At 39.3% G+C, this 57,671-nt stretch carries 35 protein-coding genes and 1 riboswitch (1 of these 36 running past the window's edge); of the genes, 10 read left to right on the top strand and 25 right to left on the bottom strand.

The window, feature by feature from the left end; translation table 11 throughout:
* Positions 1 to 100 precede the first annotated feature (100 nt).
* The 3 genes from AC07VK_RS03910 to AC07VK_RS03900 all read left to right on the top strand — a co-directional run bounded on the left by AC07VK_RS03910 (position 101) and on the right by AC07VK_RS03900 (position 2,959).
* Positions 101 to 1,687 (top strand): 7TM diverse intracellular signaling domain-containing protein, encoded by a 1,587-nt coding sequence (locus AC07VK_RS03910; RefSeq protein WP_492958479.1) that lies wholly within the window; start codon positions 101 to 103, stop codon positions 1,685 to 1,687.
* A 545-nt stretch (positions 1,688 to 2,232) separates the two neighbouring features.
* Positions 2,233 to 2,550 carry a hypothetical protein gene (locus tag AC07VK_RS03905; RefSeq protein ID WP_492953359.1) on the top strand — a complete coding sequence of 106 codons (318 nt, stop codon included), beginning with the start codon at positions 2,233 to 2,235 and terminating at the stop codon, positions 2,548 to 2,550.
* A 16-nt stretch (positions 2,551 to 2,566) separates the two neighbouring features.
* Positions 2,567 to 2,959: a response regulator transcription factor gene (locus AC07VK_RS03900; protein WP_492958477.1), complete on the top strand. Its 393-nt coding sequence runs from the start codon at positions 2,567 to 2,569 to the stop codon at positions 2,957 to 2,959.
* Positions 2,960 to 2,966: 7 nt separating this feature from the next.
* Here the strand turns inward: AC07VK_RS03900 and cysM are convergent, their stop codons facing one another.
* The 4 genes from cysM to AC07VK_RS03880 form a co-directional block, all read right to left on the bottom strand.
* Complete coding sequence (gene cysM / locus AC07VK_RS03895; RefSeq protein ID WP_477582643.1) at positions 2,967 to 3,839, bottom strand: cysteine synthase CysM; 873 nt, start codon at positions 3,837 to 3,839, stop codon at positions 2,967 to 2,969.
* 11 nt (positions 3,840 to 3,850) lie between these two features.
* Positions 3,851 to 4,663: a serine O-acetyltransferase EpsC gene (epsC, locus tag AC07VK_RS03890; protein ID WP_492958475.1), complete on the bottom strand. Its 813-nt coding sequence runs from the start codon at positions 4,661 to 4,663 to the stop codon at positions 3,851 to 3,853.
* 222 nt (positions 4,664 to 4,885) lie between these two features.
* Positions 4,886 to 5,368, bottom strand: coding sequence for a hypothetical protein (locus AC07VK_RS03885; protein WP_492958473.1), 483 nt, complete (start codon positions 5,366 to 5,368; stop codon positions 4,886 to 4,888).
* Positions 5,369 to 5,407: 39 nt separating this feature from the next.
* The gene (locus AC07VK_RS03880) at positions 5,408 to 8,014 is read right to left on the bottom strand and encodes a DUF7133 domain-containing protein (protein WP_492958471.1); all 2,607 of its coding nucleotides are present in this window, start codon (positions 8,012 to 8,014) and stop codon (positions 5,408 to 5,410) included.
* 429 nt (positions 8,015 to 8,443) lie between these two features.
* Between AC07VK_RS03880 and AC07VK_RS03875 the strand changes: the two genes are divergently transcribed.
* The 4 genes from AC07VK_RS03875 to AC07VK_RS03860 all read left to right on the top strand — a co-directional run bounded on the left by AC07VK_RS03875 (position 8,444) and on the right by AC07VK_RS03860 (position 11,653).
* The gene (locus AC07VK_RS03875) at positions 8,444 to 8,614 is read left to right on the top strand and encodes a hypothetical protein (protein ID WP_157258207.1); all 171 of its coding nucleotides are present in this window, start codon (positions 8,444 to 8,446) and stop codon (positions 8,612 to 8,614) included.
* Between the two features lie 322 nt (positions 8,615 to 8,936).
* Entirely contained in the window at positions 8,937 to 10,022 is a 1,086-nt protein-coding gene (locus AC07VK_RS03870; RefSeq protein WP_492958469.1) for a fatty acid desaturase family protein, read from the top strand.
* A 167-nt stretch (positions 10,023 to 10,189) separates the two neighbouring features.
* On the top strand, positions 10,190 to 10,858 hold the full coding sequence (locus AC07VK_RS03865; protein ID WP_492958467.1) for an SGNH/GDSL hydrolase family protein: 669 nt from the start codon (positions 10,190 to 10,192) through the stop codon (positions 10,856 to 10,858).
* A 66-nt stretch (positions 10,859 to 10,924) separates the two neighbouring features.
* On the top strand, positions 10,925 to 11,653 hold the full coding sequence (locus AC07VK_RS03860; protein ID WP_492953352.1) for an esterase family protein: 729 nt from the start codon (positions 10,925 to 10,927) through the stop codon (positions 11,651 to 11,653).
* A gap of 21 nt (positions 11,654 to 11,674) precedes the next feature.
* Here the strand turns inward: AC07VK_RS03860 and AC07VK_RS03855 are convergent, their stop codons facing one another.
* A complete protein-coding gene (locus AC07VK_RS03855; protein ID WP_492958465.1) occupies positions 11,675 to 12,199 on the bottom strand; it encodes a hypothetical protein in 525 nt (174 codons plus the stop codon).
* Positions 12,200 to 12,408: 209 nt separating this feature from the next.
* On the opposite strand from AC07VK_RS03855, the gene AC07VK_RS03850 reads away from it, so the two are divergent.
* On the top strand, positions 12,409 to 13,191 hold the full coding sequence (locus tag AC07VK_RS03850; RefSeq protein ID WP_029280385.1) for an HAD-IIA family hydrolase: 783 nt from the start codon (positions 12,409 to 12,411) through the stop codon (positions 13,189 to 13,191).
* Positions 13,192 to 13,477: 286 nt separating this feature from the next.
* Here AC07VK_RS03850 and AC07VK_RS03845 read toward each other — a convergent pair whose 3' ends face one another.
* The 10 genes from AC07VK_RS03845 to AC07VK_RS03800 form a co-directional block, all read right to left on the bottom strand.
* Complete coding sequence (locus AC07VK_RS03845) at positions 13,478 to 13,753, bottom strand: hypothetical protein (RefSeq protein ID WP_492958463.1); 276 nt, start codon at positions 13,751 to 13,753, stop codon at positions 13,478 to 13,480.
* Positions 13,754 to 14,408: 655 nt separating this feature from the next.
* Entirely contained in the window at positions 14,409 to 15,911 is a 1,503-nt protein-coding gene (locus AC07VK_RS03840; protein WP_492958461.1) for an alpha-L-fucosidase, read from the bottom strand.
* Between the two features lie 109 nt (positions 15,912 to 16,020).
* Entirely contained in the window at positions 16,021 to 17,610 is a 1,590-nt protein-coding gene (locus tag AC07VK_RS03835; RefSeq protein ID WP_492958459.1) for a beta-N-acetylhexosaminidase, read from the bottom strand.
* Positions 17,610 to 19,007 carry an alpha-L-fucosidase gene (locus AC07VK_RS03830; RefSeq protein ID WP_492958457.1) on the bottom strand — a complete coding sequence of 466 codons (1,398 nt, stop codon included), beginning with the start codon at positions 19,005 to 19,007 and terminating at the stop codon, positions 17,610 to 17,612. Before AC07VK_RS03830 ends, AC07VK_RS03835 begins: the two co-directional genes overlap by 1 nt.
* 52 nt (positions 19,008 to 19,059) lie before the next feature.
* On the bottom strand, positions 19,060 to 20,490 hold the full coding sequence (locus AC07VK_RS03825) for a beta/gamma crystallin family protein (RefSeq protein ID WP_492958455.1): 1,431 nt from the start codon (positions 20,488 to 20,490) through the stop codon (positions 19,060 to 19,062).
* A gap of 58 nt (positions 20,491 to 20,548) precedes the next feature.
* Positions 20,549 to 20,824: a hypothetical protein gene (locus tag AC07VK_RS03820; RefSeq protein WP_492958453.1), complete on the bottom strand. Its 276-nt coding sequence runs from the start codon at positions 20,822 to 20,824 to the stop codon at positions 20,549 to 20,551.
* 172 nt (positions 20,825 to 20,996) lie between these two features.
* Positions 20,997 to 22,742, bottom strand: a complete 1,746-nt coding sequence (locus AC07VK_RS03815; protein ID WP_492958451.1) for a RagB/SusD family nutrient uptake outer membrane protein — start codon at positions 22,740 to 22,742, stop codon at positions 20,997 to 20,999.
* An 11-nt stretch (positions 22,743 to 22,753) separates the two neighbouring features.
* On the bottom strand, positions 22,754 to 25,843 hold the full coding sequence (locus AC07VK_RS03810; protein ID WP_492953343.1) for a SusC/RagA family TonB-linked outer membrane protein: 3,090 nt from the start codon (positions 25,841 to 25,843) through the stop codon (positions 22,754 to 22,756).
* 105 nt (positions 25,844 to 25,948) lie between these two features.
* Positions 25,949 to 27,577 (bottom strand): RagB/SusD family nutrient uptake outer membrane protein, encoded by a 1,629-nt coding sequence (locus AC07VK_RS03805; protein ID WP_492958449.1) that lies wholly within the window; start codon positions 27,575 to 27,577, stop codon positions 25,949 to 25,951.
* Positions 27,578 to 27,586: 9 nt separating this feature from the next.
* Positions 27,587 to 30,493, bottom strand: a complete 2,907-nt coding sequence (locus AC07VK_RS03800; protein WP_492958447.1) for a SusC/RagA family TonB-linked outer membrane protein — start codon at positions 30,491 to 30,493, stop codon at positions 27,587 to 27,589.
* Between the two features lie 721 nt (positions 30,494 to 31,214).
* Here AC07VK_RS03800 and AC07VK_RS03795 point away from each other — a divergent pair.
* On the top strand, positions 31,215 to 35,213 hold the full coding sequence (locus AC07VK_RS03795) for a hybrid sensor histidine kinase/response regulator transcription factor (RefSeq protein ID WP_492958445.1): 3,999 nt from the start codon (positions 31,215 to 31,217) through the stop codon (positions 35,211 to 35,213).
* A gap of 355 nt (positions 35,214 to 35,568) precedes the next feature.
* Here AC07VK_RS03795 and AC07VK_RS03790 read toward each other — a convergent pair whose 3' ends face one another.
* The 8 genes from AC07VK_RS03790 to AC07VK_RS03755 all read right to left on the bottom strand — a co-directional run bounded on the left by AC07VK_RS03790 (position 35,569) and on the right by AC07VK_RS03755 (position 51,945).
* Positions 35,569 to 37,779: an alpha-galactosidase gene (locus AC07VK_RS03790; RefSeq protein ID WP_492958443.1), complete on the bottom strand. Its 2,211-nt coding sequence runs from the start codon at positions 37,777 to 37,779 to the stop codon at positions 35,569 to 35,571.
* A gap of 52 nt (positions 37,780 to 37,831) precedes the next feature.
* Positions 37,832 to 39,730: an alpha-amylase family protein gene (locus tag AC07VK_RS03785; protein WP_494939778.1), complete on the bottom strand. Its 1,899-nt coding sequence runs from the start codon at positions 39,728 to 39,730 to the stop codon at positions 37,832 to 37,834.
* Positions 39,731 to 39,881: 151 nt separating this feature from the next.
* The gene (locus AC07VK_RS03780) at positions 39,882 to 42,215 is read right to left on the bottom strand and encodes a glycoside hydrolase family 95 protein (RefSeq protein ID WP_492958439.1); all 2,334 of its coding nucleotides are present in this window, start codon (positions 42,213 to 42,215) and stop codon (positions 39,882 to 39,884) included.
* A 153-nt stretch (positions 42,216 to 42,368) separates the two neighbouring features.
* Positions 42,369 to 43,589 carry a DUF4998 domain-containing protein gene (locus AC07VK_RS03775; RefSeq protein ID WP_492958437.1) on the bottom strand — a complete coding sequence of 407 codons (1,221 nt, stop codon included), beginning with the start codon at positions 43,587 to 43,589 and terminating at the stop codon, positions 42,369 to 42,371.
* A gap of 27 nt (positions 43,590 to 43,616) precedes the next feature.
* Positions 43,617 to 44,855 (bottom strand): DUF5000 domain-containing lipoprotein, encoded by a 1,239-nt coding sequence (locus AC07VK_RS03770; RefSeq protein WP_492958435.1) that lies wholly within the window; start codon positions 44,853 to 44,855, stop codon positions 43,617 to 43,619.
* Between the two features lie 97 nt (positions 44,856 to 44,952).
* Positions 44,953 to 46,884: a RagB/SusD family nutrient uptake outer membrane protein gene (locus AC07VK_RS03765; protein WP_492958433.1), complete on the bottom strand. Its 1,932-nt coding sequence runs from the start codon at positions 46,882 to 46,884 to the stop codon at positions 44,953 to 44,955.
* A complete protein-coding gene (locus AC07VK_RS03760) occupies positions 46,884 to 50,135 on the bottom strand; it encodes a SusC/RagA family TonB-linked outer membrane protein (RefSeq protein ID WP_492958431.1) in 3,252 nt (1,083 codons plus the stop codon). The genes AC07VK_RS03765 and AC07VK_RS03760 overlap by 1 nt, the downstream gene beginning before the upstream one ends.
* Before the next feature lie 787 nt (positions 50,136 to 50,922).
* Complete coding sequence (locus AC07VK_RS03755) at positions 50,923 to 51,945, bottom strand: GntR family transcriptional regulator (protein ID WP_492958429.1); 1,023 nt, start codon at positions 51,943 to 51,945, stop codon at positions 50,923 to 50,925.
* 359 nt (positions 51,946 to 52,304) lie between these two features.
* Between AC07VK_RS03755 and AC07VK_RS03750 the strand changes: the two genes are divergently transcribed.
* Complete coding sequence (locus AC07VK_RS03750) at positions 52,305 to 52,505, top strand: YtxH domain-containing protein (RefSeq protein WP_492958427.1); 201 nt, start codon at positions 52,305 to 52,307, stop codon at positions 52,503 to 52,505.
* A gap of 184 nt (positions 52,506 to 52,689) precedes the next feature.
* Here the strand turns inward: AC07VK_RS03750 and AC07VK_RS03745 are convergent, their stop codons facing one another.
* Complete coding sequence (locus AC07VK_RS03745; RefSeq protein WP_492958425.1) at positions 52,690 to 54,126, bottom strand: SusD/RagB family nutrient-binding outer membrane lipoprotein; 1,437 nt, start codon at positions 54,124 to 54,126, stop codon at positions 52,690 to 52,692.
* 10 nt (positions 54,127 to 54,136) lie between these two features.
* The gene (locus AC07VK_RS03740) at positions 54,137 to 57,304 is read right to left on the bottom strand and encodes a SusC/RagA family TonB-linked outer membrane protein (RefSeq protein WP_492958423.1); all 3,168 of its coding nucleotides are present in this window, start codon (positions 57,302 to 57,304) and stop codon (positions 54,137 to 54,139) included.
* A 323-nt stretch (positions 57,305 to 57,627) separates the two neighbouring features.
* Positions 57,628 to 57,671, bottom strand: a riboswitch (SAM riboswitch) (it continues 63 nt past the right edge of the window).

The following is a 57,671-nucleotide window of genomic DNA, read 5'->3' as shown; positions in this document are numbered from 1 at the left end:
ATTATGTTCTTTTTTCAGATAAAATTTGGATTTTCTATTATAAAGCTATAATTTCTCCCCTGTAATAAGTCATCCCAGCTTTTTTACATTGGTTTAATTAATGAAGACCATTTTTATTCTTATTGCTTTCTTGATAGAAAGCAGTCTTTGCATAGCTCAACCAATGATCCAGGTAGAGAAACAAACTTTTGTTAACGTTGGCAAAGCAGGATACTTTTGGCAGGACACGCTCGAAACAACATCTTTTGAAAAGATAGCGCAATTTAAGCCAGAACGTTTTTCAAAAGGCAAGTCAGCAATTTTTAACGGTGGAACCAGCGGAAAAGTATGGTGGATGAAGCTCCGTTTTAAAAATATCAATCAAACCACTCCTTATCTGTTTATCGATTATGCAAACATCGATTCTATTACCGTATTTTATCGCGATGAACGCGGGATGATAAAGCAGATGAGCGCTGGCATGTTCAACCTGAAACAAAATGATAACATTCTGGGTACCGGCTATGTATTTCCCTTAAAGCAGGTAAAAACACCAATTGGCGAAGTATACGTAAGAATGCGGGCAATGAATACTTTACTTGTACCAGTTAAATTAGTTACCGAATCGGTATTAAACCATGCTTTATTTAAAGCACATAGCGTGCAACCTGTTTATATGGGCATTGCATTGATGATTCTCATTTTTCACGTCTTTATGTTCGTTGCTACGCGGAGTAAACTCTTTGCGCTATATATAGCAAGGATCATTTTGCTTTATTTCATTGTAATGGTCTGTTATCTGCAAGGTTATAGCTTATTGCTAGGCCCTTCGATAGCCAGGTTTATTTTAGTGCATGCCCATTTTTTTATTGCAGCCGGTTACATTGCTACGATTTTGTTTAACAGTTATTTTTTAAAACTTAAACGCCAACTTCCGCAGCTCAATAAATTCTTCAAAGTATTACTGTTTGGATGGGGTTTAATCCTAATCTGCTCTTTATGGGATGCCAGAAGCATCACCAATGTACTTACGCATGTTTTATTTTTATTAACCTCATTATTTTTTCTGTTCAGTAGCATTAAAGTGATTATCATCCGTGGTTATGCTAAAAAAAATCCTCTTATCTGGTGTTACGTACTGGGATGGATCCCCGTGGCCTTGGTTTCTATTTACCTTGTTTTTTGCTTATCAGCGTTAATACCCTTCCAATCTTACAGTTATAATTTACTCACTTTAGCCGGAATAATTGAAGGAATACTCATCAGCCTCGGTCTTTATGGCCAACGATTAAGGTTATTAACGCGACATAATGCGCATTTTCGAAGGCAACGTATTCTGCTTCAAGAACAGGTGGAAGGTTACCGTAAACAGCTCGATGCAAAAACAGAAAAATCTGTTGAACATTTTTCTTTAAAAGCACTTATCGAACTTGCACACGCCAGAGACCCTTCATTTATGAAACGGTTTAGTGAGGCTGAATCTACCTTTATCGAAAGATTACTTCAGATTTCGCCACAACTACTACCGGCTGAGTTAACACTTTGTGCTTACATCTTGTTAAATTTTGATACTAAAGAAATTGCCAGAACCTGCAAACTTAGTGTACGTGCTGTAGAAAGCCGCAAATATAGAATTCGTAAAAAACTGGGGATAGATGGCGAAACGAATATGCACGCTTGGATGTTAGATCTCACCAAATCGTCCTAAATAATATACAAAAATAGGTTACTTTTTCTTTGCCTTTATTTCAACAACAAATTAGCACCAACCACATAACACACTATACTACAACAACTTAAACACTTATGCGTAGAAATGCGTATCGCTAAGATCCACCTGCCGCACCCTCTTTGCATATAGCTGATAGAGTGCAAGCGGTGCGATACCGTTTTTTAACCAAACAGGCTTAATGCCTCTGGATTGTACTCATATTTTTAACCATGTCGACAGAAACGGTCTTTTCCGGGATGATTTGTTACACGCCTGGCGGCATGGTTTATTTAAAACGCTAATTCATCAAGAACTATATATAATGAACCGAATACCAATTACATTTTATTTTACTACCTGAAATCCAAACATTTAAAATTGGTGCGTATTACTGCGTAGACAAAAATTTTGATAATCTTTAAATGCTCTATTTCTTTGTCCTTATCCCTAAATAAAAACTTTTTAAAATATTGCTGTGCCACAGGAGATCTAAACAGGGGACGGTTTAGCCTTCTGTGCAAACAGCATCTGGAAAACCAACCATGAAACTGAATAACACTCCTGCCAAAATTATCGAAAGCATACAAGAATTTTACAACGGCCGAGATCCTGAAGAAATTTATAACGCATTAGAAATTGATAAAGACTGTTTTGACAGCTGGATTAGAGATTTTGGGGGTATTGCCAATGAGCTTTTGGAGCTGCGAGATGAAAACGATAACCTGAGAACGATGTTTACCAATTTAAGTCTGGTAAACCAGAGCCTGCGCAATTCTCTTGATAGCCTCACCAGAACAGACTCGAAAATATTTGAGTTATTGCTTAAAAAGCGAGGTACTGGTAATCTTAGCTTTCCTTAATTAATAACGCAAAGAAATGTTTGCTTTATCCCCACCAAAAATATTAATTATTGAAGATCACCCGGCAACACTTGATGCCATAAAGATGATCTTCGAATTTGAAGGATACATTACGATGAATCTTTCCAATACGATGGATTTACATGCTAAAGTAGCTGCTTTCCAACCTGATGTTATTGTAATCGATATTTTGCTTGGTATGACCGATGGAAGGGCGATATGTACAGAACTAAAACTATCCATTCATGGGGCCATTCCTATCCTACTCATGTCATCAAGAAATGGCATACATGATAGTGCTTATTACAAAACGCATTGGGATGATTACATAGAAAAACCATTTGACATGGAAATCATTATTCAAAGGGTTGGCATGCTTTTATCAAAAAAAGCCCAACAAGATCAGTGATTGATGCTCAACCAAAAAGATCGCTGCTCAGGTAGCGGTCTCCCCGATCGCAGGCAATAAAAACAATGGTTCCTTTATCCAGTTCACCAGCAAGTTTCAAAGCCGCTGCGCAGGCACCGCCCGAGCTCATGCCGGCAAATAAACCTTCTTCTTTAGCCATTCTTCTCGACATTAGGGTTGCTTCTTCCTGCGCAATATCCATTACCCGATCTACCCGTAGCGGATCGAATATTTTTGGCAGATATTCTTCAGGCCAGCGCCTGATGCCCGGAATAGAAGAGCCCTCAGTAGGCTGACAGCCTACAATCTGGATATTATTATCTTTTTCCTTAAAAAACCGGGAACAGCCCATGATGGTCCCCGTTGTTCCCATAGAACTTACAAAATGCGTAATCTGCCCCTCGGTATCTCTCCATATTTCTGGTCCGGTTGTTTTATAATGAGCCAGGTAATTATCAGGGTTTGCAAATTGATTTAATAAAAAATATCCCTTTGAAACGCCTTTTTCTTCTGCATAATCCCTGCATTCTTCTATGCTTTCTAACAGGGTTACTTTTGCACCAAAGGCTTCCATAGTTACCTTACGTTCGCGTGTTGAATTGGCTGGCATAACCAGTTCGATTTCCAGGTTATATAAACTTGCAATCATAGCCAATGCAATTCCGGTATTACCACTTGTGGCCTCTACCAGTTTAGTTCCAGGAGCTATATCGCCACGTTCTATCGCGCTTCTGATCATGTTGAGCGACGCCCTGTCTTTAACACTGCCGCCGGGATTGTTTCCTTCTAATTTGGCAAATACCCTTACAGCTGGGTTAATATTCAGCTTTTGAAGTTCAGCCATTGGCGTATTTCCGATCAGATCGATTATTCCTGCCATATTTTAATATATTAATTGGTTTCTTTATGATTCCTAATTGTAATTATTGGAGAATGATAAGCCGTAGAAAAAGCTGGGATACTTTCTGTAAGCCACACATTTCCGCCGATGATGCTATCGTGCCCAATGATGGTTTCGCCACCCAGTATGGTTGCCCCAGAATAGATTACCACTCTATCTTCTACCGTTGGATGACGTTTGCTGCCTGCTAATGTTTTTTTAACACTCAAAGCGCCGAGTGTTACTCCTTGATAAAGTTTCACATAACGGCCTATTGTACTGGTTTCGCCAATAACAATCCCAGTTCCATGATCAATATGGAAGTATTCGCCAATACTGGCTGCCGGATGGATATCAATGCCTGTTTTAGAATGGGCATATTCGGTAAGAATTCTTGGAACCAGCGGTATACCGAAATTATAAAGCGTATGGGCAATTCTATAGAAACAGATGGCATAAAAACCGGGATAAGTTCTAATTACTTCAAACCTGCTCTGTGCAGCCGGATCGCCTTCATAAATCGCTACTATATCGGTATTCAATACACGGTAAAGTTCTGGCAGTTCTTCAAAAAACTGACCTGCTGCATTTTTACAGTCGCTATTTTTAAGCTTACAACTGGCTGATATGATACCATAAAGTTCAAGCTCCAAAACAGCAACATATTCTTTTATATCTGTAATTGTTGAAAATACTTTAGGAGAATTTTCTGGAAAAAGCACTTGAATTAGCTTTTCTGCCCAAAGGGATATCACTTCATTGGGTGGAATATTTGGTTGTTCAAGAGGGTTCTTAATAATTTGTTCAAAAAAATGGTCTTCCATAACTGGTGGTCATACCTGCCCGATCTGCTCATCGACTAGGTATATAGATTTAATCGCTAAATGTAAGTTTTGTTTTTTTAAACCAAAACAACTGGCGCATTTTTATGACAAAAATTGCTCGACAATAACAATAAAATACATGAATATTGCTTTTAGAAAGAATTATCAGTAAAATCAAACCATAAAAGGTAAAGCTGAAAACACATCAGCTACCAAGCTTACTTATTTTTTAGGCCAGCTGCCTATCGGCTTAGCAGAAAAGTTCTTTTGTGATGGCTTCCCGGCATCTAGAAAAACCGATATGGCCTGTTTACTATCAGCTTTGAGCCTTACTTCGAATCCTACAATAGAAGTCCCCGGATTTTTAGCATCATAATCGGTTACCGGATCTGTTGACCAGGTTTTCATTTTAACTTCGCTTTGGCATACATCAAGCAAACGTTTTCCAATCATCACCCGCTCTAGTACGGGTTTATTTAAAACATGATCTGCTTCTGATAGTATGGCTTGGTGGATTTGATTAAACTTCGCATCGCGCTTTACATTGTCTAAGATCTGTTCTTCAAGCTCATGGCTGATCAATAACCTTGGATGCGAAGGCATCTTAAAAGTTGAATCAATTTCCTTGTTTTGCCCTGCTGCTATCGTTGAGCAAAACAAGGTTATGATGGTACAAATAATGGTGATAAGCTGATTTTTTTTCATGGGTTACGAATCACCATTATCAAATTCTATTGCGAGAACCTATTTCTTTTGTTCAGATAAGAAAGAAACTAACGAAGCCAGTTCTTCATATGATAATGAATTGGCCAAACCTTCCGGCATCATCGAAGTTTCCATTTCTTTTCTTGACAGGATATCGCCAGCTTTAATGGTAAAAACCTCTCCCGCGATATTACGAACCACCACTTTAGCAGCTGTTTCTTCTGTAATAAAGCCCATATAAGTACGGTCGCCTTTGGCGCTAATCATTACTGAAGCAAATCCCTGGGAAATTGAAGCATTAGGTTTTAATATCGATTCTGCAATCTGCTCACGGTTCATAATAGAGCCGATCTGTCCCATAAAAGGACCTTTCATTTTTTCACTTTTGCTTAAGCTATGGCAGGCAATACAACCTTGATTATTGAAAATGTTTTTTCCTTTTAATGGATCACCCTGTAATTTATTGATAGCCAATAATACATCTTCGATAGATGATTTACCCACCTGACCTTTTTTGTTTTTAATTTTATCCAGATCAATTTTTGGTTCTTCAGCTGCCGCTACTTTTTCTTCTTCAGCAAATTCAGGAATATCCATCCTTTGACGTGCATTTAAATCAACGTAAAACTGTTTTCCCTTTGCTCCGGCTTTTATAGCCTCTTCTTTCAGAAATTTCTCGATAATAGGAGAACCTTCCCATGAAACGGCTTTAAAATATGGTCCATGAGAATCGGGACGTGTACCCCACCACCAAGAAGCATCATAAGCAATTTCTTTTTTATACAAACGGCCTAAAGTAACCAGAATCTGCTGTTTTAATTTTTCGTCTGTCGATTGTTTGTAGTTTTCGATCAGTCCGTTAACCCCTTTTTCGGTATGTATATAACGTAAGGCCCAAAGCGCAAGAGTAGAATTTTCAGTTTTAACTGCAGCAAGCAAAGCATCTACCGCCTGAAGATCAACTAAGGCCCTAACAGCTAAGTGAGGCAAAATAATGGCTGAATTTGGTGTTGCATGAGGACCTTCAGTACCTTTGGCAGGTGCTGTAAATGAAGCAGGCACCTTCGTTTGTAAAAGCACATTGGCAACTTCTGCCCTGCCTAATCGGTTTAAACCGATTATCGAAGCAGCCTGAACACGAAGAGAAGGATCCTTTAAGCCTTCTAAAAATGGCTCAACCGGTACTTTGTCGATATTGGCTTTACGGTCAGCTAATGCTTTTAAAGCAAATTCCTTAATTTCTTTATCTTTGGTAAATTCAACTAAAGTAGCGATACCATTTTCTTTGGTGAGCTGTGCATAGGTATAAATACCAGCTATACGAACATCAAGTGCTAAACTCTGATCGGAAGCCACTTTTAAGGCTGTTGCGATAGCTTGTTTATTGTTACGCAAAACCAATTCCTGCGAAGCAGTTAAACGGCCTACTGCACTATTCGATTTAAGTAGCTCGGTTAGTTTTTTAATTGAAGCTTTTTTAACATCGGGAAATGCTTTGTATGTCCAGTTGTTTGGCACTGCACGAACAATGTAACCTTTATTAGGACTTCCAGAATAACCTGCACCATCCCAAGCCGACAGATAGAGTCTTCCTGAACCGTCTACATCAAGATCGGTAATCTGAGGTAGTTTAATAAAATCCTCATCTTTTTGTGTAAAAGTTGCTCCATCGGCAGTTACTCTATGAATATATAACATGCTTCTGCCCCAATCGGCCATCATTGGTACGTGGTTATATTGTTCAGGCCAGTTTGGCTCATCCATAAACAATGCTCCGGTACCCGATCCTCCACCTAAATCTGCAAGTGCAGGAATAATTTCGTCGGTAAAATTCTGAAATAAAACCGGGTAACCATATTCACCGGATTGTATATGGTGCGAGAAACGAACATTCCACCCGCCGCCATCGTTGGTATTTTCTCTGGTAAAAACGTTCATGTAAGGATCGATAGCTACATCATAAACATTACGTGTACCATGTGTATATACTTCCATTTCAGTTCCGTCCGGACGAACGCGCATAATCCCTCCGCCTAACATGGTTAGTTTTTTACCTGAACGGTCTACCGCATCATGGAATCCAAAATCTCCTACAGAAATGTAAATCCATCCATCAATTCCCATTCTGATACCATTTGTAGCATGGTCGGTACCACGTTCGCGGATATATTTGGCATTACTGATATGTTCTATAAGCGGTTTTTCGGGTCCGTCTGCCTTTCCATCGCCATCTTTATCTTCGAAAACAACCAAATTCATGCCTGTAGCCTGTTTTGTTTCTTTAGAAAAAGTGGTATGTAATACATATACCTGGCTGCCTTGAACAATAATACCGCGTGGATTATCCACCTCGGCAAAATCTACATGTTCGTCCATTTTACCATCGTTATCCTTATCTATCAATTTAAGAATATGGCCTTTACCAGGATCTTTACCCAAAGAGCCGATCATATCAACACCAACATATACTTCTCCGGTTGGTGCTACGGCTAAACAGGCTGGGCTGGGTGTAACATCTGGTCCTGCGAAATTGGTTATTGTTAATTCGGGTGGTGATACGCGTTGTATTTTTGGTTCGCTAAAGAAGTTTTTTAATCCAAAAAAAACTAGTGTAAAAGAAATTAAGCTTAAAGAAAATTTAATCATTTGTGTGTGTTATTGGTTTCTTGGTGGTTGTGCCGCGTAAACTTACAAAAAAATATAAATTCTCTTGTGCCACAATTTTGTGCATTTTAAGTTAATTCTTAACCATTTGGCACTTTTACTTACTGTTTTCTAAACTTATTTACTTCATTTTAAAGTAAAACAACTTTACAGTCGTTATCCTGATAAAGATCCACATTAATTTAAAGCAACAATTCAAACTAATTATGATGAGCAACTAAATAAGCTTCGAACCGCTATAATTATGCATAACAACAAGTAAAACTCAAATTAAATGAAGAAAAAGTACCTTATAAATAAGATAAAAAACCGCTTTCATCAGAATCGGGTAAATTATTTCGTAAAACATTTGCTCCAAAGGAGATATTTTATTATATTTATCAAATCCAACATTCATTAAATCAGTACGTTATGAAAAATATTCTTTATTTCTTCCTGACTGCCCTGATCTCCTCCATTGCGCTGTTAATTACCAGGGATTCATTCGAACCCGAATTGGTTTATAGCACAGTGGTATTAATATGGATTTTTTACATTTGGTACCATATTTATGCTGCTAATAAGAGGAACTACAGCGAGTAGTCTGTATCTTAATTAAATTGAATTCTCCTGTTGAATATAATCTGGAGCTAAAATATTAGTGACCAATATTTTCACTTAATCGTTAATTTGTTTAATAAAACCACTGTCTGCAAAAGAACTGATTTACTTTCTTGTCAATACATTCATAATTATTTAACCTGATTGCAGGATGCATCACAGTTAATTTATTAACTTCGTCGAAACTAAAACACAGTAGTTTACGTTTATAATTAAGCTTGGCCAAATTAGCCAGGTTATACATAAAGCTTAATGAACTTGGAGTTATCAACCTCGTACATGGGGTAGATTAGCGCACAAGATCATGAAATTAAAAGCAAAATTCCCTTGTTTAGCAGGGAATACATTTTACTCGGAAGTTCGCCGCAGAGTAAACAACGACTTTAGAGAAAACAATAGAAGCATCAATGCCAACGCGCTGATGTGGTTTAAAGCCTTTCTTTTCCTTACTATATTTCTGGGACTTTACTTTTCCATACTCCTTTTGAACGTGCATAGCACCATACTTTTGGGACTTACCGTTTTACTTGGCGCTACTTGTGCATTTATTGGTTTCAATATCTGCCATGATGCCATTCACGGTTCGTTTTCGAGTTCTAAACGCACCAATTCATTTTTTAGTTTTCTATTTAATATGGTTGGTGCCAATCCGTATGTGTGGAACATTACGCACAATGTAGTGCACCATACCTATACCAATATACCTGGCCATGATGAAGATATTGAAGTAGCACCAGGACTTATACGCATCTGTTCAGAAGATGAATTAAAACCACATCAACGTTTCCAGCAGTGGTATGCTTTCCCTTTATATAGCTTAGCTTCGCTTTCCTGGGTGTTCCGTAAAGACTATAAAAAGTTTTTCCAAAAAAGTGTGGGTGCCTGCCAGAACAAGCATCCGAAGGTCGAATACTTTAACCTCTTTTTCTATAAGTTTTTGTACTACTTTATTTTTATCGGTTTACCGCTACTGATAATGCCGCTTGCGTGGTGGCAGATTGCAATCGGTTTTGTGGTTTTACACATGGCTCAGGGCTTAACCATGGGACTGGTTTTCCAACTGGCTCATGTAGTAGAAGGAACAACTTTTCCAATAACCAATGCAGAAGGCAATATGGAAGAAGCCTGGGCGGAACACCAGATGCGTACTACAGCTAATTTTGCGACGCAATCGCCAATCTCCGCGTTTTTTCTTGGCGGCTTAAACCGACAGATAGAACACCACCTTTTCCCTAAAATATGCCATGTTCATTACGGACGGATCTCCATCATTGTAAAACAAACCGCGCTGGAATTCGGGTTGCCTTATCATGAAAACAGCACATTCTTATCGGCACTTCGCTCCCATTACCGCATCCTAAAGAGAATGGGGAAACCTGAGACAATTTAGTGGCTATTGATTTAAGGGCGATAATTCAAATTAGTGTTATTATTCTCTCAATGGTAAAAATTCTCAAACTATGTTTCTTTGATCATTAAGAAGTTTAGGGCATTAACATTTTGAGCTCCTGTAAATTGAGCAATATGTATGACCAATGTACTAATGACTAATGACTAATGACTAATGAACCAACACCTAACATAAACTTAACATACAATACATTTCTTCAAGAGGCAGATCTTTTTATCTTTAACCGTATGTACTGGTACGAAGAAGAAGTTAAACAATTGGAACGGGCGCACCGCTTAGATCGGGAGCATCCGGGTGTCATTTTCTATGGCAGTTCATCTATCCGGTTGTGGAATAGTCTCGAAGATGATTTCGATTACATGAAAGTAACCAATTTAGGCTTTGGCGGCTCTACATTAGCTGCATGCGTATGGTTTTTTGAGCGGATTATGATAGACTACAGGCCAAAGGCACTTGTGGTATACGCGGGCGATAACGACCTTGGCGATGGAAGAAACCCTGAGGAGATATTTATCTTTTTCCAGCAGTTGATGGCTAAAGTTAACCAGCGGTTTGGCATACTGCCCTGTTATTTTATATCGCTAAAACCCAGCCTTACCCGCTGGCAAATGGCCGATCAGTTTAGATATACCAATAACCTCATCGAAAGCGAAATTATTAAACTCAATAGCAACTGGAAATTTATTGATGTATTTAAGAAAATGCTCAACAAAGAAGGCAAGCCAAATCCTGCACTTTACGATCACGATGGATTGCACCTGAGTGAAGAAGGTTATCGTTTATGGGCAACTACTGTTAAAGAGAAATTAGGTTAATCATTACGCTTAATTAATACCCTGATAACATACATGCCTTAATTTTCCACAAAAGAATTGAAGTCAATGAACAGGGAATATCATAAATGGTTCAGCCATAATCTTCAACGGGATATGGAACTATTGGTTTTCGGTCATGCCGGAAGAGCAGTCATCTTTTTCCCTACCCGTATGGCCAGGTTTTACGATTACGAAAACTGGGGAATTATAGCTTCTTTAAGTGCGCGGATTGAAAATGGCGAACTCCAAATTTTCTGCGTAGATAGCATAGATGGAGAAAGCTTTTATAACGACGACGTATATCCATCAGTACGCATAGACCGGCATTTACAATATGAAAAATATCTCCTTGAGGAAGTATTATCGCTTATCTATCAGAAAAATGATGGCGGTTACGTTGAAACCGCTGGCTGTAGCATGGGTGCTTACCATGCTATAAACCTGGCCATGAAATACCCCTGGTTATTTAAAAAAGCCGTTGGTATAAGTGGAAGATATGACCTTACCGATAATATTGGCGATTTTAGAGACCTGCTGAACGGATTTCACAGCGATGAAGTTTATTTTAATATGCCAGCGCAATATATTGCTAACCTAAACGATGATCGATTGCTATCAGCAGTAAGAAACATGGAAATTATTCTTGCCGTAGGTGAAACAGATCCATTTCTAAGTGGAAACCAGCACCTAAGCAGCCTTTTATGGGAGAAAGGTATACCCAATCAGTTTCATACCTGGGAGAGCAATGCACACCGCCCCCACTATTGGCGAAAAATGGCGCCTATGTACATTTAATTATTACATAAGCGCCTCATCTTATTTTACTGCTAAATTAAAATATTGTTTAAAGTGGATGGTATCTACAGGTATTTTAGATTTTTCGGCTGCCACAACAATGTGTGCATCAAGTAACCATTTTTCGGCTGATTTATTAGTATTAGCCACTTTAATTCCTTTAACTGTACCTGCAATCGGAATTAAGTTGAAATAGTCGCATGAAGCGCAAGAAAAAAGATGTTTTACCTTTCCAGCCAGAATATCAGCATCAGTTAATAAAAATTTATCACCTTGCATAGGTGCTTGAATATATACCCGCATGGTGCTGAAGCTATTACTCTTCGTGGCCATAAAAATCCGGTATTGCCCAGTTGTAAGTGCCATCTGCTGATCGGCCATTGCTGCATAATTAACATACTCAAACAGGCAGCTTCCTTCAGTACAAGGTGTTAGATTTTGCGCGTCAATGGTAAAATCCATTTGGTTTTCAGTTTTCTTTTTGCAAGCATTCAAGATGCTTAATGCAATCAAAAAGACGGTGGTTACTTTAAAAGCGTTTTTCATAGTTTAATTTTTTATGAATACGGTAGAAATTTCGAATATGCTACAATTCGAACATTAATTTTTTATTAAATAAATGAACAGGAAAGGAATACTATTCAAACTTAGCAGGATAAGTTTGGGTTAAAACTGACCACCGAAAGACTTTATATTAACACTGATTGAACAAGAAAATATTAAGTTTGTACATAAACAGATTAAATCTACAAAACATGAAACAAGGATTATTAATAGATATGGATGGGGTGATTTATAGCGGGGAAGAATTGATATTTGGTGCGGATAAATTCATTAAAAACTTAATTGATGAAGATATTCCTTTTGCATTTATGACTAACAACAGTCAGAGAACAGCTTTGGAAGTAGTACGCAAACTTAAAGGATTAGGGATAAAGGTAGAAGAAAGCCATGTATACACCAGTGCGATGGCTACAGGTAAATTCCTTTCCGATCAAAGCCCAAATGGTACTGCTTATGTGTTAGGAGAAGGTGGTTTATTAAGCAGTTTACACGATCATGGTATTACCCTGGTAAACACCGATCCCGAATTTGTGGTACTGGGAGAAGGTAGAAACTTTACGCTCGAAATGGTGCAGCGTGCTGTGGATATGATTCTTGCCGGAGCCAAATTCATCACCACAAACAGAGATCCATCACCTAAAAAACCAGGATGGAACAACCTCGGTATTGCGGCAACCACAGCCATGATTGAGGAAGCAACCGGCAGAAAAGCGTTTGTTACAGGCAAACCAAGTCCGGTGATGATGCGCTCGGCACGTAAATTCCTGGGATTGGAAACCAGTGAAACCACTGTTATTGGCGATACCATGGAAACTGATATACAAGGAGGTGTACAAATGGGATATAAAACCATTCTGGTACTTTCGGGCATATCAAGCAAGGATACTTTAGGGCATTATGCTTTTAAACCCGATATGATTGCAAGCTCTGTTGATGAGATTAAGTTTCCTTTGGCCTGGTGGGAAGGTAAATAGTTTAGATTTTCGAACTTAAATGTGGTGTAAGATGTTACCATCTGGCAGAGAGAACCGTTTTGGAATTGGAATAAAGGATCAAACGAAGTGTCAGATAGAAATATCTGACACTACATGAAAACAGGTCCTTCGACAGGCTCAGGATGACAAATCTATATCTATGACACAGCCTATGAAAAACACAGAATTTAAATTAAATAAATAGAGTGTCAGATAGAAATATCTGACACTACATCAAGACGCCATTTAATAACAATCTTCTATTCTTATTTTATTAAAGGCTGGGCTACTTTATTTTATTAATTGTAAATAAAGGTACTGAGTTGAGGTATATAGGCTTAAAAAAATTCAACCTATAATCAGTTGCAAATACAACAGGTGCAACCTCAAACTTAGCAGTCGTATCAACATGATTAAACAATTTCAATGAAGCTGAATCATTTACAATGTGCTCATGCACTGGGATTTCGGGCCCTTTATCATCAGTAAATTTATTCGCTTTGGTTAAAAGTCCAATTGCTGGTATAACCATTAATAGCGCTACGCAAGAAATCAGTCTCATATCATTGTGCTTAAAATTTATCTAGGGCCTTTTAACAAAGATGAACCGATGTTATTAGTAAGATAGTTAGCTAGCGTTATGAAATTGTTAAAGTTGCAGTGCAGTTTTAATTCAATATTAAATGTATCAGGCCGATAGCGCGATTTATATTACCGTACCTGCGTCTTATATTATCGCACCCGCGATTTATATTACTGTACCCGCGTTTTATATTACCGTACCCGCGATTTAGATTATCGTACCCGCGATTTATATTATTGCACTCGTGATTTATATTATTGCACCCGCGATTTATATTAAGATATCGGGCTAAACGATTATTTGATTTAATAATTATGATATGGATTTATAGCCATTAGGTTAAAATTAAGATTGCGCAGCAACATCCATCGCTACGCAATCATTAACTAACCAAATAAATGTATTTACCAAGGTTAACATTAGATAACCAGTCTGATGTATGCTTGGTATAGACGGTAAATTGGGCACTAATCAACCTATTCATTACCACATCTTTTACATTTAAATCTTAAATCAAAACCGGTTATGATCTTCGGCTAATGCCTCCTATTATCGCGAAGCCCGGTCTGATCGCTAACAATAGCATGATTTACTTTAAACCTTTGGCGTAAAAATTTAAAGAGAGGCCAACTGACTACATTTTAGCATCCATTAACTTTGCTGCTTTTACCTTTGGTGCCACCAGTTTCATTTTAATTACAAATGCTTTGCTGGGTTGAAAACCTTTCGGCAGTATGACATCGTAATAGGTATTCTTATCCAGATCCAATCCAAGGTCTGCTGGTTTTAAGGTTAAATTTTTACCCCCAACCAAAAGTGCTGCTGTGCCCGGAACCTGTTTAGCATTTTTAGGCACTGCAATGCGCACAATGCCATTTACGGGTTGATTAAAAACAGTTAAATAAAGGTTATCGTCTTTTTGAGTAAAGTAGCCTAATTTGGAAGGCGTTAATGCAGCATGGCGCACTCCATATACTGCCTCGGCATTTAGTTTTACCCACTCGCCAATTTCCTTTGCAATTTTATCCTCTTCGGGATGCATATTTCCATGGCCATCGGGGCCAAAGTTTAGTACAAAATTGCCATTCATCGATACCGAATGCATCAGCATATCCAATAAATCGTCGGTAGTTTTGGTATAAATTCCCGACCAATCTTTCATATATCCCCAACCGTTTGGCGGAATAGTCATTACCGCATCCCAATCGTTACCGTTTAACCACTCAAATTCTGCAGGTAACTTACGCTCCCAGCCCTGCTCGTAATCGCCTAAAATATTGCCATTCGAATCGAAGTGTCTTGAGCCATGTTCATCGTTACGGAAACGCGAGCCGATAATTAATCCAGGGTGTTTTTCGCGAAGTTCTTTTTCTAGATTGTAGGTAAATTCATAGGCGCTTTTCCACGAGGCATCCCAGGTACCATCAAACCAGAAACCTTTAATTTTCGGATAGTTATCCAGTTGCTCTAAAAGCTGATTTCGGGTATAAGCTAAAAATTTACCGAATTTTTCTTTCTCCTCGTCGGTTTTTGGGGCTTTCCCCATATAATTAGGGTTATTCCATTCTAAAATCGAGAAATAGAGATATACATCAATACCTTCGGCGGTGTAGGCATCTACAATCTGTTTTACAATATCTTTTTTATACGGCGATGCTGCAACATTATAATCAGAATATTTGGTTGGCCAAAGTGCAAATCCATCATGGTGTTTGGTGGTAAAAATCACATATTTCGCACCCATTTCCTTAGCTTGTTTAGCCCACCGTTTGGCATCGAAGTTGTTCGGGTTAAATTGTTTATATAAGTTATCGTAAGTTTTGGTCCAGTCTTTTGGTGCGGTAGGCCCTGCCCATGAGCGAATCCATTCTGATGCCGCTGCGCCGCCCCTTGCACTTACGCCGTTCCATTCGTTACCTGCTATAGAATAAATTCCCCAATGGATAAACTGCCCTAAGCCGTAACTGCGAAAGGCTTCCATATCGGCATCGGTACGGTGTGGTGGTGTTAAGGTCCCGTATTTAACTTCAACTTCTTTTGTAGGCTTGCGCTTCGGTCCTGTCCATTGTGCGTTTGCAGGGTTTACTGCAGCTACAGAAGCAAGGGTAACCAAGGCAAACTTTAATATATTTTTCATCTGTTTAATTTTGTTTTCTTTTGTGATGAAGCTGCCATGATTTAATCATTATACGGTGTGATTTTGAAAACCATGACAGTTTCATATTCAAATTTTATTCGTGTTCTTGTTAATCTTTATAATTTAAGGGTTTCTTTCTCCTAACCGGTATTTCGGGATTTTGCAAAGGTTTTGAAGGGTGATAATAATAAAGCCCTGCGTTGCCATAAAGCGCCAGGTGCTGGGTTAAGCTATTACTGAAGATTTTAAAATCCTTATGGTTTTGCGGTGTCCATGCAGCTTCTGCCAGGGCAGCAATGCGTGGAAAAAGCAAATAATCTAAACGGTTATCATTATCTACTGTTTCTGTCCAAAGGTTGGCCTGAATACCTAAAACAAGCTGTTTTTCCTTTTCATTTTCAGTAAAAGACTGCGCATCGAACTGGTATAGCTGCTCAATGGGGTTATACAGTTTGTTCCATTTCCTTCCATATTGATGCGTACTATCCTGAACAAAATCGAAATACAGGGGCAAGCGTGGACATAAAACCGTTTGGTAACCTTTACTTAAAGCGGTGCGGAGCTGAGCAGGTTTTTCCTGGCGCCACCAAAACATAATCGTTTTCTCTTTCGGCAGATCGGCTTCGGCCATTTCATCCCAAAAAATAGCCTTGGCGTTTAATTGATAGAGCGAATCGGCCATACGTTTCATAAAATAATGTTCTACCGCAGCATCATCCTTAAGCTTTTCGCGTTCGCGGAGTTTTAAAATATCGGCATTACTTTTCCACTTTTCATTTCCGTAACTCACTTCATCTCCTCCTAAATGGATTAATCCGGCAGGGAAAAGCACATTGGTTTCTTTTAGAATATCGGTTAAATAACTGTACGTTTTTTCCAGACCAGGGTTAAAGGTAAACTCTGGGTGCCCAGCTGAACCGCCTCCTGAATACTCGGGATAGGCTTTATTGGCCGCAGTAGCATGTCCGGGCATATCAATTTCGGGTATCACTTTAATGTAGCGTTCGGCAGCGTAGGCCACAATTTCCCTAATATCTGCCTGTGTATAAAACTGTGCTGGCAAATTGGGGCTTAAATAATCACCAATACCACCGATAAGGGCCAAATTAGGATATTTTTTGATTTCTAGGCGCCAGGCTGGTTCATCGGTTAAATGCCAATGAAAAGTATTTAGTTTATAAAAAGCCATCCAGTTTAGAATGGATTTTACTTTTTGTTTGCCAAAAAAATGACGCGATTCGTCGAGCATAAAGCCACGCCAGCCATAAGCTGGTGCATCGCTTATCTCTGCTACCGGAAGCTGGCTATTTTTATTGGTTATGGCCAATTGCAACAGCGAAACCAGCCCATAAAAAATACCATTTGGGTATGTTGCAGAAACAGTAACCTGTTCAGGTTTGATACTGATCTGATAAGCACACGAATCTGCATGTTTCCTCCCTCCTTTTAATACCAGCATAATATTTGCCGATCTTGCTTTCTGCTGAATGGTAATTCCTTTTTGACTTAATAATTCGTTCTGAAAATAATAGGCTATAGTTTTTAACTGTTCGTTATTGTAACCAATGCTACTGTAATCATTAAGGGTAAAGTAACCACTACCTTTTGCAAATTGCAACGGCATAGGAATAATTCCGGGTTGCTGTGCAAACGCCGTTGAGCAAACAAGTAGTACAGTTAATACATATAGTAACCTCATTAATTGGCTGTTATTTTTAATACATAAACAGGAATTTGGTTCCCTTTTTTATAATCACCTGGTAAATCAAGGCCAAGCCCTTCGTTGTTTATTGTCCATTTGATTTTTTCATTGTTTCCCAGGAGTTCGATATTTTTAACAGACATTGTGCTTTTGTTTATCTGTTTTAGCAGTACATCTGACCTTTTCCAGCTTCTTAGAAAAGCGTATACAGTTTTATCTTTTGAGGTATAATAAACATCTGGCGTTACAGATTTTGGTGTACCATCAAAAACAGCATCCTTAATGGCGTTTTTGCTTTCTTCGATGGAGATGTTATCGCTCTTTTCTGAGCTGTTTTCTTTTACAGCTAACCATGGGTGGCTGGCGTAAATGGCCTCGTGATTAACATCCATCCATTTACCTACAGCTTTTAATCTTACAGTTGCCCAATCCGGAAAGGTACCATCACCTTTAGGGCCAACATTTAACAACAGGTTGCCACCATTAGCTACTACTTCTACCAAGTGCCGTACCAGCATTTCTGGCGATTTCCAGAGACTATCGTGTTTGTTGTAGCCCCAGTTTTGGCCAATAGTTAAACAAGACTCCCAGGCTTTTTTTGATGATGGTGATAAAGACTGTTCAGAAATTGAAAAATCGCCATAACCATTTCCAATTCTATTGTTCACCAAGCAGTTTGGTTGTAATTTATGAACTAAAGCTTTAAGTTCTTCACTCTCTTTTTTACTGATAAGTTCGGGCGTATCGAACCAAAGTGTACCAATTGGGCCATAGTTACTTAAAAGTTCTGTAATTTGCGGTTTAACCTTCCTTTCGAAATAACGGTTAAAAACCTTTCCATCTTCATTCGGATAATCCCAGGTGTTGCTTCTGCCCGCTTTTACAGGCCAATTGGTTGGCACATCGGGATCTTGCCAATCTCTCCCTAAGGAATAATAAAGGCAAAGTGTGATGTTGTATTTTTTACAGGCTTTTGCCAGCTCTGCAATTGGATCGCGTTTAAACGGACTTCTTTTTACAATGTTATAATCGCTGCTGGCTGAGTTATACATGGCAAAACCATCATGATGTTTAGCTGTAAAAACGATATACTTCATACCTGCTTCTTTCGCTTGTTTAACCCAGGCATCTGCATCGAACTTTATGGGATTAAATTGATCGGCAATGGTTCCGTACTCTCGTACCGGAATGCGTTCGTATAGCATAAAATGCTCGCCACCTTTTACTTTATGGCCTTTCCAATCACCAGCAGTTTGCGCATACAAACCCCAATGTAAAAACAAACCGAATTTTTCTGCCCTAAACTGTCCCAAGGCATTATTTTGCACTGTTTGCCCAACCGATAGCTGGGCAAACAGTACAAATAACAGACTTAAAAAAAGCAGTTTTCTCATTTTTGATTATGGTTTAAAACATTAAAGATAAGCCTGTTTATAAAAATAATAATTAAAGGGCAATCACTTTTATGGATGATGCCTTATCGTTAAAAGTAGAAACGTAAGTGCTCGAAGAGGTTAATTCGATACTACTTCCGGTAAAGTTATCACCATCATACATGATTACTTTCAACCCTAAACCTACATTAACAGATGATACATCGTTATTACTAATACCGAGACTAATTAAATCGGCTGTGGTATACTGGCCAACTGGTAATGATATACCATAACCTCCATAACTGGCATTTTGGTAAAATTTAGCAGAACCGTTTGCACCAATCTGTGGTACACCGTTTAAAAATGAAAATGAATAGGTTTTGCTCACATTACCACCATTCTTCAATAGCAATTTCACCCTAATGTTGTAAGCTTCGTTATTTTTATAATAAAGCTCGCTAAAAGGAATAGTTGCCGAAATTGTATTTCCGGTACCAGGGTTCGACCTCCAGGCCACAGCATTATAATCTGCATCGCTACTACTCAAATCCGGGTCCATGTAAATTAAGATATCATTTACCTCTTTATTGCTGGTAAACGAACCCGTAACGTTGAAGGCCTGGGTAGTTGCATTGTAGGCAAATTGTGCATTAATAGTGGTGGTTGCTGCCTCGTAAGGTATTTCTGTTGGCAAAGGATTCTGGAACACTTCGTTACGGTTTAAAATGGCAGCATCAACTTCGGTTAAGAATGTGGGCTGACCTTTACTGAAAGTTACATTTCCTGATCCCATTAAAGAAGTACCTAAGGTTGGTTGCTCTGAAGCATATTTGGCATGATCGTGTGGTAAATTTAAGCCATGCCCTAGCTCGTGCAGCATGCCACCAAGTAAATTTGATGTTGCATTAGGAATTTTATCAACCGCCATGTTCGAATTGTCAGTGGCAAAACAATTTTTACCGTAACCATAAAAGGGCTGATCAAAACTACCATCTGTACGCTGCGGCAATAAAATGAGGGTGTGACTCGAATTTGAGAACTCTGAAGCATGTGTAGCTTTGTAAGCCGCAATTTCATTCAGGATTTTAGTTGCCGAAATACTGGCATCGTAAGGATAGGCTGATTGTGCAAACTGAGCTGGTATTTCGATAAAACGCACCAATCCGGTTGAATCGATTTTCGGCAATCCCATGTATTTATCATAGCCATACCTTAACATTTCGGTATGGAACCAACCCTGAAAATGAACCAATAAAGAGGTTAAGCGGGTTTTATAATCAGTAAGCGCCGGATTATCGGTTGGCACAAACATTACAATGTTCAGGTTTTTAGTATTGGTAACAAAACTCGGTGGAGTGGTTCCCGAGCTTAGTGCCAATGTAGTTGGTTTTGCACTAGCCGTTTCTGGTTCCGAAACAGGTGCTTTTTTACAGGCAGTCATTAAAAGGCCGCTTGAAATCATCAAAAGCAGCGCAAAGCAAAGTTGTTTTTTGTTTTTCATGTTTAATGGTTTGAGGTTATTTGATTAATTGATTTTTATTTCATCATTGTCATTTTACTTAAAAAGCGACCTTTACCACCCTCCCCGTAGCCTTCTTGCTGGTTACCAATGTTTCTGGCACCGATACCCTAAGCCCTTTGTAATCCTGTTTCCAGTTGAGTTTTTCACCTGTTTCGTCGAGAAGCACTTCTTTAACCTGTATCTGGCTGATGGATAGCGATTTAATAATCAGTTCACCAAATTCGGTTTCGTTTAAAAAAACCTTTAGTTCATCATCCTTTCCCGAATAAAACATAATGGGCTCAATTGTTCTGATTTTTGTTATCGCGTTCATTGTGTATTGGTTAATCGGTTAATTTTTCGAAACGGTTAACTGATTTGCTATTGTTCATTGGTTTACTAGTGATTGGTAATTGATCAATTGGCTCTTCGAAATTGTCATTGCAAGGCTAGCTTGCAATGACGACCTAATCGACTCCAGACTCATGACTTCGGACTTAAGAATCTCACCATCCTGGATTTTGAATCAGCACTGCACTCTTGTTAATTTCTGATTGTGGGATAGGGAAATAATACATTTGAGGATTGGTAAATCTCCTTGTTTCGAAAGAAAACCGAGCTCCGGTAACGGTTGATCCACTACGTGTCCAACGCATCCCATTAGCCGGACCATTTATTAAAGTTTCTGCTAGTTTCCATCTTTTGATATCAAAGAATCTAGTCGCTTCTTCATAGGTTAACTCTACCCTTCTCTCATTACGGATTACTTCCCTCATTTGCTCTTTGGTTAACTGCAAAGGCAATTGAAATGGTACTAAACCAGCCCTTTCCCTGATTTGCTCAACAGCCTGGTACACTTCTGTGCCAGGCCCGCTAAATTCATTAAGTGCTTCTGCGTAATTCAGTAATATCTCGGCATATCTGATGGCCACCAAGCCAATATTATTGGATATACCAAAATTGCCGCCAGCACCTTCGTGACAAAATTTACGGTACAAATAACCCGTTTTAGTAGAACCCGAGGTACCCAAGCCGTCGCCTGGGGCATTGGCATACAAATTAACCACCGTTTTAGTATTTGTGGTATTGTTTAACCACAAACTGCCATCATATAATATAGAATAATAAAAACGGGGATCCCTGTTTTTGTACATATCTGCTTCTACATAACCAGAGCCCGCTTCTTTAATGTTTTTACCATTTTTCATCGGATAGGTGTCTACCAACTCCTGGGTTGGATAAGAGTAGGCTTGCCCGCCGCGCGAAACCGGGAGCAGAAAACCTTCGTACCACCTGTTTGTCGATTTCATGACCTGAAAAATGTGTTCAGGGGTATTTCTGGTAATCATCATCTGATAATAGCCATAACCGGGGGCAGTTGTATTATCTTTTACCAAATTGTATATGCCCATATCCATTACCGCCTTTGCGGCATCTGCGGCCAGTTTCCATCTATTGTTATCCAGATTATCGTAACCTGCCAGATTTTTATTGGCACCTGTACCAGGATTTTGCCCATTAAAAAGAGGACTGGCAGCCAGGAGTAAAACTTTTGATTTTAAGCCCAATGCAGCACCTTTTGTGGGGCGTCCGAAATCTTCAATTTGTGTGGTTACAGGCAAGGCTGCGCAGGCATCTAATTCGCTAACAACATAATTTACAGTTTCGGCAAATGTAGATCTGGCTAAACCAAAATCGTCGGTTATGGCGTATACTTTATCGCCAATAATTGGCACACCACTATAATTGCGTAGTAAATGCCAGTAATAATAGGCTCTTAAAAACCTGGCTTCCAGTTTTAAAGTTGCTCTTCTGGCGGCCGAAATCGGAGACCGGTCTACGTTTGCCAAAAAAACATTTACCCGCCTGATATTATTGTAACAATTGTTCCAGTGGTTCTTAAACCGGCTAAAATCGGCCTGACTTTGAAATGTTGCTGAATTAAAAGCGGGTGCTATTTGTGCCGTAGCACCGCTCCATACGATATCCGAATCGTCTGATGCGTCGCTGTACGACCACAAACCACCGCCTGTTAAGCCATTATCGAGATAGTATGTTCCGGCCAAACCGGTATAAATACCCGTTAAAAACCTAAACGTTAACAAACTATCGGCAAATACAGTAGCTTCATTGAGCTGCCCTACATCTGTTTTATCCAAAAAACTACTGCTATCAGTTTTTTTGCAGGCAAAAGCACCTATCGCTAATAAGCCAACCAATGTTAAAGTTTTTAAATAATTTATATTTTTCATCTGTTTATATATTAGAATGTTACCTGTAAGCCAAGGTTTACAATTTTTTGTTGAGGATAGGATGAATAGGCCTCTACCGTTCCTGTAGAATTTATAGACTCAGGGTCTATATCATAAATCTTCAGGTTAAACCAGGTAATCAGATTTGCGGCATTTGCATAAATACGAGCATTTGATAATCCGATTTTACTTACCAGTTTGTTACTGAAATTATAGCCAAGTTCTACATTTTTGAGTCGGATGTAATCTGTTGGGCGTAACCAAAAAGTAGACTGATCAAAGTTGGCGCCGCCTAAGCGTGGTAATTCTGCCGTTTCCTTGGTTTCTGGCGTCCATCTTTTTAGGTGTATTTCGGAAGGTGTACCATTAGTAGTTCCTATCTGAAACATGGTTGACGCACTTAAACTCCCTTTTGCGGCACCCTGAAAAAGCACTGAAACATCAAAACCTTTGTAGCTTGTGCCTAATGAAAAACCGTAGTTGATCTGAGGGATGTTTGGGTTGCCAATCGGACCAATATCACCCTGATCGATTTTTCCGTCGTTGTTGATATCGGCATACTTCAAATCGCCAGGTTTAACTGCACGGCCAACTGATGTTGGACTATTGGCGATATCGGCCGCATCATTGTAAAAACCTATGCTTGTATACCCATAAATCTGACCAATAGGCCGGCCTGTGCGCATCAGCAAGGGGTTACCTTGATTATAAGGCTCATCACGGTAAATTATTTTATTTTTATAGATGGAAATGTTTCCTTTAACAAAGTAGGATAAGTTTTCTGACAGTTTATTCTGGTATGACAAATCGAGCTCAAAACCTTTATTGTTAACAATACCCAAATTTACCGGAGGCAACGAAATACCCGAGAAATTAGGTACGGTTTCCCTAACGGTTAAAATATCGTACCTTTTATGGTTAAAATAATCGAAGGTTATCCCTAGTTTACTGTTCAGCAATTTAATGTCTGTACCAATATCCAGTTTTCGCTCCTGCTCCCATCTTACATCTTCATTTGCGAGGGCACCCGGCGTAATGCCATACTGTAAGCTGTTATTATCGCCAAACCAGTAAGAGTTTGCCGCCGTTGCCGGGGCATTATAAATTTCTTCGTAGATATAACGGTAAGTATTCGGGAAATCGTCAGAACCAACGGTACCCAACGAGCCCCTGATTTTCATATAATTGATAAAAGGAAGGGCTTTTTTAAAGAAAGGTTCTTCACTAATGTTCCAGCCTGCACTTACTGCCGGAAACAAACCATTCCGCTTGCTTGCTTTGAACCTATCAGTACCATTATACGCACCGTTCAGTTCGAAGATGTACTTCGACTTGTAATTATATCCTACCCTGGCAGAATATCCTCTAAAATTTGCAGGAATATTGGCGCCGGAAATATCTGCTAGCTGGTTGTATACGATCAGACCGTATAAATTGTGGTTTCCAAACTGGCGGTTATAATCTAAAATACCCTGTACATTGATTTTACGAAGGGGGTAGTTAGATGTATTGGCATCAAATGTAGTTGTTGCCGTAAGTGGTTCTAACCTGCTTAACTCCGGAAAAACGGGGTCTAAAACATCCGATCCCGGCAGGTAGGCATAAGTAGGAAAGCGCCCCCTGGTTAACGACCGATTAAATTCTACATTGTTGGTGTAGGCTAAAATTGCCCTTACAGCAAGGCCTTTGGTTAAAAAATCTAAATTTTGGTTGGCTTTTAGGTTTAAGTTAAGGTTATTACTGTAATTTCTGTTGTAACCTGCATATTGCAAAATACCAACCGGATTTAACGTTGCTGATTTTCTACCCCCGTAGCTCCCATCTTCATTTTTTACCGGGTAATTCCATGGATTTAAAAGTCCGCTGCTTAATCTACGCCAAAAAGATATGGCACCACCGGCCAGTACATCGGGCAGGTTTGGCTGGTTAATTTCATTAAACCTCGCCGAAAGATCCAGCTTTAGGGTTAAGGTTTTGGTTACATTCAAATCAACATTCGATCTGATATTATATCTTTTTAAATAATAATTACTATTAAAATTTTCGTCCTTTTGTATATTTTTTAAAATACCATCCTGATAAACGTTGCCAAGTGCCACGAAATACTTTAAATTCTGGGTACCGCCTGTAATGTCGATATTATTGCTTTGCTGCAACGCGTTTTTACGCATGACTTCATCGTACCATTGTACACTCGGATAGTGGTAGGGATCGTCTCCTAATTTAAAATGGTTTAGCGCTTCCTCAGTAACCAGTCCAGGAAAAGTCAGGTTGGGGTCTCTACCTTCATTTACCTCCATCTCTTTCAATAAGGTCAAGGCATTATAAGAATCCAATGGTTTTCTTCTTATGGTAGGCGTTTGCAAACCAAAATCGCTTCTGAATGTAATTTTCGGAGCAGAATTTGTCCCCCTTCGGGTAGTAATCGCAATTACACCGTTAGCGCCCTTTATACCATAGATAGCCGTTGAAGAAGCATCCTTTAAAATGGAAACCGTTTCGATTTCATTAGAATTTAACTGGCTTAACTGTTCGTAAGGGTACTCTACATCATCTACAATGACCAAAGGTCTGTTAGATGCACCTGTGTAAGTGCTAACCCCACGAATGTAAATATTAGCAGCATCGGCACCAGGCTGGCCACTGGTTTGTTGCTGAAACAAACCCGGTAACCTTCCGGCCAGAGCATTTTGAAAGCTTGCAGCAGGGCTCTGTCTTAATTCTTTACCCGATACTGTACTGGTTGCACCGGCATTGGTTATCTTCTTTTGTGGGGTAAAACCCACTACAACCACTTCATTTAAATTTGAGTTATCTTCTTTTAAAACAATATTTAAAGTTTGGCTGGTAATGGTTACCACTTTTGTGATGTAACCAACAGAGCTTATGATCAATTTGGTACTATTGGCACCAACTTTAATGCTAAAAGCACCACTGGTATTGGTGATCACAATGTTCTTTGGGTTTTCTTGTTCTGTAACCGTTGTAGCGATCAATGTTGTGCCCTTATCATCTGCCACCACACCCCTTACCACTTTGGTTTGGGCGTAAGCCAAATTAGTGATCAGCACAAGCAATATTATATTCAGTATTTTTTTCATCTGTATATAGTTTCTTTTTTATCGGCATGAAGCTGTCCTGATTCCCGTTTCACTTCTGTGATCTGAAAACCTGTATGCTTCATTATTTTAAGTTTATGCCCCTTACTAGTTAGGCCATCCTGGGTTTTGAACCATTTTGTTATTGGCTAATATTTCGGCCTGTGGTATAGGGTACCAATACATTTTGGCATCGAACACAGCATTTGCGGCATTGAAATAAGCATAAGAGAAAGCTGTTCCGTTTTTGATAATCTGCACGCCTCTAATTGGTTTGTTTAATTCAATTTCGGCCAGTTTCCATCTTCTCAAATCCCAGGTTCTGTGCTCTTCAAAAGCCAGTTCAATACGGCGTTCATTCTGAATTATTTTACGCAGTTCATCTTTGCTAAGTGTAAGCGATAAACCGTAAAGATTATTGGAGCCAGGAAGAATTCCTGCTCTTTTCCTGATTAAAACCAAATTGTTAACGATATCGGCAACTGCCCCGCCCGATTCGTTTAGCGCTTCGGCATGGTTTAGTAAAATCTCAGCATACCTCAGTAAGATTACATGGTGGGCCTGATTGGTGTAGCTGGTAGAAGTTTCAAATTTGCCCATAAATTTTCTCAGATAATATCCCGTTCTGGTCTGTGTTCTGTTTCCTCCCGGCTTATCCTGCCCACCTTCAAATGTTTCAACAGGCCTTCCCAACCAATTTTTACCATTGTGCATAATCGTAGCTGTTAATCTCGGATCCCTGTTTAAGTATGGGTTATTCGGATCATAAGTCGATCCTGCATCAGAAATTGCTTTTCCATCGAGCATTAAAAATGCATCGACCAGGTTTTGCGACGGACTGGTTAAACCAACGCCCTGTAAATATCCAATCGGACCGTTGTTGATTTCGATATTTGTATTTAAAGCATTCTGTTTAATAAAAATAAACTCCGTGTTTTTGGTTGCATTAAAATTGGCTACCCAATCGGTTACCAGGGTATAACCCAATGCTTTAACATCGGCTGCTGCCTGTGCGGCTAATGTCCACTTCTGGATATTATTTGTCGGGTTACTTAAGGGGCTGGCGGCATATAACAGCACTCTCGATTTTAGTGCCATTGCGGCTCCGATATTCGCCCTGCCCCAATCTCCATCGCTAATGGCATAAGGCAATAATGAACTTTTTATGGCATCCAACTCAGCAACGATATAAGCATAACATTCGTCGAGCGTATTTCTAGGAACATTTATATCATCATTGATGGTATATACCTTATCACCAATTAAAGGCACACCGCCCCAGCGCTTAACCAGTTCGAAGTAAAAATAGGCCCTTAAAAATCTTGCTTCAGCTTTAAACTGAGTTTTTAAAACTGCAGTTGTGGGTACTACATCTACTTTGCTCAAAAAAAGATTGGCTCTTCTGATGCCCAGATAATTCTTGCTCCAAACATCATCAGGAAGGGTTGTAGATGAGATTCTACCCGTACGATAAAATTCTGCCTGGGTTCCTATTCTTGATGGTACGGCATCATCTGTTCCGGCATCTAAAAAACTGCCATCTATCCTGTTGTACCAATCTGGCAACAACAAATAGGTTCCGTTTAAAAATTGTTTTGCATAATCAGCATTCTTATCGAGAGGATCAAAAATTAAGTCGCCGGTTATACGGTCTAAAGGTTCTGCCTCAAATTTTTTCGAACAGCCAAATGCAAATAACAGGCAGATTATAGCGAAGTATATTTTATAATTATTCATAATCAAGATTTAAAACTGAAGGTTAACACCAAAATTGAATATCCGCTGATTGGGTACATTTCCGATCAGCACTTCCGGATCTACCCCATCTAAGGTTGTAGCGGTTAACAGGTTAAGACCATTGGCAAATACCCTCACATTGGTAAAGCCGATTGACTTGATCAGGTGGCCAGGTAAACTATAACCTATTTCTACATTTCTTAATCTTAAATAATCGCCGTTTTTAACCCAGAAAGAAGAAACCCGGCTATTATTTGGGTTATTGCCTACACTTAAACGTGGATATTCTGCCTGCGAAGCGGTAGCAGGTGTCCATCTTAATAAGCTGCTTTCTAAGGCTTGTCCATATCCGCCGGCTGCACCGGTTGATGCAAAATTGATAAAGTTGAAATACACATTTCTATTTGCTGTACCATTTAAAGTGAATGAAAAGTCTAATCCTTTATAATTGATTCCACCTGTTACACCATAAAAGAAAATAGGTTTGGTACTGCCGATCGCGGTCATATCATAAGTGTTGATGATGCCATCGTTATTTAAATCTTTATATTTTAAATCGCCCGGAACCGGGAGGTAGCCGTCAACCTTAGGTCCGTTGTTAATTTCTGCAGTGTTGTTATAAAAACCATCAGCCACATATCCAAAAGTTTGTCCTACAGGTTGTCCGGTTCTGTATTCGTAAGCATTTTTTCTAAAAGGTTCATCATTAAAAATTACTTTGCTTGCACTCCACGAGCCGTTGGCAGTAATAAAATATTTGAAGTTGTTGATCTGATTTTGATATCCAAACGCCAGCTCAACACCCGAATATTGGTTTTTACCCATATTTTCAGGTGGTAAAACAGCTCCAATTACAGCACTTGCATTTGTTCTCCTGGTTTGTAACAGATCGTAATAACTGTTCTTATAATAATCGGCTGTTAACCATAGTTTATCTTTTAACATCGAAACATCTAAGCCGATATTAAATTTCTTTGCTTTCTCCCAGGTAATATTTAGGTTAGCCAGCGGTCCTTCATCTTTTGTACTTGAAGTGGTTAGCGGATTTCTGCTATAAAATGTATCGCCATTATCAAAGTTTTGCAGGTATTGGAAATACCCGGCGGCGGCATTTGTAGCGGTTAAACCGTAAGATGTTCTCAGTTTTAATGAATTAACTGTGTTTTTTAAATTGGCAAAAAAACTTTCGTTGGCGATGTTCCAGCCTAAACCAACTGATGGAAAGAAGCCCCACTGGTCTCCCGCTTTATAGCGGTCATAGCCCATGTACGAAGTGGCCAGTTCCAACAAATACTTATTATCGTAATCGTAATTAAATCTTCCGCCCAGTGATTGATTAACCTGCGATAAGGCGCCACCTAAAACGTAACTGTCCCGTATAAATAACAACTGCGCTTTAAAAGTATTTTTATCGATTGTTTTATCATATCCCAGATCGAAACGGGAAAATATCTGCTGGTTTAGGTCTGTTGGAGAAGAACTATTCGATTGCGTACCATCGCCACCTATTGTTTTGTAACTCGTTTGGTTTGTAACAGGGTTTACTACCGGCGAATACACCGCAAAAGATTTACTTCTGTTAATGTTTTCGTTATAGTAGGAATTGAAAGATATTGCGCCACTAGCATACAAACCAGGCAAAAAAGTATCGAGCTTTTGCATTAACGATACATCTGCCCCTAAATTTCTATTGACCGATGGCCTGTATCCCGATTTTATCGACATACCATACAGGTTATTTTGAAACTCGGTGTTTCCCCCCAGCGAGCCATTTTCGTTAAATTTCGGATAGGCATTATTAGGCGTAGTTAACAATGTACTGTAAATACTGGCTATTGTAGATCCGGGTTGATTGCTGTTTCTTATTCTTCCAAACAAGCTTAAACTGAGCGTAGTACTCTTTGTTAAATCAACATCTATATTACTTCTGAAAGAATACCGCTTGAAACTATTATTCGTTTCATAAGTATTGATGGAAGGATCGGTAACTAAAAAACCACTCTGGCTCAGGTAATCGAGGTCTACAAAATACCTTACCCTGTTGCTTCCACCTCTTAAGTTCAGGTTTTGTCTGCTCACAGGTGCTGTAGCCTTTAAAATTTCATCGGTCCAGTTTACATTGGGGTGCGTAAAAGGATTTGTACCATTTTTATACTTATCTAAATCGGCTGTTCCATAAATGGCTTGCCGCCCGTCGTTTACCAGCGCCTCATTAAATAAGTTGGCATAATTGAATGCATCCAGAAATTTAGGCCTTTCAATCTGCTGCTGAATTCCGTACTGACTGGTGAAGGTAATTTGCTTAGGCATATTTGCACCACGTTTGGTCGTGATCAGTAACATCCCGTCAGCGGCCTTCATGCCATATAGTGCGGTTCCCAGTGCATCTTTTATTACTGAAATGCTTTCTATCTGTTCAGGATCGATACTGAGATACGAGCGAGGTACACCATCAATTACAACCAATGGCGTTCTTCCTCTTAGTGATATAGCAGGTTCGTCAGAACCCAACTGGAAATTATTTTGAACCACGTACAAACCTGGCAGTTTCCCGTACAACATTAAGCCAACCTGTGGCGTAGGAAAACTCTTTAGCTCTTCTCCACTTACAGTAGCGGAAGATTGAATTCTTTTTATATTTTTCTGCGTTCCAAATAAAACCGGAACATCATGTTCTGGCAAAGTTACGGCTACAGAATTCCTGAGTTTGTTTCTCAAAGAATCTCTCAAATTCGATAATGAATCGTTGGGAATTTGTTTACTATTTTTTTTGGCCGACGATGGCACCTGAAATTTCTTGCTTTTTAAAGAATTGGTAAGGTTTTGGAATGCCAAAACATCAACACTGTTTGCCAAGAATAACAGCACCCCAAACAGTGTCATCCGCTTTATAATCGAAGTATAAGTTCCGTTCATTTAAAATAATTTATTTTGTTTATAATTTTAGTTATGCAGAAAGCGACTACTTTCCATGCTGCGCGAAAATTTTAATCATTCCGCATACTGATAGCCAGCATGATTACTGCATACTGCATTATTTGCGAGCATTTACTCACATTTATTCTATTGATATAATGGATTGGGTTTATGCCTTAAGCATAGACATTAGAAATTTTGATTCGTTTCCAGCAAATAGTAAACGGAAAAGCGGGTATATGCAAAACGACATATTGCCCCATTGGTTAGGGATAAATTTCATTGTTTGGTTATCTTTTTGATTAGTTGATTTGGATTAGTCAATTTAAAGTCGTGAATAGACTATAGTTTAGTTTGTGCGGTTAGCCTTTCTTCATATCCTCTGGTTTGGTCAGTTTATTTAATCAATAGTCTCTGTGCCACTGGTTATTGCGGCCTGGTTAGCTCAATTTTCTTAAACCAAAACTGGCGCATTATTCCTTAAAAAAGGTCGAAAATTGTAAATGAAAGGGTAGAAAAACTGTAATCCTTTAGTATTTTAATAAGTTCGCGTTATATTTAAAGGAAATACATCAAAGGCTATTCTTCTATAGCGATAAGATGGCCAAAAAACTAGCTTAATTTTATGAATCTGCGTTTAAACGCTTTATGGTTTTTCTCAATGCTTTTTATCTGCACCGCTTTGTGTGCCCAGAAGCCTATTGTTTTTAACCACCTCAGGATGGAAAATGGCCTGTCGCAAAATTCGGTGATGGCCATTGCGCAAGACAAAGACCAGTTTATTTGGATGGGTACCCAGCACGGACTAAACCGCTATGATGGCTACCGTTTTAAAATTTACAGCAACAGCTCAGATAATCAAAATAGCATTTCGAACAATGTAATTTCGGCCCTACTGAGCGATACCAAAGGAAGGTTGTGGGTGGGAACAGAAAACGGGCTGAATATTTACAACGAAAAAACCGACCATTTTTATCGCATCAACAAACGGAGCTCAGCAAATTCCTTTAGCTGTGATTCGGTAGAATGTGTTTATGAAGATCCTCAAAAAAACATCTGGATTGGAACATACAATGGGCTAAATTTGGTGATAGACGCTGAAAAGCAGATTTTCAAGAAATTTCTTTTTGACAAGCCCAATCGTAAATCTGCACTCAACTGGATTTTTTCGATTTTTAAAGATGAAAAACAAAACCTTTGGGTAGGTACTTATAATGGTTTAGTGCGTATTTACCAGGTAAAAGGCAAATATCGTTTCGAAATTTTCAGACATAATCCCAATAACAGTAACAGCATCAGTTCTAATGCTGTAAAAAGTATTGTAATCGATAAACAAAAGCGGCTATGGTTAGGCACGTATAATGGTTTAAATCTATTCGATTACGAACATAAAACCTTTAAACGCTTCCAAACCAGTTCTACAGATCAAAATTCTATTATTAATAACGACATTAGAAAACTAACCTGCGACAAAGCGGGCAACATCTGGATCGGTACACAGGAAGGATTAAGTATCCTCGATCCTGTTAACCAAAAATTCAACAATTACCGTTACGATCCTGAACAGAACAGCGGCTTAAGCCAAAACTCCATCCATAGTATTTTTGAGGATTTAAACGGTTCGATGTATGTTGGTACCTTTTATAAAGGTGTAAACGTAGTCTATCCATCTGCTACACCATTTACCGTATTCCGGAATTCGAAAAAACATCAGGGCTTGAGCAGCAACATTGTAAGTGCCATAACCGAAGATCGATACCATAACCTGTGGGTGGGCACCGAAGGCGGCGGCTTAAATTATGTAAACAGGAGCAACAACACTTTTACCTACTATAAATCGGAACCAAATAACAGCAATGGACTCAATTCGAACCTAATTAAAACGCTCTGTCTTGATAAAACAGGTCAATTATTGGTGGGTACACATCGCGGGGGGTTATACTTATTTAACCCCTCAGGCCATAATTTCAAAAAAATAATTAATGTTAAAGATGTAAAAAACAACCTGGGTGGCGCTGAAATAATTGCAATAACTGAAGATAGCGATGGTACTGTTTGGGTAGGTTCCAAAGATGGATTATCGACATTAAAAAAAACAAATGGACAGTATGCTTCTAAAACAGTTAAAAGCCCATTAGAGCAGTACCTAAGGAACAACTACATCCAGGTTATATTTGAAGATAAGGCTAAAAATCTGTGGATTGGAACCAAGGCCGGATTATATGCTTACCACCCAGCCACTAAAAGAATTACAGCCTATTATCATGATCAGAAAAAGAACAGTGCAGGCAGTTTAAATTCAGATTATATTAATTGCATTATCCAAATACGAAATGGAAATATTTGTGTTGGAACTTCTTTTGGAGGTTTGAGCATTTTCGATAATAAAAGCAGAAAATTCAAGAACTACAGCGAAAAGGACGGCCTGCCAAATGGTAATGTATTGGGAATAATTGAAGATGAGGAAAATAACTTGTGGATCAGTACAGATAAAGGATTATCTAAATTGGTTTCTAAAACTGGGAAATTCATTAATTACACTAAAAGCGACGGGCTCGCAGGCAACGATTTTAATATCCGGTCGTTTTTAAAAGATAGCCGTGGTGAATTGTTTTTCGGAGGTTACGATGGTTTAACAGCCTTTTATCCCAGCCAGATTGATATTAATACGAATGTCGCACCAATTACCTTGACTGAACTCAAACTGTTCGATCAAACCGTAGCGGTAAATGCACCGGATGGATTGTTAAAGGAAGATATCAAAAGCACCAAACAAATTACTTTTAAACACGACAACAACAATTTCAGCCTCGGTTTTGCCTTATTAAATTACATTAAACCAGAAAAAAACAGTTACCGGTATATGCTCAAAGGCCATAGTAAAGATTGGGTAAAAACCGATGTACCCAGTGTTACCTATACCGATCTTCCTGCTGGCAATTATACCTTTATGGTTACGGGAAGCAATAATGATGGAAATCCTGGCGGGAAAGCTGCAACCCTTAAAATAACGGTGCTTCCACCCTTTTGGGCTACCTGGTGGGCCTATCTTATTTATTTGGCTTTCTTTTCGGGCTTACTGTTTTTAATTGTTCGTTATCTTTTTGTGCGTGCGCTGCTTAAACGTACAGAAGACATCCAGAAAATGAAACTAAATTTCTTTACCTATGTAGCCCACGAAATCAGAACGCCACTTACCTTAATTCTTGGCCCCTTAGAAAATCTTTCCAAACAATATCAAACCGATACCGAGTTAAATCGGCAGATTATTCCGATAAAAAATAATGCCAACAGGCTAATGCGGCTTATTACCGAATTAATGGATTTCAGGAAAGCTGAAACCGGGCACCTTACCCTACATGTTACAGAAGATAATATTGTCGATTTTATTAAAGAGATTTTCATCTCCTTCGCTCATCTTGCTCAAACCAATGGTATACAGTACGAGTTTGTACACGAGCAGGAAAACATAAGCCTGTTTTTTGATAAACGACAGCTCGAAAAAGTATTGTTCAACCTGTTATCTAATGCCTTTAAATTCTGCAATAAAGGTGGCAAAATATCTGTTTCTCTATTGGAAATGGAGAATGAAGTAGTGATTAGCATTTCAGATAATGGATTGGGCATACCTGCCGAAAGTTTAAAGAATCTTTTCAGCGATTATTTCCAGGTAGATGAGCAACATTCAAATCAAATCGGTTCGGGAATAGGTTTGGCACTTTCTAAAGCAATTGTAGAGGAACATAAAGGGCATATTGCTGTAGAAAGCACACCTGCTGAAAAGGGTGAACGTGGTTTCACCAATTTCACGGTAAGGTTAAAGAAAGGAAAATCGCATTTTAAAACAGCTCTTTTTGATGGCGTAAAAGATTATTCAAGCCTTCCCGATATCTACACGCAACAAGCAGAGCAAGGGGTAGCAATTTTAAAATCTGAAAAAGAAACTGATATTTCTACCGAAACCATATTGGTGGTGGAAGACAATAGCGAAATCAGGCTACTAATTACCTCACTGGTTGGCAAACATTACCAGGTTGCCGAAAGTGAAAATGGATTAATGGGTTGGGAAACGGCTGTAGAAACGCTACCCGATCTGATTATCTGTGACATTATGATGCCGGTAATGGATGGTATAGAGCTTTGCCGCAGACTTAAGGAAGATGAACGTACCAGCCATATCCCCGTTATTATCCTTACAGCCCGCTCTTCTCATATCCACCAGGTTAGTGGCTTAGAAACAGGCGCCGATGCCTATATTACCAAACCTTTTAGTCCTGAGTTACTTTTACTGAACGTTCGTAATTTACTGATGTCGAGACAGGTAATGCGTCAAAAATTCCTGAAACACATTCATTTACAGCCGAAAGAACTCACCATCAATGCCATTGATGAAGCTTTTATGCTAAAACTCTTAAAATACATTGATGAACATATTACTGATGAAGATTTTGGGGTTTCTGAACTGGCTTCGATGGTTGGGATGAGCAGGCCTGTTTTGTATAAAAAAATCAGAAACCTAACCAATCTCTCCGTAAACGACTTTGTTAAATCGATCCGTTTAAAGAAAGCAATGGAGCTATTTAAACAAAATAGGTTTACCATTTATGAGGTGGCCTACCAGGTTGGCTTTAACGATCCAAAATACTTTAGCAGGGAGTTTAAAAAACAGTTCGGAAAAAGTCCGCGTGCTTTTATGAACGGAGGTGAGGAAGAAGATTAGTTTGGTAAAGAGTCCTTAGCCGGGAGTCAGTACCCAAAGTCGATCAATCAATCAATCAATCAATCAATCAATCAATCAATCAATCAATCAATCAATCAATGAGTTACCTATAGGCTCATTCGTCATCCTGAGCGGAGCCGAAGGATCTATATAGTGGATTAAAATTGTTTGGCAGACCCAGAACATGGAATGGGTTTTGATTCCCGCCTGCGCGAGAATGACGATCGTATTTATTTATGCTCCAACTCTGTGCCCTCTGTGGTCTGCTCTCTGTGGGCGCTGTGGTAAAAAAATGGAGAAACCATTAATTAGATTTCTCCATTTCCCTACGCTTCAGTCGAAATGACGAACCTTATTACTTCAGTTCTTCTAATTTTAACACCACACTGGTCCTCGTGGCATTAACATTAGGGTTAAAGCCCACTTTCATCAGGAAATCGCCAGTATAAGTTTTAGTAGCATCAATCGATGATTTTGTACCTGGATAAAGGTTGATTTCTTTAATCTGGTATTTTTTCGCTGCATCTAAACCATTCAGTTTAATCGGATATTTACTGTTTTCGCCATAACGGTAGTTTACCAGGTAATTAAAAATAACAGCTTCAGTTTTTTCCGCATTTACATATAACACCGATGCGATGCTGCCGGTGCGTGGGTTGGCTAAACGGTATTGTTCGCCTTGCCAGATCGTTTGTTTTACATCGTTATAGTTTTTAATGGCCTCCTGGCAGAACTGAAGCTCTTTTTCAGGTAATTTACTCACTACAATATCGAAACCCAATTTACCCATCATGGCTACGTCGGTACGGAATTTTATTGGCTGTTTTCCCCAATCGGTTACATGGTTGGAACTGCTGATGGCCGGATAAAAATAAGAGTATTCCCATTGCATAAATATGCGCTCTAATGGGTCGGTATTATCACTAGGCCAAAACTCCGTAAAATACTGTAAGGCAGCATAATCTACCCTACCACCTCCACCAGAGCATAACATCATCGGCACCGTTGGATATTTAGCACGGATTCTTTGCAATACACTATACAATCCCCTTACATAATCGATGTAAAAATGAGATTGATTTTTTAAATGCGCGGAGTATGCATTGTAAATTACCGCATTACAATCCCATTTAATGTAAGCCAGTTTCGGATTTTTAGTAAACAGGCCATCCACCACATCGAAAACAAAGTCCTGCACTTTTAGATTGCTCAGATCGAGTTCTAATTGGTTCCTGAAATAATATTCAGGTCTGTTAGGCTGCTTTACCACCCAATCAGGATGTTTTTCATAAAGTTCACTTTTAGGGTTAACCATTTCGGGTTCTATCCAAATTCCAAATCTGGTTCCTACATTATCGGCCTCTTTTACCAGAGAAGCTATTCCGTTTGGCAATTTCTTCTTATTCTCCTGCCAGTCGCCAAGCCCGGCATGGTCATCGTTACGGGGATATTTATTCCCGAACCAACCATCATCGAGTAAAAAGAAATCGACACCCAGTTTTTTGGTATCTTTTAACAAATCGGCCAGCTTTTGTTCATTAAAATCGAAATAAGTGGCCTCCCAGTTATTCAAAAGGGTTAACCTACTTCCTTTTCCATCTAATATCTTATAATTACGTGCCCAATCTTGCAATTTTCTACTGGCATCGCCTTTTCCCTGATCGGAAAAAGTGGATAAAAAAGCAGGGGTTGTAAAAACTTCACCAGCTTTTAAGCTATAGGGAGAGGCATAATTGTTCATTCCGGCAATAATGCGGAGGTTATCCTGGTAATCCAGTTCAAGATCGATCTTAAAATTACCGCTCCATTCCATGGCTCCATACAAAACACTGCCTTCATTTTCTTCAGCTGGCTTATCTAACGAAATCATAAAAACCGAAGGCTGAAATAAATTTGCCCTTGTACCCAATTTGCTATCTAAAGTTTTAATGCCGTGGGTGATTTCACTTTGTTCTGGCTGCATTTCTTTAGCCCAATCGCCATGATACTGGTTTAGCCAAAAATGCGGCGATTTTAAGTGCAGATTGGCCGATGCATATTTATGCAATACCACTGTCCCCTTTTCGTTATGTTTAATCTCTGTCCATTGTTCTATCACATCCTGTTTATAAAAAGATTTATAGAACATGGTGACTTCGAAATTGTAAACTGGGTCTTTCAATCTGATTTTAAGTAGACTCACATTATCATCAATAGCCGTTATGGTATGATCTACGTATTTCAGATCGAGCGAGTTATTGCCATCAGCATGGGTAACACTAATGGCTGGTTCTACCAGGTTTCTTGATCCTGAAGGTGTATAAACCGAATTTAACTGCCCGGTGTAGTCTTCAGTTTGTTTGTATTGCCCGGCAACCTGCGCATATTCTTGTTTATTACTGAGTTTCTTTCCAAAAAAAATGGTATTAACATCTTTCTTTACATCAGCCTGTAATACCAATGCATTATGCGCGGTTTCAATAGGGATAATGGTTTGGGCCTTAATATTGCCAACGGTAAAAAGCGAAATGGTAATGACCAATGCTCCGTGCTTGATGTAATATGCAATTTGATCTGACTTGTTCATTTGTGTTTTCAATGTTAATCCGGTAATGTTTATAGGTAGTAGTTGATTTATTTTATTGTTTAAGTATGATTTTGAAGATAATGGCATCTTTTGCGCCCACACTTAAAGCTTGGTTATTTTTGAAGTTTTCAGTTTTTTGAGTGATCAAATTTTGACAGCTGTACACTTCATCCATATTTAAACTGATTCTCGAAAAGTCAAGCGTAAAAGGCTTTACTTCATCGCTATAATTAAATAACGCGAGATATTTCACGTTACCAACCTGTTTTACAAAAAGTTGTGATGCCGATTCCCCCCTATTCCCTTCTACCGGAAGAAATGCCTTTCCATCTTTTAATACGTTTAGGATTTCGGCATTGTTCAATAAACGCTTTGCCGTACTGTTCCATTTGCCTTGCAGTGAAAAATCATCGCCGGTAATGCAGGTTCCCGTAACCATTGCTGATAAAAACCTGGCTGTATTTTCCTGGTCAGATTGATCGGAGAATACCACGTGATCGGCATCAATATAGTCGTAAAGATAAGTTTGCCACCAGCCGTTGCTTACACTATTCAAAGTATATTCGGTATCTTTTATCGATTTGAAGGCATCGCAGGCTATTCTGCGCATGTGTATGTATCGTCCAGAAGCTAAACTTGGTGATATGGCTGCGTAAACCAACATTTTATTATCCAACTGTTTTAATAAAAATTCCATGCCTGCTTTGTAGGCCTGCATCCCTGTAGTAACCTTCGGATCGTAAAAATGATTGGATTCTATTGCAGCGTGACCTAAAAAGTCGATTTTAATCATTTCAAAACCGCATGCTTTAAACTTTTTAATCACTGCGGCAATACGTTTCTGGGTACCCGGATGTGTTGGATCGAGCGCCCTTGCACCATCTATATCGTGGTAGCCTGATCCGATTTTGGTCCACATCTCGCCAAATGTATAATCGCTTCCTTCCGCCTTGCGGTTACCGCCACCAGCAAATCCCCAATCTACAAAGGGTGCCCAGTAGATGCCCGGTTTTAATCCTTTCAATTTAGCATAATCGGCAAATGCCTTCAGTTTAGAATAATCGCCCGTTAGGCCGCCTTTCAGCAGGTTATCCCAATAAGAATCGAGATCGATATATGCTACACCATTGCTTCTAAAGGCTTTTAGGCTATCAGCAAAAAAATCGACAACCTGATTAGCTTTTTCGAGTGTTATTTTCTCTTGCATTACGCCCCAACTGTTCCATCCCACGGGAGTTCCCGCTTTCCATTTTAAAATAATAGGTGGTTCTGCTATCCGGTTGGCTCGTGCATAGGTTTCCATACCCGATCGCCAATCGGCAAATGCACCGAAAAATACTTTCGATGACCTGATCGCATTTCCTTTTAAATAACCATGTTCAATTTTATCGCGGGTAATACTTTCTTCAGTATAACCACAAATGGCCTGAATACCTATTTTTTTCCCGCTATCCATAGCTGTAATAATTCCGGTTTTCCAGTTATTGTGTTCTATAGATCCGATTACAAAACCTTTTCTGGATTGATCGTGATACAAAGCCGTAACCTCCGCGCTCGGATTGCTTGTGTTCGCCTTTAGCGGAACAGCATTGTAAGAAATAAAGGTATCGTTATCAAAAGGTACAAATAAGCTGGTAGGCACGCCTGAAGTCTCCTGATCGATCAAGTCCCCATTTAAAGGCACCATATGGTTGATGGATAAATTAACGCCCTGTAAAGCAAGACTGATCATAAAATAATCCTTACCTGTATAGGTACAAAAAACCTGTTGCATAGTTGGTAAACCATGCTGCTTTAACAAGAAAACATGTTTAAAACCCTTCCCAAAACCATCTTTAATAGCTGTTTTGGTGTAGCTGATCTGCGAGTAATCCTTCGAACTAAGTATCCTTTTCTGGTATACTGCTTGCGAAAAACCATTTAATAATAGTTGCGCAGCGCTATTTGACACCTGAAAAGTGCCGGTTTTAAGGTTGTAGTCTATTTTTCCTGCCCGACCATAATTGATTATGATTGCAGATGCAGACCGCGCAGAAAATAGCAGGACCAGGAAAATCAAGAATAACTTATGCCTGGATAATAATTTAAAAACCATGTATTTCTTAGCGTTTGGTCGACATTATTTCGGTTAATTTTCCATTCATTTTTAGCTTTACCTTTTGAGGCGTGGGCGAAGTAATGCTGTAATATGTAATCTTGCCATCTCTCCACTTCATATCAACGGTAAAATTACCTCTGGCTTTTAATCCTTTAATTTCGCCAAAAGCTTTCCAGGCATCAGGAAGAGCAGGGAGCAGCTCGATAAAACCATCGTGACTTTGGATCAGCATTTCGGCAATAGCGGCCGATGCGCCAAAATTACCATCAATCTGAAAGGGCGGTCCTGCTGATAACATATTTGGATAAACACCTCCCCCGGCTCCATAGTTAATATCGGTTCTCAATGTAGGTTTTAAAATTTCTCTAAACAGTTTAAAAGCCCTGTTTCCATCCTGTAGCCTTGCCCAAAATAATTGTTTGTAGGCAATTGACCAACTTGGTCCATCATCTCCCCTCACTTCAAGCGTTTTCTTTGCCGCCTCAGCCAATGCGGGTGTTGATGTTGGCGTAATTAATCCGGCAGGATAAACCCCATATAAATGCGAGATATGGCGGTGTTGCGGATCGGTTTCTTTATAATCTTCCAGCCATTCCTGTATACGGCCATCTTTACTAATTATACCCACTGGCGGAATAGATTTTAATTTTTCCTGCAGCGAAGCACTAAAGGCGGCGTCAATTTTAAGCAGTTTAGCAGCCGTAATTACATTATTAAAAAGCTCTCTTACAATCTGATTATCGATGGTTGGCCCCATTGAAATGCTTGCTGTTTTTCCGTTTGGCAGGTAGAAAGTATTCTCTGGCGATACCGATGGCGAAGTAACCAACCAACCTGTTTTGGGATCTTTAACCAAAGCACTTTGGTAAAATGCAGCTGATCCTTTTAAGATCGGATAAATGCTTTTCAAGTATTTTAAATCACGACTATAGGCAAAATGATCCCATAGATTACTGCACAACCAGCCCGAACCTGCATTTGATGCACCCCATGAGGCACTTTCGCCAGGTTCGGTAAAGCCCCAAACGTTCGTAATTACGTGGGCAATCCATCCATCGGCATTGTAATAAGCTTTAGCTGTTTTTGAACCTGGTCCGGTTAAATTTCTTACCAATTCTGCCAGTGGAAGGTTTAACTCCGAAAGGTTAGCAGGCTCAATAGCCCAATGGTTCATCTGCACGTTTACATCTAAATGGTAATCGCCATTCCATGGGGTATTGATCTGGTTTGCCCATAAACCCTGAAGATTTGGTGGCAAAAGCCCTACCCTTGTACTGCTGATGCTTAAATAACGACCGAACTGAAAAAACAAAGCACTAAGTGAAACGTCATTTTTATAATCTTTGTAAAAACGTTCTAACCTTACATCTGTTGGCAGTTTGGCTGCTTCGCCTTCGCCTAAATTGATTTTTAACCTGTTGAAGAGTTTACCAAAATTTGAGGTATGATTGGCCAGTTGCAAACTGTAGGCCTTCTTTTTCGCGTTTTGTAAAACTTGTTTTACCCTCGCTTCAAAATCGGTATGTTTAAAATCGGTTTCTGCTGCAACGTAAATAATCAGTTCGGTTGCATTTTTCACTTTAAGAACGTTCCCTTCGCTTGTTACCGTACCATCTTTAAGTTTGGTACTCACACGACTCAGGTATTTCATCCCCTTACCATCAGTGCCATTATCGAGTTGGCCAAACATCAGCAGTTCATTGCCTTCGCTGGCTAATGTTGCTTTTTCTGGTCTGCTGATGGAAATATTACAATTTAGTTTTTTAGCTTGATCGGCTGTAATGCGGATGATATTTACATCATCATCAAAACTGCAGAAATACTCCCTTTTGTATTTTACGCCATTGAGCGTAAATTCGGCCACGGCAACAGCTTTATCTAATGATAAAGATCTTTTATATGCTTGTGCGCTTAGGTCTTTTACACCTGGATAATCAAAATCGAGCTGAAGGTTTCCAAGGGTTTGATATTTACCCCAGTTTGCGCCACCGGATCCCTGCCCTTTACAAACAAAATCGCGGTTAACCAACTCCTGAGCCTCATCGTTTTTACCTTCCAATATCAGCTGCCTGATTTTGGGCAAACTTTTGTAGGCTTCGTAATTGTTGGCATCTTGTTTTCCGCCACTCCACAAGGTAATGTCGTTCAATACAATATTCTCCCTGGTAATACCGCCATCTGGTGTCATACCGAGTTTACCATTACCTAAAGGAAGGGTTTCTTCCCAGATTTTGGCCGGTTTATCGTACCATAATGTTAAAGGTTTCTGCTGGGCAGTGGCATTTTTACCGATAAAAAATGAGCATAGTGTAATAATAATAAGTTGCTTTTTATACATTTTTCATTTGTGTGTTGTTGTACTATATCAATTGGATCCGGTTGTGGGGATCGTCATTTCGAGCGGACCCGATAGCTATCAGGTGCAACAAAGTGGGGAAATCTGCCTAGACAGATCTCTCCATTCCACTGCGTTTCAGTCGAGATGACGACATTACTGTTTATTCCAGAACCTGATTTCGCTCATATTGCTATAATTTCCATCACCAGTGGTTACATGTTTAATCCTGATGCGAATATAACGAATTGGTTTCCCTGCATTATCCAGTTCAGCAGTTATTGCATTTTTGCCATCATCGCTTCTGGTTACATCTTTTAAAAGTATCCATCCCTTACTTGTGGCTTCAGCTGGCCAACCATTATTACTGGCCGATAAAGTAGTTGTGGCGTTGGTTAAATCGGCTATTCCCCAAACCTCAAAACGATCCGGATTATTGCAACAATCTCTTCCGGTTTCTTCAACCCGTGATAAATTGGTATACACTTTACCTAAATCGAAAGTAATTACATGTGGCATGCCACTGTTACCTGCACTATGGAAAATATTTGGATAGCCCTGCGGTCCTACACTTCCATCCCAAAGTTTACTAATGCTCGTACCCGATTCGTAAGTTGGCGCATCACCTGGCAAACGCACTTCGCTAAAAAGCGAGCGATCGCACAGTACGTAAGTGAAAATTTTAGGGAAGGTAGAAAAATCAGTTACCGAAAATACATCCAGCGAGCCTTTCCCCGGAATGTAAGAAGACTTATAGGTAATATCTGTTCCGGCTTTATAATCTGTAAGTGTAATAGCGGTATCAGCCGGTAAAAGCGTTTTATCTACACTCGTACCTGTTGTATTGGTGTACCTGATTACCGTATTTACATTGATGGTATCGGGAGTCTTAAAATTTAGCTGAACTGAGCCATTGCTGTTTATCACGTATGGTGTGCTGGCATTGTAAGGCCTGTTTAATAGGCCAGACTGGTATAATGGCCCAAAAACCCGCACATTTCTTGCCTCTATGGGGATAGATTTATGCCCCTGAGCATCATACGAATAGATAGTAAAAGTATAGGTATACTCGCTCAAATTCGGAATAACCACTTTTATCGTATCTGTTGGGTTGTGACTGCTGGCCGTAACCACAACCGAATCGGCGTTGTTATTCCAATAAACCACATATTTACTTACACTTGGGTCGGGACTTGGATTCCACCATAATGCAGTTCTTAAATTACCAGGTTTGGTAACTATATTGGCCACACGGCCTGGGTAAATAATCTCCCCATCTTTTAAAAAATCTTTAAAAGCAAGATCATCTTTGGTACAGCTCAGTATTACTGTAACCAACAGCAATAACAAACCGCTAATTTTATATATACTTTTCATGTTCGAAAATTTAACTTCTTATATTAATTATCTTGGGTCGCCATAAAAGGCCATTTCCATGGCATGCGCAAAAGTACCGTTAGACCAAGTGGTGCTTACCGATAAACGGATGTAGCGGACTTTAGGGTTGGTTAGCGGAAAATTGAAACTTACACCTGCTTTTACAAAATCATTATCGGCGGTGGTATGTGCAACGGGTGCTGAGCCCGAAGGCGGATTGGGGTAGTTATAATTGCCCATGTTTATCCAATCGCCTATAACCGTACCAACCGGTGCAGACAAAGGCAGTTGCGCATCGCGTGGAACAGCTACATCAGATCCCCAAATGGAGAATACCTTTGGATTTCCGTGTCCGTAAGCAAATTTGTCTCCCCCGTCTGGTCTTTCCCATAAAATAAAACGGCTTAATTTTGCACTGATACCCAAACCAAATGTTGCTATTGCTGGCATTGCCCCACCTGGTGCTGTATGCCATCCGTTCGAGTTACCGTCTGTTTTACCATCCCACAAATAAGGAAGATCCCAGCCATAGGCAATTACCCCATCAGATGGGAGTCTGTACTGAAAAAACTTACCTCTATCCAGCAAGGTCTCAAAAAATGGAGTAACAGTTTTATAGGTCGTATCCGAAATGTTCCCAAAATTATCTGTTACATAATAACCAATCTTTTTAGCAACAGGTGCATAACCCCTAACAGAATAATCGAAAATTTCGGTTTTGCCATAATGCTGATCAATAACATCGGAAGTATTATTATCGCCAACATTTAGCAGAATGATCCCCAGATTATTTTTTAAGGGATTAGTTCCGGTAATTTTTATGCCTCCAAAATCAGCCTCGGCATTAATTGTTGGTTTTAAAAGCAGATATGGTGGCGTATCGGGGTTTACCTTTACCACAACAGGATCTGACTTAACCTCTGCCCTGCTTACCGCGTACAAAGTAACATCGTAACCCTGTTTTTTTGCAAAGCCATCTACCATAATAGAATCAGAATAATAACTCGATTTTGTTTCCCGTGTAGTTACTCCATTTATTTTATACTGCGCCAATACATACAATAGGTTTTTTGAGTTGGGCAAAGAATAGGTAATGTATGCGCCGCCATTAAAATTATCAACTTTAATGTTGGTTACCACTCCAGGCTTGGTCATATCTGAAGAAGCTGGATCGTTATAGGTTTCCATTTTTTTGCAGGCAGCAAAGCTGACTAAAACAGAAACGATAAAGATTAGGTAAATACTATTTTTAATATTTTTCATCATTTTGAATTTATTTTCAACGTTGATGAAGCGATGGTGCATGCGAACAACAATTATTGCTTAAACTACACCATGGTTTCATTTCTTTAAATATTTTAAACTACCAATAAGGGTTTTGAACTAAGTTTGGATTTACCACCAGGTCGTAGCTTTTAATCGGCCATAAATAGTCTTTTAAGCCAAACACCGGAATAAACTGTGTAGTTGGACGATAGTAATTAACGGCTTCTGCATTGTTTATGCTCCAGCCCTGTATCGGATTATTTAAAACTGCCTGAAGTTCTTTCCATCTTCTTAAATCCCAACCGCTCTGGCCTTCAAAACAAAGCTCAATTCTTCTTTCCTGATGAATAATCTGTCTCAAACCTTCTTTGGTGTTAAATTTATTCGGGTTTTTGGCGAAATTTGTCCACGAGGCCTGTACCCCTTGCAAACCCGCTCTTTGCCTTACTTTATCTACATAAGTAAATACTTCTGCCGTAGGCCCGTTCACTTCATTTAAAGCTTCTGCATAGAGTAAATATAAACCTGCCAATCTAATTAACGGCAAGCGGAAGGCTGAAGGCTGGAAACCATCATCATAAACTGATGCGTAGCTTACCAGTTTCTTAGGCCAATAACCTGTAATATTTAACCTGATGTTATCACTTGGTGCTGCAAAGCCGCTACCTCTTGCTGATACGTAATATAAAGGATTAGCTGGATCGTCCTGATTATTCCTTCCATTTCCAAACCAGATACCTCCGTCAAAAGCAATATCTGCATAGAAACGCGTTTCGCGGGCAAAATGGCCTTTTATGGTTTCGTACCCCTGCTGAATGTAATACCTGCTGGCATTATCGCCAACTTTAATGGTATTCCTGCCCGCATAATCCCAGGTTTTATCTTCAGTAATCGGCACACCATTAACCGTGTAAAAAAGTTCTTGTGTACTTATTGGGGCCGAAAAAGTAGAAGGATTGGAAAAATTATTAACGGCAGATTTAGCGGTAAGTCTAGGCGTTGCAAATCCTTGATAATTAAATTCAGGGTTTGATGCCCATATGATTTCGGAATTCAACTCCCATCTTTCTGCAACAGCATTCTGTACATCTAATTCTCTTTTTAACGAATCGGACAATTTGCCAACTGTTGATGGTGAGCTGAAGGTATACAATTTAATCCCTTGTGCTTCAGCGGCAGTAATGGCAACTTTTGCAGCATCAGCAGCTTTTTTCCATTTTTGGGCATCGTAAGCCGCAGGGAAAAGGCTAACACCATCTTTATCTTTAAAACTCACATAATCAGGATTACCGTTAAAAAGCGGGCTTGCTGCTGTAGTTAATACATCGGCCTTTACCGAAAGTGCAATTACACTGGTTACCCGGCCCAATTCGGTTGCCTGACTGGTAATAACAGCGGGCAGATCAGGAATAGCCTCATCTAACAGCGAAACAATATAATCTACTGTCTCGTTTACCGGAGCTCTTTTTATCCTTACCTCATCAGTAGTACTGTTTATGGCTAAATTAGTTTTAATCAGCGGTATTGGGCCATACATTTTAAATAACACATAATGATAGTAGGCTTTTAAAAATTTGGTTTCAGCGGTCCAGCGTTTCTTTTCTGCAGCACCTAAATCAATAGGTTTATCGATATTCTCGAGCATAATGTTACAGATTCTGATGGAGCGCCAAAGGCTATAACTCCCTTCTTCACCATCCCAAGTGTTTAAGCCCGGTTTTGCTGCAGTTTGTGTTCCTCTTAATAAATTAAAACCTGTTCTGTTAAAACCTTGGAAATTATCAAGTGTATTTGAATAAATCAATTCTGAAGAAGTGGTAAAGCTTGGGTTTGAAGCCACATCGTTCATCCGTTGCAGATAGGCATAACACGAGTACAGGTAGTTTTCGGCCTCGTTTCTGTTTCTAAAGGCATAATCGAGCGTACCAATATCATCAGGCGTTACATCAAGATATTTTTTACAGGATACAAAGCTGCAAAGCATTAAAACAATGCAACTGTATTTAAAATATTTTTTTATCGTTTTCATTATAAGGTTACGTTAAGACCAACATTGAATACCTTTTGTATTGGATAGGCAAAACCGTTTCCACCTTGCTCTGGGTCCCACATTTTAAAAGGACTCCAGGTAAGCAGGTTTAGCCCGTTGAAATAAATCCGGCAGGAATTCAGCTTTATTTTAGTAGAAATGCGCTGAGGCAGGGTATATCCAAGTTCTACAGATTTTAGCCGCATTAAGCGTCCGTTTCTCATCCACCAGGTACTGGTTTGTGCATTGTTTTCTAAATCGGCAGCATTAACAGCAAGCCTTGGATAAAGTGCATATAAATTCTGGTTTTCAGGCGACCAGTGGTTATCTGCAAAATCTTTCAATAATTGCGTATTTCCTAAAATATACTGCTGATTACTAGGCACAAAAGGACTCACCCGGGTTGGGTCGATAAAGAAGGTCATCCTATCCTGTCCGGTAAAAAAGGCAGAAAGATCGAAACCCTTGTACGATGAGCTGAAACCGAAACCATATACCACTTCAGGAGATTGAGGGAAACCGATATAAGCCTTATCAGCATCATCGATTCTACCATCGTTATTTAAATCGCGGTATTTAATATCGCCGGCTCTTGGCGCTTTACCGTTTGCTGAGAAAATTTGCGTTGGCGAGTTCTGTACTTCTTTATCATCAACAAACAGACGCTCGGCAATGTAACCAAAGTTTCGGCTAATCGGCTGCCCTGTGGTGTACCGATAAGACTCGGCCCATTGTGGTTCTTCATAATTAATGTATTTGTTTTTAGCAAAAGTTAAATTAGAGCGTACGGCGAAAGAAAATGCATTTACATTAAACTTATAATCTAACGATAAATCAACCCCTCTGGATCTGGCTTCACCAACATTTGCCCCTACACTGGCTTCTAAACCAAGTGTACTAGGCAGGTTGGCACGGCCCATATAAATATCGTAGCGATAATTATTATATACCTCGGCAATTAAATTTAAGTTTTTAAAAAGCGTAGCTTCTAATGCTAAATTGGTTTGTTGTGATGTTTCCCAGGTAACATCTTTATTTTCGTAATTGTTTATAAATACTCCACTACGGTTAGAGGCGCCATTAAACCCAAATTGAGCATAATTTCCTCCACCGTTTAAATTCACTTCAGAGATATAGAAGAAACGCTGCGCACCAATGGCATCGTTACCCACAATACCATAACTACCCCTTAATTTTAAGCGGTTAACCACATTGGCGATTCCACCAGTCCAAAATTTTTCGTTAGAAAGCACCCATCCGGCACCAATGGTTGGGAAAAAGCCAAAACGATGGTCTTCTGAAAACCTTTCAGATCCATTATAGCCGAAATTAGATTCTAAAAAGTATCTGCTTTTATACGAATAAGTTAATCGTCCGGCTAAACCTAAATTCCGGTAAGGAAGCGAATTCTGTAAGGAACTGGCATTGCTGTACACCGTTTGTTGCGCAGTACCAATTAAAGTACCACTAACATTATGATTACCAAAAGCTTTATCATAATTTAATGATGCCTGTGCATATAAAAAAGTATTGATATTGGTATTACCTGGATTATACGACAGGTATTCTTGCGCAATATTCGGTGCACCGCCCGTTACAGATGAATTAAGCCAGTTTAAAACATAGGTATTGCTCTGCTTGTCGTAAGAACCTATATTATAATAAAATGGAGAATATGCTCTTTGCGAATCGAAATAAGAGTATCTGTTGGTGCTAAAAATAGATTTAAATGAAAGGCCTTCGGTAAAGAAGTCTAATTTTTGATTGACTTCAAATTGTGCTGACATACGCGATTCAGACGAATTTTTATGTCCGCGTAACATCGCAGCATAAGGATTATTGTCTAAAATACTGTTTACACCCGCCCCACCTCTATTTCCAAATAAAATATGTTGTGCGTTTTGATTGGCCGCATCGGCAGGGTAAAATGCAGGAAACGAAACCGGACTGGTGTGTACCGCAATATTATATAAATCGGTAGAAAAACCGCCGTCTGTTGCCAAAGGACCATTATATTCACTAAAATTACCCGATAGGCGCACCACCATTTCGGTGGTCTTACTTAAATCGATGTTAATGTTTGAGCGTAATTGGTAATTACGGAATTTCACATTATTATCGTTGTTATTCCGCTCATCCTCTTTAAGTATACCATTATCTAAATTGTAAGAACCTGCAATGTAATAGCGGGCAACGCCACCACCACCGCTAATACCAATATTAGCCCTTTGTGTGCTGGTCCGTTTTTTAAATAACATATCTAACCAATCTACGGCCGGATAAACGTATTCATTATAACCAGGACTTTTATTTATTGTAGCCTGTGTATTAATAATCTGGTTAGGTGTAAACATCGGATCCATGCCTCTGCCAATAGCAGCTTCGTTAAAAAGCTTCATATACGTAATTGGATCGGCAAGTTGTAAACTCTTTACCGATTGAGAACCAGAGTTTTCTAATCGGAAGCTTATTTTGGCTTTACCTTCTTTACCTGATTTCGTGCTGACTAAAATTACGCCATTTGCACCCCTTGCACCGTATAATGCGGTAGCACTTGCATCTTTCAGGATAGAAAAGCTTTCAATATCATCAACCTGTAAGCGGGCAAGGTCTGAAGCACTAAGCTCTACATTATCGATTAAAATAAGCGGATCCTGTTTATAACCAAAAGTAGTTACCCCACGGATAAAAAACTGCGAGTTATCCTGCCCTGGCTGCCCACTGCGCTGATAACCAATTACCCCCGCTATCTGACCTGAAAGGGCGTTTGTAAGGTTACTAGACGGTATTTTAAGGTTACCCACTTTTACGGTAGTAACAGAACCTACCAATGCTTCTTTACGTTGTTTCTGCCCTAGCGCGGTAATTACTACCTCTTCTGACAGCATATTTTCTTCAGTTAATTTAATGTTCAGCACATTGGCTGCACCAACTGTTGCCCTTTGCTCCCTGTATCCTACATATGAAAATCTCAGTATTTCTCCAGGTGTTACATCGAGTACAAACTTTCCATTATTATCGGTCTGTGTACCCACATTAACCTTGTTTACCACTGCTACAGTTACCCCAGGCAACCCTACCCCAAGCGTATCTGTAACCTTACCCGTAATGGTTTTCTTTCCCGTTTGAGAAAAACCTTTATTGGGTATAAAAATCAGGAAGAATACAAGAATCGAACCCGTCAATACCATTGCATTTCTTAACCTGTTGGGCACCGATAAGTGCCCACAAAACAAAAATAATTGCTTCATTTGCTAATTAGCTTTTAAATGAGTGAATTAAAACTATTTAAGATAGATGTAAGTAGACAGCAGTATTAGTGCCCTTTAAGATTTTGTAGATCTGCTGGTCGCCATTTAGCGATCATGAAAGAAAGAAATTGCTTTCCTGTAAAGTAATTTGTAAAATTTCTCATATTTTTTGGTTATTTGGTTAATGAAAATGTAATCGGGACTGGAACAATTATTACAAAAGCTCATTTAATTGTTTCGCATATATAAACGAAACTAAGCGCTTAAATGCAAGCAAATCACCTTTTTGTCCTATCCTATCCTATCCTACTATTTCCGAATACAATTATAAACCAAAAAATTTAATATTCCAACTTTCTAAAAATAAATCGTTTAAGAATAATCAGCAGGATTGAATCAGCACATCAGTGGCTGTCTAAAAATGAATAATAAGTTGTTCTCCTTAATGTTTTGGAAATGACCGGTTCTGCCCTTTTTGGTAGTTTTCAGCCCCTTTCACCGTTATTTCCAGTGAAGAACCAGAACCACTGCGATCGCGTAGCAACAAAGTGCTGGTGCTTGTGGCAACATACAAGGAGCAGACCTTTCGATTATAAACCTGACAGCAGCGAACACGTAGTGCAACGAAGTAAAGCGAATGGCAGGACTACATTAGCCAAAAACCACAGTCCATTCATTTCCAAATTAAAAGAAAATCGTGATGTAATTTAGAAACTTCTAAGCTGTTGATAAGATTGGCCAGTTTAGAAGTATGAATTTAAGAACAGCTGTTGCTGCGAAGTTTACACTAAAGTGAATTCCTTCTCATCAGTTTATTCTCCATAATATGTTTTATGGGTTTCAAACTGAGTACAAATTCGGCGGCCAGGCGGCCCATATGCGCAAAATCGATTGAAAATGTAGTAATCCCGTCAAATATGATCTCTTTCACATTATCATCATTATGCGATAGAATACCTAAATCTTTGCCCACCTTTAATCCTTTTACCTTGGCATCTTTTAACATTGCCCAAAGTTCGAGGTTGTGGATAGTAAAATAAACCTTATCGGGTGCAATACTGCCAGATTCATAACTGTTTTTAATTACACCATTAATCTTAAACTCTTTTATGAAACGTTTAAATGAAACCAGTACTTCATTGGGCTCTGCGGACGATGGTTTAAAAAAGAAAACAAACTCCGAAAACTCTTTTATACGGGGTGCCAGTTGCAAAAAAGCATTATAAGAAGCTTTCTCAAACTCCTGAACGATGTAAGAATACTCGCCCTTCAGCGCAACATAGCGATCCACGATCAGCAGTTTTTCTTTTGGTAACTGTTCTAGTATTTCTTTGGCTTCGTTACTTTCTATTGGTGCAATAACGTACAAACCATACTGCCCTTTATTGCTGTTGATGATCGATTCGAAAACACTTAAATTATTGTGGTGGAAATATACATCAACCTGAATATTTTCGCCTAAATGGTCGCGGAAGTTCTGGTAAAAAGTTTCCTGAAAGGTATCGAACGCATAAATTAATAAACAAATCTTAAGGTGTTGTTCAGTATCATCGGTTGCCACAAAATAACCTCTTCTGTTTTTCGATTCTAAAATGCCTCTGCTAATGAGTTCTTTATAGGCCTTGCCGATGGTTTCTTTGGCAAAACCTGTTTCCCTCATCATTTCGTTAACTGAAGGCAGAATATCTCCCTTAGCAATCAGTTTATGGTTTAGGCCATTAATGATTCCCTGAACAAGTTGTTCGTGTTTCGATAAAGAATTTATAATGCTCAAATTCTTGATTTCAATGAACAGCTTTTCTTTATTCATGCAACTTCATTTAGTTTATAATCGATTTAGGTTAAGGTAATTTTGCTCGAAATATATAAATTTAATAGAGATTATTGGTAAAAAAATTTTATGCCTGGTTACTGGTCCCCCCCGTGGTCTGTGTCCTCACAGACCACCTTCGGGCTATCGGTTGGTATCTCACTAACATGAACCAATAATTAGTTGCCCCGGAGACGCAAATTATCACGGAGGTATTTTTCTGTGGTTCCGTGTTTCCGTGGCAAAAAACAGGAAGATTATTGCAACTTCAACTAAAGGCATTTGTAACAACAGCTATCGTAAATCGTCTAAAACTTTTAACGAACTCAAAATGTTTAACTAATAAAAAAGAAAAGAACATGGGAATTTTAAAAACAGCAATTATTGGCGCCGCAGTTTATGCTGGCGTAAAATATATCACAAAGAAAGATCCAATTACCGGACAATCGATAGTTGATGAACTATTAGATAAAGCTCCAGAATGGGTAGATAAAGCAAAAGGATATACCGAAGACCTGAAAACCAGGGCAAGTAATGCTGCCGAAGATTTAGCCAGATGAATACCTGGAAGAAAGCAGGAACTCCAATACACAAGATACCTCTTTCTTTAAAAATTTCAAACAAAAACGTCCCGATTTAAACCGGGACGTTTTTGTTTTCTGTGTCAGATGGCAACATCTGACACCACTATACACCAGCAGTGTCTGAGGGCAGCATCTGACACCATTTTTACCACTATCGGATTTAAAAAGCATCAAACCAAAGTTTGGTGGTTAATAAATCGGCACCCTGGCTACTTACCGCATTTTTATAATTTTGTCCGTTTAATGATTGCTCTGTACCAGGATATATAAAGCGTACCGGAATCTGTCCGTTCAAAACGGTATTTACTGAAGCGGTTAACTGCGGATAATCTAACCTTCTTCTTTCCGCCCAGGCTTCTAAACCCTGACCAAACAAAGCGATCCATTTCTGCTCACCGATTGATTTTTTATAATTACCAGCATCATATTGTACGGAAGCCTGATTTAGATAATCATCAACCGCACTTCCACCTATACTGTATTGATCAAAGGATGCCCTGATGGCCTGCTTATAGAGGTCAGCTGCATTTTCTGTAGTAAAACCTCTTGCAGCGGCTTCTGCCCTATCAAAAAGCAGTTCGGCATAACTAAAAATCACTGCAGGTGCTTTTGGTGCTAAAAAATAAGTTCCTGGTCTGGAAGAATTTGCCAAACCTATTGCACTGGCTTCTGAATTTGTTGAGCCATTCGGAATGCCTACATACGTTTGAGGCGTGGCATTATCAGTTTTGCTTGCATAAACTGGTAATCTGGGATCATTTAGCGCAAAAAGTTTATCCACGATGGTTTTGCTGATCCGGTAATCATTTCTGGTTTCGAATGAGGCTGCTACCGGATTTTGCTGAGGTGAATCACTGTAGAACAGTTGTGCATTCTCCGATTTGCTATTAATATAAGTACCACCTTCAGCCTGTACTTCATCAATTACCTGTTTGGCTTTAGCCGGCTCTTTATCTGCAATGCGTAAAGCGATGCGAAGGCGTAAAGAATTGGCAAACTTTTTCCATAAAGCAATATTACCACTATAAATCACATCTCCACCTATAACTTTTCCTGAAGCTGGATCTAAAGTTGCCTGAGCAGTCTTTAAATCGTTAAGAATACCATAATAAACATCCTTTTGTTTATCGTAAACCGGCGTAACAAACTGTTTAATTTTTCCAGCCTGTGAATATGGTATATCCCCATAAGCGTCGGTAAGTAACAAAAATACCCACGACCTTAACACAAGTGCAACTCCTTTATAGTTTGGATTGCCTTGTGCATCGCCCAGTTCGATAATTTTATTAAAGCCAGCAATACTTTGTGCGTAGCCAGTAGACCATAAAGCCGTAAAGCTACTGTTCGAAAAGATAAACCGATCTTCTTCTGTATACTGAACTTTAGCCCAGTGTTGTACAAAAAGCAAGCTCGAGTTCATATTATTGGTTACCCCCCAATACGTATCAGCTGTAGTTTTAGTGGTACCAGTAAGTAAATAATCGGGTTGAGGAATTTCTGGTGCATTCGGATTAATATTCACCTCATCAAGCTCTTTATTGCAAGATGAAAATGCAATTGCCAGAATGGCCAATATATATAGTTTTTTATTTTTCATGATGGTCAGATTAAAATTTAACATTCAGGTTGATACCGTAACTGCGTGTGCTCGGGTTAGAAAGACTTTCCAACCCCTGTCCGTTACCCGTATTAAAGGCTACTTCCGGATCGATATCTACTGTATTGCGGTGGATAATCCAAAGGTTGCGCCCCACAAGTGATACTGAAACGCCTTGTAAACTTAATGGGCGGAGCCATTTTGCTGGCAAATTGTAACTAAGCTTAACTTCACGAAGCTTAACGTAAGAAGCATCGAAAATATTGGCTTCATCGATATTCCTGAACGATTTATAATATTGTTGGGCAGGTAATACTTTTTCATTACGTTTACCATCAGCCGTTACGCCATCAAAAACAATCCCGTCATCATAAACCGTTACACCTGCCGGAGCGGTTCCGTTTACCCTTACGGTGCCATTTTCCTTTTTATTATCTGGATAATAGTAAGAAATACCACCGTATTCTGCTGCTCTTCCCGGAAGCGTAGAAGCTAAAACTCCGGTATAAGTACCTGTTGCATAGGTACCATTGTAGATAGAACCTCCGATACTCGCATCAACCAATACACCTAAACTTATACCTTTATATGTGAAGGTATTGTACACCCCGCCAATCCAGTCTGGTGTATATTTTCCCAATACCTGTTTGGTTGGATTTGTAGCTGGTGCACCTGTAGCGTTTACAATGATATTTCCATTGCCATTTCTTAAAAAGGCTGTTCCAAAAAGCGATCCATAAGGTTGTCCAACGGTAGCAATCACCTGCGCTGAATTGGTAGCAACAATGTAATTCGTTAATAATTTCTCCGCATCGAGCTCAATTACCCTACTCCTGTTTGCAGCGAAATTGAAATCAATGTCCCAGGTAAACTGTTTTTTAATTGGTGTAATGCCCAACTGTGCTTCTATGCCTTTGTTATTTATTTTTCCGGCATTAAGCAGTTTTGAGCTAAATCCGGTACTTTGACTTACATCGGCTGCCAAAATCTGATTGTAGCTATTGGTATTGTATGCACTTAAATCGAAACGTAACCTTTTGTTAAAGAATACCGCCTCAACGCCCAGTTCTGTTGAAGTGGTAGTTTCTGGTTTAAGGTTAGGATTAAGGTCGATATTACTTGTGGTAAGCTGAGGGTTTGCATTAAACGGCGCACTAAATGCATAAGTATTGATCAAACGATAAGGATCGGCATCTTTACCTACTTTAGACCAGCCTCCACGTATTTTCAAATAGTTAAGCGCTTCACTTTTAATGTCAAATGCTTCTGTTGCTACAAAACTTCCGTTAAACGACGGGTAAAAATACGATCTATTTTGCGCTGGTAAGGTAGATGACCAATCGTTACGGGCTGTGATGTTTGCAAACAGGTAATTCCTGAAACCAAGCTGTCCGGATGCATAAACACTGTAAGATTTTAATCTTGATAAATTATTTGATGAAATCAGCGGATCACGAGAATTTTTAAGTGTATATAGCCCTGCGATGGCCAATTTAGGTGCACTTTGATCGTTCTGCTCGATATATTGCCTGCGGATGTTCCCACCACCTAACAATTCGAGACTAAAATCATCATTCAACTGTTTGTTAAAGTTTAATGTTGCATCGGTATTATTTTCACTTACTGTAAAGGCACTTTCTGTATAAGAACCGAAAGGCGTTCCGTTGGTTCCATAGGCAATCCGCACTTTACGTCTATCATTATAATAATCCGTTCCTGATCTGAAATTTAAATCAAGTCCATCAATAATCTTATAATTCAGGGCTAAACTTCCAATAATCCGGCTACGGTTTTGCGATACGGTATTTTCGTAAGCTACCCAATAAGGATTGCTGTAATAGCTATTGTTCCAGTTAAACGTTTTTCCATTTTCATCCAAATAATCTTTTAATTGGTTGATATCAACCTGACGGCCAAACCAGGTAAACTGCAACATGGTACTGGTTGATCTTGAACCTCCTGTTCCAGGTAAATTATCAGAATTAAGTTTGCTATAATTTGCATTGGCAGTTAAGGTTAACTTCGGTGTTATTTTTAATGATGTATTCAGCACAAACGAATTTTTGCCCTGACCAGAGTTAGGCACTATACCAACCTGTTTCAGGTTATTGTATGAAATCCGGTAATCATACTTTTCGCCGGCATCTGCAACAGATACCCCATTATTTAATGAATATCCGGTCTGAAAGAAATCGCGCACATTATCGGGATGCGCAACAAATGGAACGGCCACTCCCTTCGAATAGAATTGTGGAATTAATCTACCATCCAATTTCGGACCCCAGCTTTCATCTACCCCATCGTTAACGCCTTTACCTGCACCATCTACATAGCTAAATTTGCCTTCCGATCCCTGACCGAAGGCATTTTGATATACAGGTAATGTAAGCAAAGTTTCCAATACTGCATTTGAGTTGATGGCAATGCCCAATCCTTTTTTCGATTTACCGGTTTTGGTTTTAATGAGTATAACCCCTGCAGCAGCCCTCGAGCCGTATAATGCAGCGGCATTTGGTCCTTTTAACACACTTATCGATTCTATATCTTCCGGATTAATATCCGAAATGGTATTCGCATAATCCCTTGCCCCTGCAGAGTTTAACTGAGCGTTATCTACCGGAATTCCATCAACCACAAATAAAGGCTGGTTATTTCCAGCAATAGACGTTTCTCCCCTGATGACCACACGAGACGAGCCCATGCTTCCCTGGCTGTTGGTTACCCGTACACCAGCTATTTTTCCGGCGAGTGCATTTACCAGGTTCGATTCTTTTGCTTCAGCTACACGGTCCCCTTTCAATTCCTGAACCGCATAACCCAGCGACTTTTTCTCCCTGGAAATCCCCAAAGCCGTAACCACTACTTCATCAAGCGCATTATCGCTTGACTGAAGAATGACCGAAATGGGGCCAGCATTTTTATTGATTTGTATCTCCTGGCTTTTAAAACCGATATATGAAAATATCAATGTGCCCTTATCGGGTGCATGAATTGAAAAAGCCCCTTTTGCATCAGAAATAGTAGCTTGCCTGGTTTCTTTTATTGATACAGAAACGCCAGGCAGTGTTTCGCCATCTGCCGACTTTACCGTTCCGGTAACCGTTACATCCTGAGCAGAAAGCTTTTGTGCCAGGAAGAGCAGCAGGATAAACGTTATTGATTTTAAATTTTTAAACATATTGTGTAGTTAATTAGTTAAAAAGGGATAATATTTTTGGGCAAAACAATTCCACTACGACTAAAACGTATTGTTTTAAAAAAAATAAAAAGGAATGGTTAGCCTAAAGAAGCCTGTTAAAATGGAGCGATTTTAACAGGGCATGCGCATTCGGAAGGATGCATTAAGGTGTGCATTAATGGCTTTTAGCTCGTCTGTTTTTTTCATTTGAATAATTTTCTTTAAACCGTATTTACTTATCAAGCTTGCATCGGGGCAAAAAAAAAGCACCCCCATAAATCAGAAGTGCTCCATATATTCTTATAAGGATAACGCAATCAACTGACTTAACTACCCCAGATTCATCTGAGATGGAATTAGCACCATT

It is taken from the genome of Pedobacter sp. GW821-FHT01D05, assembly GCF_059422505.1.
The sequence above is the reverse complement of the archived record's forward strand: the minus strand, read 5'-3'. Positions and strand labels throughout refer to the sequence as shown.

Coding starts and splice junctions, on each gene's coding strand:
- AC07VK_RS03820 (WP_492958453.1), bottom strand. CDS start 20,824: ATGAACGCGATAACAAAAATCAGAACAATTGAGCCCATTATGTTTTAT.
- cysM (WP_477582643.1), bottom strand. CDS start 3,839: ATGGCAGGAATAATCGATCTGATCGGAAATACGCCAATGGCTGAACTT.
- AC07VK_RS03805 (WP_492958449.1), bottom strand. CDS start 27,577: ATGAATAATTATAAAATATACTTCGCTATAATCTGCCTGTTATTTGCA.
- AC07VK_RS03815 (WP_492958451.1), bottom strand. CDS start 22,742: ATGAAAAATATAAATTATTTAAAAACTTTAACATTGGTTGGCTTATTA.
- AC07VK_RS03800 (WP_492958447.1), bottom strand. CDS start 30,493: ATGAACGGAACTTATACTTCGATTATAAAGCGGATGACACTGTTTGGG.
- AC07VK_RS03765 (WP_492958433.1), bottom strand. CDS start 46,884: ATGAAAACGATAAAAAAATATTTTAAATACAGTTGCATTGTTTTAATG.
- AC07VK_RS03860 (WP_492953352.1), top strand. CDS start 10,925: ATGAACAGGGAATATCATAAATGGTTCAGCCATAATCTTCAACGGGAT.
- AC07VK_RS03750 (WP_492958427.1), top strand. CDS start 52,305: ATGGGAATTTTAAAAACAGCAATTATTGGCGCCGCAGTTTATGCTGGC.
- AC07VK_RS03855 (WP_492958465.1), bottom strand. CDS start 12,199: ATGAAAAACGCTTTTAAAGTAACCACCGTCTTTTTGATTGCATTAAGC.
- AC07VK_RS03830 (WP_492958457.1), bottom strand. CDS start 19,007: ATGAGAAAACTGCTTTTTTTAAGTCTGTTATTTGTACTGTTTGCCCAG.
- AC07VK_RS03755 (WP_492958429.1), bottom strand. CDS start 51,945: ATGAATAAAGAAAAGCTGTTCATTGAAATCAAGAATTTGAGCATTATA.
- epsC (WP_492958475.1), bottom strand. CDS start 4,663: ATGGAAGACCATTTTTTTGAACAAATTATTAAGAACCCTCTTGAACAA.
- AC07VK_RS03880 (WP_492958471.1), bottom strand. CDS start 8,014: ATGATTAAATTTTCTTTAAGCTTAATTTCTTTTACACTAGTTTTTTTT.
- AC07VK_RS03885 (WP_492958473.1), bottom strand. CDS start 5,368: ATGAAAAAAAATCAGCTTATCACCATTATTTGTACCATCATAACCTTG.
- AC07VK_RS03795 (WP_492958445.1), top strand. CDS start 31,215: ATGGAAAATGGCCTGTCGCAAAATTCGGTGATGGCCATTGCGCAAGAC.
- AC07VK_RS03910 (WP_492958479.1), top strand. CDS start 101: ATGAAGACCATTTTTATTCTTATTGCTTTCTTGATAGAAAGCAGTCTT.
- AC07VK_RS03905 (WP_492953359.1), top strand. CDS start 2,233: ATGAAACTGAATAACACTCCTGCCAAAATTATCGAAAGCATACAAGAA.
- AC07VK_RS03810 (WP_492953343.1), bottom strand. CDS start 25,843: ATGAAAAAAATACTGAATATAATATTGCTTGTGCTGATCACTAATTTG.
- AC07VK_RS03900 (WP_492958477.1), top strand. CDS start 2,567: ATGTTTGCTTTATCCCCACCAAAAATATTAATTATTGAAGATCACCCG.
- AC07VK_RS03780 (WP_492958439.1), bottom strand. CDS start 42,215: ATGTATAAAAAGCAACTTATTATTATTACACTATGCTCATTTTTTATC.
- AC07VK_RS03845 (WP_492958463.1), bottom strand. CDS start 13,753: ATGAGACTGATTTCTTGCGTAGCGCTATTAATGGTTATACCAGCAATT.
- AC07VK_RS03740 (WP_492958423.1), bottom strand. CDS start 57,304: ATGTTTAAAAATTTAAAATCAATAACGTTTATCCTGCTGCTCTTCCTG.
- AC07VK_RS03825 (WP_492958455.1), bottom strand. CDS start 20,490: ATGAAAAACAAAAAACAACTTTGCTTTGCGCTGCTTTTGATGATTTCA.
- AC07VK_RS03745 (WP_492958425.1), bottom strand. CDS start 54,126: ATGAAAAATAAAAAACTATATATATTGGCCATTCTGGCAATTGCATTT.
- AC07VK_RS03775 (WP_492958437.1), bottom strand. CDS start 43,589: ATGAAAAGTATATATAAAATTAGCGGTTTGTTATTGCTGTTGGTTACA.
- AC07VK_RS03835 (WP_492958459.1), bottom strand. CDS start 17,610: ATGAGGTTACTATATGTATTAACTGTACTACTTGTTTGCTCAACGGCG.
- AC07VK_RS03770 (WP_492958435.1), bottom strand. CDS start 44,855: ATGATGAAAAATATTAAAAATAGTATTTACCTAATCTTTATCGTTTCT.
- AC07VK_RS03875 (WP_157258207.1), top strand. CDS start 8,444: ATGAAAAATATTCTTTATTTCTTCCTGACTGCCCTGATCTCCTCCATT.
- AC07VK_RS03760 (WP_492958431.1), bottom strand. CDS start 50,135: ATGAAGCAATTATTTTTGTTTTGTGGGCACTTATCGGTGCCCAACAGG.
- AC07VK_RS03840 (WP_492958461.1), bottom strand. CDS start 15,911: ATGAAAAATATATTAAAGTTTGCCTTGGTTACCCTTGCTTCTGTAGCT.
- AC07VK_RS03850 (WP_029280385.1), top strand. CDS start 12,409: ATGAAACAAGGATTATTAATAGATATGGATGGGGTGATTTATAGCGGG.
- AC07VK_RS03865 (WP_492958467.1), top strand. CDS start 10,190: ATGACTAATGAACCAACACCTAACATAAACTTAACATACAATACATTT.
- AC07VK_RS03790 (WP_492958443.1), bottom strand. CDS start 37,779: ATGAACAAGTCAGATCAAATTGCATATTACATCAAGCACGGAGCATTG.
- AC07VK_RS03870 (WP_492958469.1), top strand. CDS start 8,937: ATGAAATTAAAAGCAAAATTCCCTTGTTTAGCAGGGAATACATTTTAC.